General features: G+C 66.9%; 54 protein-coding genes (1 of these 54 only partly in view). 27 read left to right on the plus strand and 27 right to left on the minus strand.

Going from position 1 to position 55,245, the window contains the following annotated elements:
• Positions 1–207: 207 nt before the first annotated feature.
• Genes EPL00_RS11855 through EPL00_RS11870 form a run of 4 tightly spaced genes read right to left on the minus strand, consistent with a single transcriptional unit; the run spans position 208 to position 5,722 of the window.
• Positions 208–1,815 (minus strand): lipopolysaccharide biosynthesis protein, encoded by a 1,608-nt coding sequence (locus tag EPL00_RS11855; protein ID WP_135854381.1) that lies wholly within the window; start codon positions 1,813–1,815, stop codon positions 208–210.
• A 39-nt stretch (positions 1,816–1,854) separates the two neighbouring features.
• Positions 1,855–4,206: a xanthine dehydrogenase family protein molybdopterin-binding subunit gene (locus EPL00_RS11860; RefSeq protein ID WP_135854382.1), complete on the minus strand. Its 2,352-nt coding sequence runs from the start codon at positions 4,204–4,206 to the stop codon at positions 1,855–1,857.
• On the minus strand, positions 4,203–5,189 hold the full coding sequence (locus tag EPL00_RS11865; protein ID WP_135854383.1) for an FAD binding domain-containing protein: 987 nt from the start codon (positions 5,187–5,189) through the stop codon (positions 4,203–4,205). Before EPL00_RS11865 ends, EPL00_RS11860 begins: the two co-directional genes overlap by 4 nt.
• Positions 5,186–5,722, minus strand: coding sequence for a (2Fe-2S)-binding protein (locus tag EPL00_RS11870; RefSeq protein WP_135854384.1), 537 nt, complete (start codon positions 5,720–5,722; stop codon positions 5,186–5,188). Before EPL00_RS11870 ends, EPL00_RS11865 begins: the two co-directional genes overlap by 4 nt.
• A 220-nt stretch (positions 5,723–5,942) precedes the next feature.
• Between EPL00_RS11870 and EPL00_RS11875 the strand changes: the two genes are divergently transcribed.
• The 4 genes from EPL00_RS11875 (at position 5,943) to hisD (ending at position 11,319) form a co-directional block, all read left to right on the plus strand.
• The gene (locus tag EPL00_RS11875; RefSeq protein WP_238398188.1) at positions 5,943–6,950 is read left to right on the plus strand and encodes an extracellular catalytic domain type 1 short-chain-length polyhydroxyalkanoate depolymerase; all 1,008 of its coding nucleotides are present in this window, start codon (positions 5,943–5,945) and stop codon (positions 6,948–6,950) included.
• Position 6,951: 1 nt separating this feature from the next.
• Positions 6,952–8,448: an extracellular catalytic domain type 1 short-chain-length polyhydroxyalkanoate depolymerase gene (locus EPL00_RS11880; protein ID WP_135854385.1), complete on the plus strand. Its 1,497-nt coding sequence runs from the start codon at positions 6,952–6,954 to the stop codon at positions 8,446–8,448.
• A gap of 88 nt (positions 8,449–8,536) precedes the next feature.
• Positions 8,537–9,967, plus strand: a complete 1,431-nt coding sequence (locus EPL00_RS11885; RefSeq protein WP_135854386.1) for a glycosyltransferase family 2 protein — start codon at positions 8,537–8,539, stop codon at positions 9,965–9,967.
• A gap of 77 nt (positions 9,968–10,044) precedes the next feature.
• A complete protein-coding gene (gene hisD / locus EPL00_RS11890) occupies positions 10,045–11,319 on the plus strand; it encodes a histidinol dehydrogenase (protein ID WP_135854387.1) in 1,275 nt (424 codons plus the stop codon).
• Between the two features lie 6 nt (positions 11,320–11,325).
• On the opposite strand, the gene EPL00_RS11895 is transcribed toward hisD, so the two are convergent.
• From EPL00_RS11895 to EPL00_RS11920, 6 genes are all read right to left on the minus strand, one after another.
• Positions 11,326–12,771 (minus strand): hemolysin family protein, encoded by a 1,446-nt coding sequence (locus EPL00_RS11895; RefSeq protein ID WP_135854388.1) that lies wholly within the window; start codon positions 12,769–12,771, stop codon positions 11,326–11,328.
• A 171-nt stretch (positions 12,772–12,942) separates the two neighbouring features.
• Positions 12,943–13,311 carry a HesB/IscA family protein gene (locus EPL00_RS11900; protein ID WP_135854389.1) on the minus strand — a complete coding sequence of 123 codons (369 nt, stop codon included), beginning with the start codon at positions 13,309–13,311 and terminating at the stop codon, positions 12,943–12,945.
• Positions 13,312–13,396: 85 nt separating this feature from the next.
• Positions 13,397–13,597 (minus strand): dodecin, encoded by a 201-nt coding sequence (locus tag EPL00_RS11905; protein ID WP_135854390.1) that lies wholly within the window; start codon positions 13,595–13,597, stop codon positions 13,397–13,399.
• Positions 13,598–13,671: 74 nt separating this feature from the next.
• Positions 13,672–14,322 carry a hypothetical protein gene (locus EPL00_RS11910; RefSeq protein ID WP_135854391.1) on the minus strand — a complete coding sequence of 217 codons (651 nt, stop codon included), beginning with the start codon at positions 14,320–14,322 and terminating at the stop codon, positions 13,672–13,674.
• Entirely contained in the window at positions 14,319–14,927 is a 609-nt protein-coding gene (locus tag EPL00_RS11915; protein WP_135854392.1) for a hypothetical protein, read from the minus strand. The genes EPL00_RS11910 and EPL00_RS11915 overlap by 4 nt, the downstream gene beginning before the upstream one ends.
• 157 nt (positions 14,928–15,084) lie before the next feature.
• On the minus strand, positions 15,085–16,083 hold the full coding sequence (locus tag EPL00_RS11920; protein ID WP_202932627.1) for a metal-dependent hydrolase: 999 nt from the start codon (positions 16,081–16,083) through the stop codon (positions 15,085–15,087).
• 652 nt (positions 16,084–16,735) lie between these two features.
• Between EPL00_RS11920 and EPL00_RS11925 the strand changes: the two genes are divergently transcribed.
• Positions 16,736–17,926: a pyridoxal-phosphate-dependent aminotransferase family protein gene (locus EPL00_RS11925; RefSeq protein ID WP_202932628.1), complete on the plus strand. Its 1,191-nt coding sequence runs from the start codon at positions 16,736–16,738 to the stop codon at positions 17,924–17,926.
• 89 nt (positions 17,927–18,015) lie between these two features.
• Here EPL00_RS11925 and EPL00_RS11930 read toward each other — a convergent pair whose 3' ends face one another.
• The 3 genes from EPL00_RS11930 to EPL00_RS11940 form a co-directional block, all read right to left on the minus strand.
• Positions 18,016–18,333: a DUF7116 family protein gene (locus EPL00_RS11930; protein WP_135854393.1), complete on the minus strand. Its 318-nt coding sequence runs from the start codon at positions 18,331–18,333 to the stop codon at positions 18,016–18,018.
• Between the two features lie 44 nt (positions 18,334–18,377).
• A complete protein-coding gene (locus EPL00_RS11935) occupies positions 18,378–18,911 on the minus strand; it encodes a hypothetical protein (RefSeq protein ID WP_135854394.1) in 534 nt (177 codons plus the stop codon).
• A 67-nt stretch (positions 18,912–18,978) separates the two neighbouring features.
• On the minus strand, positions 18,979–19,218 hold the full coding sequence (locus tag EPL00_RS11940; RefSeq protein WP_135854395.1) for a DUF5816 domain-containing protein: 240 nt from the start codon (positions 19,216–19,218) through the stop codon (positions 18,979–18,981).
• A gap of 108 nt (positions 19,219–19,326) precedes the next feature.
• On the opposite strand from EPL00_RS11940, the gene EPL00_RS11945 reads away from it, so the two are divergent.
• Positions 19,327–20,739, plus strand: coding sequence for a bifunctional metallophosphatase/5'-nucleotidase (locus EPL00_RS11945; RefSeq protein WP_135854396.1), 1,413 nt, complete (start codon positions 19,327–19,329; stop codon positions 20,737–20,739).
• A 27-nt stretch (positions 20,740–20,766) separates the two neighbouring features.
• Positions 20,767–21,171 carry a universal stress protein gene (locus tag EPL00_RS11950; protein WP_135854397.1) on the plus strand — a complete coding sequence of 135 codons (405 nt, stop codon included), beginning with the start codon at positions 20,767–20,769 and terminating at the stop codon, positions 21,169–21,171.
• Positions 21,172–21,195: 24 nt separating this feature from the next.
• On the opposite strand, the gene EPL00_RS11955 is transcribed toward EPL00_RS11950, so the two are convergent.
• Positions 21,196–22,242 (minus strand): mechanosensitive ion channel family protein, encoded by a 1,047-nt coding sequence (locus EPL00_RS11955; protein ID WP_135854398.1) that lies wholly within the window; start codon positions 22,240–22,242, stop codon positions 21,196–21,198.
• Positions 22,243–22,404: 162 nt separating this feature from the next.
• Here EPL00_RS11955 and EPL00_RS11960 point away from each other — a divergent pair, with 162 nt between their 5' ends.
• Positions 22,405–23,148: a proteasome assembly chaperone family protein gene (locus EPL00_RS11960; RefSeq protein WP_135854399.1), complete on the plus strand. Its 744-nt coding sequence runs from the start codon at positions 22,405–22,407 to the stop codon at positions 23,146–23,148.
• Positions 23,149–23,622: 474 nt separating this feature from the next.
• Entirely contained in the window at positions 23,623–24,678 is a 1,056-nt protein-coding gene (trmB, locus tag EPL00_RS11965) for an HTH-type sugar sensing transcriptional regulator TrmB (protein WP_135854400.1), read from the plus strand.
• Between the two features lie 21 nt (positions 24,679–24,699).
• Here the strand turns inward: trmB and EPL00_RS11970 are convergent, their stop codons facing one another.
• Complete coding sequence (locus tag EPL00_RS11970) at positions 24,700–25,653, minus strand: hypothetical protein (protein WP_135854401.1); 954 nt, start codon at positions 25,651–25,653, stop codon at positions 24,700–24,702.
• 127 nt (positions 25,654–25,780) lie between these two features.
• Between EPL00_RS11970 and EPL00_RS11975 the strand changes: the two genes are divergently transcribed.
• The 7 genes from EPL00_RS11975 to EPL00_RS12005 all read left to right on the plus strand — a co-directional run bounded on the left by EPL00_RS11975 (position 25,781) and on the right by EPL00_RS12005 (position 33,122).
• A complete protein-coding gene (locus EPL00_RS11975) occupies positions 25,781–26,758 on the plus strand; it encodes an aldo/keto reductase (RefSeq protein ID WP_135854683.1) in 978 nt (325 codons plus the stop codon).
• Positions 26,759–27,031: 273 nt separating this feature from the next.
• Positions 27,032–28,486 (plus strand): extracellular solute-binding protein, encoded by a 1,455-nt coding sequence (locus EPL00_RS11980; protein WP_135854684.1) that lies wholly within the window; start codon positions 27,032–27,034, stop codon positions 28,484–28,486.
• A 33-nt stretch (positions 28,487–28,519) separates the two neighbouring features.
• Complete coding sequence (locus EPL00_RS11985; protein WP_135854402.1) at positions 28,520–29,503, plus strand: carbohydrate ABC transporter permease; 984 nt, start codon at positions 28,520–28,522, stop codon at positions 29,501–29,503.
• Positions 29,504–29,505: 2 nt separating this feature from the next.
• Positions 29,506–30,429 (plus strand): carbohydrate ABC transporter permease, encoded by a 924-nt coding sequence (locus EPL00_RS11990; protein WP_135854403.1) that lies wholly within the window; start codon positions 29,506–29,508, stop codon positions 30,427–30,429.
• Positions 30,430–30,435: 6 nt separating this feature from the next.
• Positions 30,436–31,635: an ABC transporter ATP-binding protein gene (locus tag EPL00_RS11995; RefSeq protein WP_135854404.1), complete on the plus strand. Its 1,200-nt coding sequence runs from the start codon at positions 30,436–30,438 to the stop codon at positions 31,633–31,635.
• Positions 31,635–31,838 carry a hypothetical protein gene (locus EPL00_RS12000; protein WP_135854405.1) on the plus strand — a complete coding sequence of 68 codons (204 nt, stop codon included), beginning with the start codon at positions 31,635–31,637 and terminating at the stop codon, positions 31,836–31,838. Before EPL00_RS11995 ends, EPL00_RS12000 begins: the two co-directional genes overlap by 1 nt.
• A gap of 210 nt (positions 31,839–32,048) precedes the next feature.
• On the plus strand, positions 32,049–33,122 hold the full coding sequence (locus EPL00_RS12005; RefSeq protein WP_135854406.1) for a Gfo/Idh/MocA family protein: 1,074 nt from the start codon (positions 32,049–32,051) through the stop codon (positions 33,120–33,122).
• A gap of 100 nt (positions 33,123–33,222) precedes the next feature.
• Here EPL00_RS12005 and EPL00_RS12010 read toward each other — a convergent pair whose 3' ends face one another.
• Positions 33,223–34,158, minus strand: coding sequence for a hypothetical protein (locus tag EPL00_RS12010; protein ID WP_135854407.1), 936 nt, complete (start codon positions 34,156–34,158; stop codon positions 33,223–33,225).
• Positions 34,159–34,265: 107 nt separating this feature from the next.
• Between EPL00_RS12010 and cyaB the strand changes: the two genes are divergently transcribed.
• Together cyaB and EPL00_RS12020 are read left to right on the plus strand one after the other, a co-directional pair.
• Positions 34,266–34,853 (plus strand): class IV adenylate cyclase, encoded by a 588-nt coding sequence (cyaB, locus tag EPL00_RS12015; protein ID WP_135854408.1) that lies wholly within the window; start codon positions 34,266–34,268, stop codon positions 34,851–34,853.
• 237 nt (positions 34,854–35,090) lie between these two features.
• Entirely contained in the window at positions 35,091–36,302 is a 1,212-nt protein-coding gene (locus tag EPL00_RS12020) for a methionine adenosyltransferase (RefSeq protein ID WP_135854409.1), read from the plus strand.
• A 16-nt stretch (positions 36,303–36,318) separates the two neighbouring features.
• Here the strand turns inward: EPL00_RS12020 and EPL00_RS12025 are convergent, their stop codons facing one another.
• On the minus strand, positions 36,319–36,723 hold the full coding sequence (locus EPL00_RS12025; protein WP_135854410.1) for a DUF5788 family protein: 405 nt from the start codon (positions 36,721–36,723) through the stop codon (positions 36,319–36,321).
• A gap of 215 nt (positions 36,724–36,938) precedes the next feature.
• On the opposite strand from EPL00_RS12025, the gene EPL00_RS12030 reads away from it, so the two are divergent.
• A complete protein-coding gene (locus EPL00_RS12030) occupies positions 36,939–38,120 on the plus strand; it encodes a tRNA sulfurtransferase (protein ID WP_135854411.1) in 1,182 nt (393 codons plus the stop codon).
• Between the two features lie 50 nt (positions 38,121–38,170).
• Here the strand turns inward: EPL00_RS12030 and EPL00_RS12035 are convergent, their stop codons facing one another.
• Positions 38,171–38,557: a DUF7344 domain-containing protein gene (locus EPL00_RS12035; protein WP_135854412.1), complete on the minus strand. Its 387-nt coding sequence runs from the start codon at positions 38,555–38,557 to the stop codon at positions 38,171–38,173.
• A gap of 74 nt (positions 38,558–38,631) precedes the next feature.
• On the minus strand, positions 38,632–39,300 hold the full coding sequence (locus tag EPL00_RS12040) for a helix-turn-helix domain-containing protein (RefSeq protein WP_135854413.1): 669 nt from the start codon (positions 39,298–39,300) through the stop codon (positions 38,632–38,634).
• A 142-nt stretch (positions 39,301–39,442) separates the two neighbouring features.
• Between EPL00_RS12040 and EPL00_RS12045 the strand changes: the two genes are divergently transcribed.
• Positions 39,443–39,940 (plus strand): CHRD domain-containing protein, encoded by a 498-nt coding sequence (locus tag EPL00_RS12045; RefSeq protein WP_135854414.1) that lies wholly within the window; start codon positions 39,443–39,445, stop codon positions 39,938–39,940.
• 59 nt (positions 39,941–39,999) lie between these two features.
• Complete coding sequence (locus EPL00_RS12050) at positions 40,000–40,455, plus strand: DUF5804 family protein (protein ID WP_135854415.1); 456 nt, start codon at positions 40,000–40,002, stop codon at positions 40,453–40,455.
• A gap of 23 nt (positions 40,456–40,478) precedes the next feature.
• Here the strand turns inward: EPL00_RS12050 and EPL00_RS12055 are convergent, their stop codons facing one another.
• The 3 genes from EPL00_RS12055 to EPL00_RS12065 form a co-directional block, all read right to left on the minus strand.
• A complete protein-coding gene (locus EPL00_RS12055) occupies positions 40,479–40,784 on the minus strand; it encodes a hypothetical protein (protein WP_135854416.1) in 306 nt (101 codons plus the stop codon).
• Between the two features lie 127 nt (positions 40,785–40,911).
• Positions 40,912–41,298, minus strand: a complete 387-nt coding sequence (locus tag EPL00_RS12060) for a hypothetical protein (RefSeq protein ID WP_135854417.1) — start codon at positions 41,296–41,298, stop codon at positions 40,912–40,914.
• Positions 41,299–41,396: 98 nt separating this feature from the next.
• A complete protein-coding gene (locus tag EPL00_RS12065; RefSeq protein WP_135854418.1) occupies positions 41,397–42,410 on the minus strand; it encodes a PLP-dependent cysteine synthase family protein in 1,014 nt (337 codons plus the stop codon).
• Between the two features lie 170 nt (positions 42,411–42,580).
• On the opposite strand from EPL00_RS12065, the gene EPL00_RS12070 reads away from it, so the two are divergent.
• Positions 42,581–42,952 (plus strand): thioredoxin family protein, encoded by a 372-nt coding sequence (locus EPL00_RS12070; RefSeq protein WP_135854419.1) that lies wholly within the window; start codon positions 42,581–42,583, stop codon positions 42,950–42,952.
• A 68-nt stretch (positions 42,953–43,020) separates the two neighbouring features.
• Here the strand turns inward: EPL00_RS12070 and EPL00_RS12075 are convergent, their stop codons facing one another.
• Positions 43,021–44,706, minus strand: coding sequence for a CHAT domain-containing protein (locus tag EPL00_RS12075; RefSeq protein ID WP_135854420.1), 1,686 nt, complete (start codon positions 44,704–44,706; stop codon positions 43,021–43,023).
• 534 nt (positions 44,707–45,240) lie between these two features.
• A complete protein-coding gene (locus tag EPL00_RS12080) occupies positions 45,241–46,005 on the minus strand; it encodes a DUF7504 family protein (protein ID WP_135854421.1) in 765 nt (254 codons plus the stop codon).
• A gap of 189 nt (positions 46,006–46,194) precedes the next feature.
• Between EPL00_RS12080 and EPL00_RS12085 the strand changes: the two genes are divergently transcribed.
• Positions 46,195–46,338 carry a rubrerythrin-like domain-containing protein gene (locus tag EPL00_RS12085; protein ID WP_135854422.1) on the plus strand — a complete coding sequence of 48 codons (144 nt, stop codon included), beginning with the start codon at positions 46,195–46,197 and terminating at the stop codon, positions 46,336–46,338.
• Between the two features lie 40 nt (positions 46,339–46,378).
• Here the strand turns inward: EPL00_RS12085 and EPL00_RS12090 are convergent, their stop codons facing one another.
• Positions 46,379–48,595, minus strand: a complete 2,217-nt coding sequence (locus tag EPL00_RS12090; RefSeq protein ID WP_135854423.1) for a thioredoxin domain-containing protein — start codon at positions 48,593–48,595, stop codon at positions 46,379–46,381.
• A 306-nt stretch (positions 48,596–48,901) separates the two neighbouring features.
• On the opposite strand from EPL00_RS12090, the gene EPL00_RS12095 reads away from it, so the two are divergent.
• Complete coding sequence (locus EPL00_RS12095; RefSeq protein WP_135854424.1) at positions 48,902–49,231, plus strand: DUF5789 family protein; 330 nt, start codon at positions 48,902–48,904, stop codon at positions 49,229–49,231.
• A gap of 370 nt (positions 49,232–49,601) precedes the next feature.
• Here the strand turns inward: EPL00_RS12095 and EPL00_RS12100 are convergent, their stop codons facing one another.
• Together EPL00_RS12100 and aglJ are read right to left on the minus strand one after the other, a co-directional pair.
• Complete coding sequence (locus tag EPL00_RS12100; protein WP_135854425.1) at positions 49,602–51,329, minus strand: acyl-CoA synthetase; 1,728 nt, start codon at positions 51,327–51,329, stop codon at positions 49,602–49,604.
• 89 nt (positions 51,330–51,418) lie between these two features.
• Positions 51,419–52,327, minus strand: a complete 909-nt coding sequence (gene aglJ, locus EPL00_RS12105; RefSeq protein WP_135854426.1) for an S-layer glycoprotein N-glycosyltransferase AglJ — start codon at positions 52,325–52,327, stop codon at positions 51,419–51,421.
• Positions 52,328–52,603: 276 nt separating this feature from the next.
• Here aglJ and EPL00_RS12110 point away from each other — a divergent pair, with 276 nt between their 5' ends.
• From EPL00_RS12110 to EPL00_RS12120, 3 genes are all read left to right on the plus strand, one after another.
• Positions 52,604–53,221 (plus strand): archaellin/type IV pilin N-terminal domain-containing protein, encoded by a 618-nt coding sequence (locus EPL00_RS12110; RefSeq protein ID WP_135854427.1) that lies wholly within the window; start codon positions 52,604–52,606, stop codon positions 53,219–53,221.
• 135 nt (positions 53,222–53,356) lie between these two features.
• A complete protein-coding gene (locus tag EPL00_RS12115; protein ID WP_135854428.1) occupies positions 53,357–54,499 on the plus strand; it encodes a glycosyltransferase in 1,143 nt (380 codons plus the stop codon).
• Between the two features lie 9 nt (positions 54,500–54,508).
• Positions 54,509–55,245, plus strand: the 5' portion of a protein-coding gene (locus tag EPL00_RS12120) for a glycosyltransferase family 4 protein (RefSeq protein WP_135854429.1). The gene runs 328 nt beyond the window's last position; 737 of the gene's 1,065 nt are visible here — the first part of the coding sequence; it begins with the start codon at positions 54,509–54,511; its stop codon lies beyond the right edge, outside the window.

Raw genomic sequence — 55,245 nt, forward strand, 5'->3', positions numbered from 1 at the left:
AGTACTGGAGTGCGCGAGCCTCTGGAAACCCCGCTTCGCCGCCTCCCACTCATACCCACACACATCACCCCCGACCAGCACCACGCTGGCTCCGGGGGTTTCCTCATTTCGAACCAACCGAAAATCCTCGATACGTCCCTACTACACACAACCAGTGATCCCCGCAACCCTCGTCGAGGAGCCCCGTCCACCAGTAAAAGTGAACCGTTACCGGAGCGACGACGGAAGCGCGTTCCGGTACCGGTCGGCGAGCGTCGCGCCGAGTCGTCGTTCGACCGTCGTGAACCCGAGGAGGCCGAGCGACGCGCCGTACGCGATCAACCCGAGCGCGGTTCCGACGACGAGCGCCACCGCGCCCGAGAGTGCGAACCGGGCACCGAGTGCAACGGCCGCCAGCGGGACGCCAGCGACCAGCGGCTTCGCGTGGAGGCGCGTGAACGGTTGTAGTCCTTCGAGGTAGTACAGCACCGCCACTTCGAGTCCGTTGTTGACCGTGAGCATCAGAAGATAGCTCGCGACGAGTCCCGGAAGTCCGAACGTCGTCGTCAGCGGAATCGCCGTGACCGTCAGGAACGCGGTGATGACGAGGTTGACGACGAGGAGCGCCCGCTGGTGGTCGGTCATCGTCAGCAAAATTCCGACGCTCCCCGCGGCGCAGGCGGCGTACTGCGCGAGGACGAACCCCGGCAACAGCGGTGCGTACTCGACGAACGTCGGGCCGAACAGTCGCATCACCGACTCGCGGTAGACCACCACCGGAATCGCCAGTCCCGTCACGCCGACCAGCACCAACCGACTCGTCACGTGATAGAGTCGCGCGAGCGCGTTCCGGTGGCCCTCTTCGTGGAGCGCGGCCGCGACCGGCGGGATGAACTGGTTGATACCCATCAACGGCAACCGAACCAGCGTCCCGACGAGGACGCCGACTGCGAATACGCCGCCCGCGACGCTCGACAGGAACACCGCGATGAGTGGATAAAACCCGAGGCGTTGGGTGGTCGTCGCGATGCCGCCGACGAACAGCGGGAGCGTGAACGAGAGGTATTTTCGGCGGAGACGCCGCGCGTCTCCGCCTCGGAGCCGTGGCCGGAAGCCGCGCTCGCGGACGAGCCACGCCGCCGCGCCGATGCCGGTCAGCCCCATGACAGCCAGCACGCCCGCGGCGGCGAGCGCGAGGTCGTGGAAGACGAACGCGGCGACCGCGCCGACGGTGAGCTGTGCCGTCGGGAAACAGACCCGTAGCGTGAGGTTGAGCGGGCCGACGGCTTCGATGCCGCGCAGAACCTCGGTGACGGTGAACAGCCAGACGCCCGCCGGGAGTCCGACGGCGAAGATGCGCAGGAACAGTTCGAACTGCGCGCCCTCGTCGGCGGTTCGGGTTACGAAGGGCGCGGCGACGAACAGCACGATACCGAACGCGGCGGCCGCGCCGACGAGGAGTAGTCCCGCGAACGTCGCTAGCGAGTCGCGTTCGGCGTCCGAATCGGCGTTCGGCAGGAATCGGCTCAGTCCGCGCCGGAAGCCGAGCGCGACTCGGAGCAAGTACCGCTGGAGTCGCCGGGCGAGCGCGAACGCGCCGTAGGCACCCGCCGAGAAGCCGTTCGTCAGGACCGCGGTGAACGCCAGCGTCAGGCCGCGCTGAACGAGGATAGCCGGTACCGAGACGGTCGCGCCGTGGGCGACTCGCTCCAGCGCGTCTTCGAGGCGGGCCTCCACGGGGTCGCCTTCGAGCGTCTCGCCGGTCGGTGAGAAGTCGCTCGCGGCCGACCCGTCGCGTTCGGCGGCCGCCTCGCTTTGGGTCGAGTCCGGGGTCACGGTCGGACTTGCGCCAAGCCCGGAATAAGTCCGCCGGTCCTACCGCTCGGCCTCCCGAATCGCGCGCCAGACGCGCTCGTCGGTCAGCGGCATGTCTACGTGGCGGACGCCGAGCGGTTCGAGCGCGTCCGCGACCGCGTTCGCGAGCGCGGGCGGCGCGCCGATGGTCCCGGCCTCGCCGACGCCCTTCACGCCGAGGTCGTTGCGCGGCGAGGGCGAGACGGTCGCGCGGGTCTCCATCTCGGGAATCTGTTCGGCCCGCGGGACGGCGTAGGTCTGCATCGAGTCGGTCAGAAGCTCCCCGTCGTCGTCGTAGGCGGTCTGCTCGTAACGGGCCTGTCCGATGCCTTGAGCGACCCCGCCGTGAATCTGGCCCTCCACGATAGTCGGGTTGACGCGCTCGCCGCAGTCGTCGGCCGCGACGTAGCGCAGTATCTCGATGTCGCCGGTCTCGGGGTCCACCGCGACGACCGCGACGTGGGTTCCGTGGGGGTAGGTCGTGCCCTCCGGCTCGTAGAACGTCGTCGCCTCCAGCCCCGGCGAGAGGTCGTCGGGGAGGCCCGGCCCGTAGGCCGCCGCCGCGACCTCCGCAAACGAGACCGTCTCGTCGGAACCGCAGACCCGGAAGGTCCCCTCGTCGAGCGCGACGGCGTCCGGGTCGGCGTCGAGGAGATACCCCGCGACTTGCCGGGCCTGCTCGCGGACCTCGCGGGCGCTCTCGGCGACCGCGTTCCCGCCCGCGATGGTGCTTCTGCTGGCGAACGTCCCCGTGCCCTTCGGAATCCGGTCGGTGTCGCCCTCGCCGACCGCGACGGTCTCGTAGGGGACGCCGAGTTCGTCGGCGACGATTTGGGCGTAAGTCGTCTCGTGGCCCTGCCCGTGAGAGTGGGTTCCGGCGTACGCGCGGACGTTTCCGTCGGGTTCGACGCGGACGACGCCGCTCTCGAAGGAGAACCCGCTCGACTCCACGAGACAGGCCACCCCGACGCCGACGTAGCGGCCGTCGTCGTCGCGCTCCGTGGCCGTGCGGTCAGCGTAGTCCACCGCGTCGAGCGCCGCGTCCATCGTCGCCTCGTAGTCGCCGCTGTCGTAGGACGCGCCGACCGCGGTCTCGTGGGGCAGGTCCTCGGGTGCGAGTTGGTTCCGCCTTCGGAACTCCACGGGGTCCGCACCGAGTTCGCGGGCCGCGGCGTCCACCAGTCGCTCGGTGACGTAGATGGCTTCGGGGCGTCCGGCCCCCCGATAGGAGTGGACCGGCGCGGTGTTGGTGAACGCGACGCTGGTTTCGCAGTGAATCGCGGGCACGTCGTACTGGCTGGCCAGTAGGGTGCCGTAGTTCGCGGGCATCGCCGGACCGGCACCGAGGCCGTAACCGCCCGCGTTCGCGCGGGTCTCGACCCGGAGGCCCCGAATCGTCCCGTCGTCGTCCACCGCCACCTCGCCGCGGGTTCGGTGGTCCCGACCGTGGTTGCCCGCGAGGTAGTTGCCCCGCCGGGTCGCGGTCCACTTGACCGGGCGACCGAGTTCCATCGCGGCCCACCCCGCCAGCGAGTCGCCGGGGTAGGGCGTGTTCTTGTGGCCGAATCCGCCGCCGACTCGGGGCGCGACGACCCGGATGTCGCTCTCGGTCAACCCGAGCGAGTGGGCGAACTTCCGGCGCTCGCCGTGGGGTGCCTGCGCGGTCATCTCGACGGTCAGTCGCTCGTCGCCCGCCGACCAGCGCGCGAGCGCGGCCCGCGGTTCCATCGCGGTCGGCATCAGCCGGTTGTTCTCAACGTCGAGGGACACCACCCGGTCGGCGTCCTCGAACGCCGCCTTGGTCTCCTCGGCGTCGCCCAGTTCGCTCGTCAGCGCGAGGTTGTTCGGGACCTCCTCGAACAGGTCGGGAGCCGACTGTTCCGTCGCTTCCGCGGGGTCCACGACCGCCTCGCGCTCGTCGTAGGTCACGTCTACGGCGCGGGCCGCGTCGGCCGCCGCGTAGCGGTCCTCGGCGACCACCGCGGCGACCGGTTGACCCTGATACCGCACCCGGTCGCGCGCAAGAAGCGGATGCTCCGGCGGGTCGCAGTCGAGCGGTCCCGTCGCCAGCGGGAGCGTGCCGGGCGCGTCGGAGGCCGCCACGTCCGCCCACGTGAACGCCGCGACCACGTCCTCGCGCGCGGCCGCCTCGGACGTATCTACGTCCACCACGTCGCCGTGCGCGCACTCGCTCCGAACCAGCGCGAGGTGGGCCATCCCCGGCGCGCGCAGGTCGTCGGTGAACTCCGCCTCGCCCCGGAGGAGCGCGGCGTCTTCCCGTCGCGAAACGCCCTCGCCGACCAGCGACTCGTCGGTCTCGTCCCCGTCGTCGGCCGACCCGGCGGCGTCGCCCCGAGGAGCCGACTTGCTCATCGGTCCACCTCCTCGCGCTCGGTCGGTCGCTCGCCCGGCTTACTCCCGGTCGCGTTCGCCACCGCGGCCGTCAGCGCGCGCTCGGCGTAGACTCCGAGCAGGTGAAGCCGGAACTCGCCGGAGGCCGCCACGTCCGAGCGGGCCTCCTCGGGGTCGAGTTCCGCACCCGCGCGCTCGGCGGCGTCGGCCAGCGTCTCGGCGTTCGGGTCGCGGCCGACGAGGGCCTCCTCGACGGCGGGCAGTCGCATCGGTGCGTCGGCGACGCCGGTGGCCCCGAGGAGGGCCTCGGTCACGGTCCCGTCCGCGAGCGCCAGCGAGGCCGCGACCCCGACCAGCGCGTACCCCGTGGCCGGGTGGGTCTTCTTGGCGTACGCGCCGCCCGCGGCGACCGGTCGGTCCTCGTCGCGTCGGTCTCCGGCCGGGTCGCTCGCGTCGGACACCCGAATCTCGGTCAGGAGTTCCCGGTCGCCGAGGTCGGTCCCGCCGTCCGCGCGGAAGAACGCCTCGGCCGCCATCTCGCGCTCGCCGTCCCGCCCTTCGAGGACGAGCGTCGCGTCGGCCGCGAGCGCCGCCGCCGGGAGGTCCGCCGCCGGGTCCGCCTCGGCGAGGTTCCCGCCGACGGTCCCGCGGTTGCGGACCTGCACGTCGCCGACTTCCGCCGCGGCCTCGGCCAGTTCGGGGGCGATTTCCCGGACCCTCGCGGCGTCGGCGAGCGTCGCGTGGGTCGTGAGCGCGCCGATTGCGGTCGAATCGTTCTCGCCTCCTCGTTCTCGCTCGCCCTCTCGTCTCCCGACGCCGCGCAGGCGGTCTATCTCGGTGATGTCGATGGCGACGCCGAAATCCGCCGCCCCGGTCTTCGCGTCGGGGAGGAGACCGTGGCCGCCCGCGAGGAGAACCGGCTCGTCGTCGCGGTGGCGCTCCAACAGGTCCAGCGCCTCCGCGACCGACGACGCCCGGTAGTAGTCGAACTCGGGCGGAATCACGAGTCGTCACCTCCGGCCGGAGTTTCCGCGGGGTCGCCCGAGTCGCCGAACGCGGAGTCGGCGTTCTCCTCGGCTTCGTCCGCGACCCGCTCGATGGCGTCCACGACGTTCTGATAGCCGGTACACCGACAGACGTTGCCCTTGAGCGCGGCCCGAATCTCGTCGCGGTCGGGGTCCGGGTTCGTGTCGAGGAGGTCCACCGCGGTCGTCGCGATGCCGGGCGTGCAGTAGCCACACTGGAGTCCGTGGGCCTCGTGGAGCGCGGTCTGGACCGGGTGGAGGTCGTCACCGCCGAGTCCCGCAGCGGTGGTCACGTCGCTCCCGTCGGCTTGGACCGCGAGGACGGTGCAGGACTTCACGGCGTCGCCGTCGAGACCGACGGTACAGGCCCCGCACTTGCCCGAGTCGCAACCGACGTTGGGCGCGGTGTAGTCGAGTCGGTCCCGGAGCGCGTGGACGAGCAGAGTTCGGGACTCGACGGTCAACTCCTCGGTCGTGCCATCGACGGTCAGGGTGATGTCGTGCGTCGTCATGGTTCGTGGTGGTGGTGAGTCGTCATGGCTGAGGTAGTGGCGTGTCCACTGGTCGATACGTTCTCGTGTGCCACCGACGTACTAATATCCTCGCTGAATCTCGCTCCTGTAAGCGAATCTATCACTATTCGAGGTGTCTGTCACGCGAGAAATAATTTCCATATCTGTCTGGCAAATTTTACATATTAACCTCTGGTTAGATTACCGCTCGGGTCGAGGTATGCTATGTCACGTCATGAACTGCGACAGACGCACGCTGATGAAATCGGCCGGTAGCGCAGTTGTCGGAGCAACTGTTCTCGGTAGCGTCGGCACCGCCGCGGCCTCGGGGTCGTACACCAACGAGTACTACAGCGGCTTCGACTACTGGAAGTACGTCCCGGACGGCGTCGGGGCGGGCGACCCCCTCGTGGTGATGCTCCACGGCTGTTCGCAGACCGCCGACCAGTTCCGCGAGGAGACCCGGATGAACGCGGTCGCCGACCGCGAGGGGTTCGCGGTTATCTACCCCGACCAGTACAACGCTCGGAACGGCGCGCTCTGCTGGAACTGGTACTACGACGCCAACACCACGCGGGGCAACGGCGAGGGCGCAGTCATCGCTGGGATGACGCAGGAAACCATCGACGCCGAAGGACTCGACTCCGAGCGCGTCTACGTCGCCGGTCTCTCGGCGGGCGCGGCGATGGTTCCGAACCTGCTGGCGGAGTACGCCGACATCTATGCCGCGGGCGGCATCCACTCGGGGCTGGAGTACGACGCGGCCGAGACCGCCACCGGCGGCACGATGGCGATGTCCTACGGGGGTCCCGACCCGCAGAGTCAGGGCACGCAGGCTTACGAGACGATGGAGTCCTACGGCATCACCAGCGAGATTCCCACCATCGTCTTCCACGGCACCGACGACGGGACCGTGGACCCGATTAACGGCCATCAGGCCGCCGAACAGGCGACCCAGACCAACGACCTCGCGGCCGACGACGCGGACGACGGCGGCATCGACGACGACCCCGACGCGGTGAAGGACGGCTACGCGGACGCCTACGGTTACACCGCCTACGAGTACCACGACGCGAGCGGCGACTCAGTGGTCGAGAAGTGGCTGGTCGAGGGGATGGACCACGCGTGGTCCGGCGGGGTCTCGGGCGGGGAGTTCACCGCGCCGGGCGGCCCGGACGCGAGCGAAATCATGTGGAACTTCTTCGACGGCCGAACCCGGAGTGAGTAAAATGAATCTACAACGACGCACCCTACTGAAGTCGCTGGGAAGCACGGTCGGCGCGGCCGCCTTCGCGGGCGTCTCGGCGGGCGCGGCCGGGAACTACACCTCTGAGAGCTATAACGGCCGGACCTACAAGAAGTACGTCCCGACCGGGGCCGACGGTTCGAGCGACGTGCCGCTGGTCGTGATGCTCCACGGCTGTACGCAGAGTCCCGACTCGTTCAAGGACGAGACCCGGATGAATCAGGTCGCCGAGCAGGAGACGTTCGTCGTCATCTACCCCGACCAGACCACCAGCGCGAACTTCAACGAGTGCTGGCAGTGGTTCAACGACGCCAACACCACTCGCGGGAGCGGCGAGTTGGCGCTCGTCAAGGGAATGGTAGACCAAGTGAAATCCGACCACGCCATCGACGACGAGCGAGTCTACGCCGCCGGGTTCTCGGCTGGCGGGGCGTTCGTCCCGAACCTCGCCGTGGAGTACGCCGACGTGTTCGCCGCGGCCGGGGTCCACTCGGGCCTGATGTACGACGTGGCCGAGAGCCAGACCGGCGGAACGACCGAGATGAGTAGCTGTAGCGGCGCGCCGACGCCCGCCGGGAAGGGCCAACAGGCCTACGACCGGATGGAGGAGTTCGGCATCACCCGACCCGTGCCGACCGTCGTCTTCCACGGCACCGACGACTACACCGTCTACCCCTGTAACGGCGACGAGGAGGCCGAGCGCGCGACCGTGACCAACGACCTCGCGCTCGACGGCGCGGACGACGACAATCTGGACTACACCGCCGACGACACGGTGAACGGTTCGGGGTCCAGCCTGAGCTACACGAAGTACGAGTACGCCGACGACGCCGGAACCGTCTGGGTCGAGCAGTACGAGGTCGAGGGCATGGGCCACGCGTGGTCCGGCGGAGCCTCCGGTGGCTCGTACACCGCGCCGGGCGGTCCCGACGCCAGCCAGCGCATCTGGAACTTCTTCTCGCGGTTCACGCTCGACGGCGCTGACGGCGGGTCCGGTGGCGGTGACGACGGGGGCGACGACGGCGGAAGCAACGCCGTGCCGACCGCCGACGCGACCGCGAGTCCGACCGACCCCGCGGTGGGCGCGACGGTCTCGTTCGACGGGTCGAACTCGTCGGACTCGGACGGCTCCATCGCGTCCTACGAGTGGGAGTTCGGCGACGGCGCGACCGCGACCGGGGCGACCGCCAGCCACAGCTACGACTCGTCGGGCGACTACACCGCGACGCTGACCGTGACCGACGACGCGGGCGCGACCGACACCGCCTCCGTGACGATTTCGGTCGGCGGCGGGAGCTTCGAGGGCTACTGCGACACCGACGACAACTACGCTCACGTGCAGGCTGGCCGGGCGTACTCCTCGGGCGGCTACGCCTACGCCGAGGGTTCCGACGAGAAGATGGGCCTGAACAACACGTTCTACACCACGACGCTGAAGGAGACCTCGGAGGGGTACTTCGAAATCGTGGACGGCTGTTAGCTCCCGAACTCCGGATTTGGATTTGGATTTTCGAGGGTCGCTCGCCCCGGCCTCAAGCCGTTTCCGTCGCCGACCGTAACACCGACCAGTGGAAGTTAGCGACTCCGAAACCGAGACGGTCGGGCGACGAGCGGCGACGTACGCGGCGAGTGCGACGTTGATTTCCGGCGCGCTCGCCGCACCCGCGGTCGTCGCGCCCGCCTACTCCCGAGCGGTGGGCACGCTCCTCGTCGTACTTGCCGTCGGAGTCGCACTCCGGGCCGCGGTCGGTACGGCGCTGGCGTTCCGACCCGCGGACGCGCTCGGTCCGACCGAGGAGACCGACCCGAGTTCGCCCGACGAGTGGCCGACCGTCAGCGTCGTCGTCACGGCCTACGACGAGGCCGACACCCTGTCGGCGACCGTCGAGGCGTGTCGTCGCCTCGACTACCCCGCGGACAGACTCGACGTACTGCTCTGCTACGAACGAGCATCGACCGACGGGACCGCCCGCATCGCCGAGCGAGTCGCGGCCGACAATTCTCGATTCCGGGCAATCGAGCGCGACGCGCCGCCCGGCGGGAAGGCCCCGGCCGCGAACGTCGGACTGCGCCACGCGACCGGCGACGTAATCGCGTTCGTGGACGCGGGCCAGCGACCCGAATCCGGGGCGCTCCGGCGGGCCGTCGCGTGGTTCCGAGGAGACGACGACGCGTGGTGTGTGAAAGGACGCTGTTGGGGGACCAACGCCGGGGACTCGCCGGTCGCGCGCCACGCCGCCGTCGAGCGCCACCTCGCCGAGCGCGGGGAGTTCGTCGCCCGCGAACTCGCCGACGGATTCACGCTGTTCACCGGCGGACTGGCCTTCTTCCGCCGGGAGGCGTTCGCGGCGTTGGGAGCGTTCGACGAGACGGTCCTGCTGGAGGACGTGGAGTTCGCCTCGCGGATTCACGCCCGCGGCAAGCGCGTCCGCGTGGACCCCGGCGTCGTCTCGGCCGAGACCAACCCCGCGACGGTCGGGTCGTGGTGGAGTCGCCGCAAGCGGTGGGCCAGAGGAGGCATGCAGGTCGCCCGCCGGTATCTCGGGTCGTTCGCCCGGAACGCCGACCTCCCGGCGCGCCTCCGCGCGGACGCCGTGGCGACGTTCGGCGGCCTGCTCGCGCTCCCGGTCGCGCTCCTCGCGCTTCCGGCGGTGCTGGTCGGTCTCGCCGACGGCGGCCCGGCGAGCTACGTTCCCGCCGAGCGGGCGGTCCTGCTCGCCGCCGGGGCCGCGGCGCTCCTGTCCCCGGTCGGCGTCTTCGTCCGGGACGCCCTCGACGGTCGGCCCCACTCGTTCGGCGAGTACGCCGCCGTGCCGACGCTCCCGGTCTACTTCGCCGTCGAGGCCGCGGTCGTCGTGGCCGCGTTTCTGGACGAGTTCGTCCTCCGGCGGCCGTCTGTGTACGTCCCCTCCGACAGGCCGGGCGCGGAGACCGACCAGCACGCGGAAGCCAACCAGTCGAGTGCGGAGGCCGACCGTTCCGCCGAGGGCGACGACTGACCCTCCTCGGGAAGCAGACGGCCGGGTCTCCTCGCCGGAAGGAAACCGTTTTTCGCCCGCGCTCCGAACTCCTCGCCATGAACGTGCAAGAGTTGGCGGACCTCGGTCCCGACGACCGCCGGGCGCTGTTCGACCGCGACGCTGGCATCGAGGGCGTCCGCGAGGACGTGCGGGAAATCGTCTCGCGCGTCCGCGAGGAGGGCGACGTGGCGGTCCGGGAGTTCTGCGAGGAGTTCGACGACGTGTCGGTCGGCAACCTCGAAATCACCGACGAGGCCGAGCGCGCCTACGACCAACTGGACGACGAGATGCGCGAGACCATCGAGACCGCCGCGGCGAACGTCCGGGAGTTCCACGAGGCCCAACTCCCCGAGGACTGGCGGCGCGAGTTCTCGTCGGGTCGGGAGTTGGGGCGGCGGTTCCGACCGCTCGAACGCGTCGGCGTCTACGTCCCCGGCGGGGCCGCGGCCTACCCCTCCAGCGCGCTGATGGGTGTCATCCCCGCGAAGGTCGCGGGCGTCGAGCAGGTCGCGGTGGCGACCCCGCCCGCCGACGAGATGAACCCCGTGACGCTCGCGGCCATCCACGCCGCGGGCGCGGACGCGGTGTTCAACGTCGGGGGCGCGCAGGCGGTCGGCGCGCTGGCCTACGGTACCGAGCAGATAGATAGGGTCCAGAAAATCGTCGGCCCCGGAAACAAGTGGGTCACGGCGGCCAAGGCCGAAGTGCAGGGCGACGTGGCCATCGACTTCCTCGCCGGGCCGAGCGAGGTGCTGGTCGTCGCCGACGAGACCGCCGACCCGCGACTGGTCGCGGCCGACCTCGTGGCGCAGGCCGAACACGACCCCGAGGCCTCCGTGGTTGCCGTGACCGACGACCGGCAAACTGCCGAAGAAATCGCCGAGGAGGTCGCGGCCCAACTCCCCGAGCGCGAGCGCGAGGAGGTCGCCCGTCGAGCCCTCGACAGCGACGTGAGCGGGGTCTTCCTCGCGCGCTCGCCGAGCGAGGCCATCCTGTTCGCCGAGGAGTACGCCGCCGAACACCTCTCGATTCAGGCCGACGACGACGAGGAGATACTCGACCGCATCGAGAGCGCCGGGTCGGTGTTCCTCGGACCCTTCACCCCGGTCGCGGCGGGCGACTACGCCAGCGGCACGAACCACGTTCTGCCGACCAACGGACTGGCAAAGATTACCGGCGGCCTCTCGGTCGATACCTTCCTTCGAGAGACCACCGTCCAGCGGTTGGACGAGGACGCGCTCGGCGACCTCTCGGAGACGATTACGACGCTCGCGGAGGCGGAAGGATTGGAGGCCCACGCCGAGAGCGTCCGCAAGCGATTCGAGGACTGAGACCGCTCAGTTCTCTCGGTCGTCTTCCGGCCGCTTCACCTGTTTCTCCTCGGCGTCGCCGTCTCCACCGCTCTCGCTGGCGTCACTCCCACCGGTCGGCGCGCCGTCGCCGCTCTCGGCGTTCCCTCCGTCCGACTCGTCGCGCTCCCGAACCGCGACCGTCGAGACCCGAGCGCCGTCCACCTCCTCCACGTCGAGATAGTAGCCGTCGGTCTCGACGCGGTCGCCGACCTCCGGCGCGCGCCCGAGTCTGTCCAGTACCAGTCCGCCGATGGTGTCGAAGTCCGCGACCTCGAAATCGGCGTGCAGGCGGTCGTTGACATCCGAGACGGCGACGCCGCCGTCCACGGAGAAGCTTCCGTCGCTCCGGCGGTCGATGGAGGGCTCGCGGTGGTCCACGTCGAACTCGTCCCGGAGGTCGCCGACGACGACCTCCACGAGGTCCTCGACGGTCACGATGCCCTCGAACGACCCCCACTCGTCGATGACCGCGGCCATCTGTCCCTGCTGGTCCTGAAACTCCGAGAGGAGGTCGTTGATGCGACCGGTCTCGGGGACGACCGGCAGGTCGCGCGCGAGGTCCGCGGCCGTGACCGCGGCGGTCCCGTCGGCGGACTCGCCCGCCTCCAGCACGTCTTTCACGTCCACGTACCCCACGACCTGATTGCCGTCGTCGGCCTCCACGACGGGGTAGCGCGTGTGTCCCTCCTCGATTATCAGCGTTCGGAGGTCCGACAGCGGGAGGTCGGCGGGCGCGCTCACCACGTCGGGGCGCGGAACCATGACCTCCCGGACGGTGATGTCGTCGAGGTCGAACACGCGCTCTATCATCTCGACCTCCGACTTGTCGATGTGACCTTGCTTGCCCGAGCGCGTCAGCACCATCAGGAGTTCCTCCTCTTCGAGGCTCTCCTCGCTCTCGGTCACGGGCGGCACGCCGATGAGTCGCGTGAAGGCGTTGGCCGTCCCGTTGAACACGACGATACCGGGCACGAACAGGTAGTAGAAGAACTTCATCGGGGGCGCGGCCAGTAGCGAGACGCGCTCGGCCTTCGCGATGGCTATCGTCTTCGGCGCGAGTTCGCCGAAGACGACGTGCAGGAACGTGATGAAGCCGAACCCGACGGCGAAGGCGACGAGGTGGACGAGGTTCGACGGGAGGAGCGACCCCAACACGGGTTCGATGAGCGCCGCCACGGCCGGTTCGCCGATCCACCCCAGACCGAGCGACGATATCGTGATGCCGAGTTGGGTCACCGCGAGGTAGTCGTCGAGGCTCTCCATCGCGGTCTGGAGCGTGTTCGCGCCGGGCTTGCCCTCCTCGACCAGCGTCTCGACGGTGGTGGCCCTGATTCTGACGAAGGCGAACTCCGTGGCGACGAAGAAGCCGTTCAACACGACCAGCAGGAGCGCGAGGAGGACCCGACCGACCGAGAACGCGAGGTCTACCATCCGCGCCTCCGCGGCGGCCCGGTCGAACCGCGTCGTGTCCGCACGAGCGAGTCGTCGCGCGCGGCGCTATCCGGCACCGGCGCGACGGCTACGTATCCAGTCATGCATTAGGGTAGCGTTCACGATGTGATAAGAATGACCTTCCCGCTCGGCGGCACCCGACCCCGCGAGCTACGTCCGGAAGCTCTCGCCACAGCCACACTCGCTGACGACGTTCGGGTTCTCGACGTGGAAGCCCGCACCCTGCAGGCCGTCCTCGTAGTCCACGACGCTCCCCTCGATGTAGTTCATGCTCGCGGGGTCCACGAACACCCGGAGACCGTGATGCTCGTACACCGTGTCGTCTTCTTCCGGCTCCTCGTCGAATCGCATCCCGTAGGAGAGGCCCGCACAGCCGCCCTGCTGGACGAACAGGCGGAGTCCGGCGATTCCCGTGTCTAGCTCCTCGCTCTCCAGCAGTCCGAGTGCTTCGTCGGCGGCGTCGGGCGTCACCTCGATTTTCGGCGTGGCGTCGCCGTCGGGTGCGGTGTCGGTACTCATACCTCACAGTTGCGCGGCCGGGGTGTTAATCCTGACGCCGACGGCCGAACTCGTTCGGACGAATCGACTCTCCGGCGTCGGTCCGCTACTCCTCCAACTCGAAGGCGACCGTGACCTCGGCCTGATACTCGCGGTCCGGCGCGTTGGCCACCTCGACGCCCAACTCGTCTACTTCGATCCACTTCACGTTCTGGAGGGTCTCCTCGGCGCGGTCGATGGCGTCGTCCGCGGCGGCGTCGAAACTCTCGGAACTCGTGCCGATGAGCGTGATCTTCTTGAACACCATAGCTCCTCCGGATACGGCGGGGAGACGCAAAAAGGTACACGGCCGCTCGCCCCGCCGATTCGCCGACGGCGTTCCTACTCGCCGATTCGGCGGCGGTCGAGGCGGTCGGCGAGCGCGCCCACCACGTCCGAGAGGTACGCCGTCCCCCAGACCGCGACGAGGAGGCCGCCCACCGTGTCGAACAGCAGGTCCTTCATCGTGTCTTCGAGACCGAACTGGGTGAGAATCTTGGCGCTCCCCATGATGGAAGCCAGTCCGCCGACGCCGAACTCGATGACCTCCCAGACGACGCCGAACGCCACGACGAACAGCAGAATGAAGACGAACGTGAACCGCGGCGGGAGGTAGATGTCGTCGGTGTGTTCGTCGAGCGCGCGGGTGGTCGCGTAGCCGATGGCCGCCACGAGCGACGACGAGAGCGCGTGGGTCATGTGGTCCCACCACCAGAGCGTCGGGTCGCGGTACGGGCCGAGCGTCCCGAGCGCGTGGAGGAAGACGGCGGCCGTAATCCAGAGGGTCAACCCCGCGTCCATCGGAATGTCGTAGTCGCGTTCGAGTATCGCGGGCAGGAACGTGATGGCGAACGCGATGCTCGCGTTGACCACGACGCCGACGTTCCGCCGGTAGAGACCCGCCAGCAGGACGACCACGAGTCCGACCTCCATCGCGCGGGTCGCCTGTTTCTGTCTGCGCTCGGAGATGCGGAGTCGGTCGCGGACTCTCATAGCCGCTCACCGTGTTCCCCCGGCAGTCGCGCCCCGACGCGCGCGAACCGCCGGAAGTACCACTCGAAGACGACGCCAGCCACCACGCCGACGGCCGTCGCGGCCACGAAGTCCCACATCAGTCGGTGTTCGCTGTGGATGAACGCGGTGCCGAGGTAGATGTCCGAGAGCCACTGGACGACCGCCCAGACGCCCGCGGTGGCTATCGTGGCGACCACGACGAACAGCACCGCGAACCAGTAGGTCATCTCGACGGGGGTGAAGACGTGCAACTCGACGGCGACGACGAGCGCCAGCGCCGCGACCGAGAGGTACGTCGCCACCCGCGAGGTAATCGGGAGCGTCGCCATCGCCCGCCCGAGGACCGGGAGCGCCGAGAGCGCCAACACTTCCCACGGGAGCATCACCGTCCAGTCTCGGTCGGCGACCGCGGGGACCAGCGCCACCGCCGCGACGAACGCGGCGAACCCCGCCCAGAGGAGGTTCCCGTCGAGGAACTCCTCGGCCGCGACCAGCGCGAGGAAGGCCACGAGCGCCCACCCGAGGGCGGCGTTCACGCGCTCGTCCTCTACGACTCGGTCGAGCGCGCCCGTACTGCGTGCCATGGCGGTTCGTAGAGAGCGACCCGATATGAAAGCAAGGGGTGTCGGGTCGGTCCGAGTCAGGTCGGTGGGGCCGAGTCGCTCGAACCGGGTCCGGCGAGGCCGGGTCCTTCGGCCCCGTCGAGTCGGCCACGCCGCCCGAGTGACGAGGAGCGAACGCTCACGCGAACGGGACCGACACGTAGACCAGCGTGTAGGTCAGCGCGGCGATGGAGACCGCCGTCAGGCCGGTCAACACCCACGTCACGGCCTCGTTCCACTCCGCGGACAACACCGACCGGGAGGGCAGGAGGTTCGGCGCGACCCCGACCGCGCCGACCGCCAGAATCGAGAACACGAAGTGGTACGACACGTCGAGCGTCGGCGCGGGCATCGCCACCGCCGCGATGGCGTAGGCGGCCCCGAACGCCGCGCGGGTGTCCACGTGTTCGAGGAGACGCCGGTCGGTCGCGCGCAGGTAGACGTACCCCGCGAGCCAGATAGTCGCCAACTCGACGCCGAACACCGCCAACAGGTTGAGCGTCGGGTCCGCGAGCAGGGTGACGCGCTCGGTCAGCAGACGCAGGTCCAGCGGATACAGGAAGCGCGGCGGCGCGCCCGTGAACAGGTCGCCGAAGGGGTGGGTAAGCAACCCCAGAAGCGCCGCGGCCAGAATCGTCCGCGGGCCGAAGTCGGTCCGGCGCGCGGCGACCGCCGCGACGGCGAGGCCCGCGAGGAGGAACGCCAGCATCACCGCGCCGCCGAGGAGGCCGCTCTCGGCGACCGACGCGGCGGTCAGTCCCGTCACGAGCGCGGCCGCGAGGAGCCGAGACCAGCGGCCGCCGAGGCGAGACCATCGGCCGTCCGAGCGCGACGCCGCGGTCTTGCGCCCCGCGACCGCCGCCGCGAACGCCGCGCTGGCGACGACGCCGACGACGAGCGAGTGGGTCACGGCGCGGTGGACGAGGTGGGAACTCTGCCAGAACGCTTCGGTCATGGCCCAAACGCCCCCGAACCCGACCTGCGCGAGGCCGACGACGGCGTAGAGCATGTCCACGTCCGGCACCGCGGCGAACGCGCCCGCAATCGCCCCGAATGTGAGGGCGCGCTCGCTGGGCCACCGTCGCATCGTGACGGCGGTCGCTACGGCGAACGCGACCATCGCGTGCCCGACCATCATGGATACGTCCGTTGGCGCTCGGGCGATATAAGCGTCTCCCCGTCTGCGAGAGATTTACAGTCGGGGTTCCCGTGTCACCGAACACAGCCGTCGTTAGCCATCGACATGTCTGTAGCTGGCGAAAAGAAATACTACGCTTTTCTAAACTCGTCTACGCACGGCTATCGAGCGCGAGAGTGACGTAATCGGTCGGGCGGAAATCTCCGCCCGCCACGGCAGAAAGACGGCTCGGGACGCCGCGCAAGCGGTCGCGACCGCGACTCGGCCGCCCTCCGTCGGGCAGTAGCGTCGTGCCCGCACGGGGTCGGACCAACCTCCCCCGTTTGGTGGACCCTCGTACGGGCTTCGGTCGTAGCCGTCCGTCGGTCGCTCCCGCGGTCCCCCGCGGGTCCGGTCGTGCCGTTTCGAAATCTCGCCCGTCGAACGCGCCCCCGTCGCGTCCGTCTGGGCGTCATCATGTATGCCAGTCACTGGAATAAACGGACACGACCGTTCTGTCCGTTCAGCGACCGAAACGCCGGGTTTCCCCGGCTTCCAGTCGTTCGGAGTCGCGCAACGCGACGTTACGAGACCTCACGCCGTCGGAAACGATGGAATAATCCGGTCGCGGGGGTGAAATCGTTTAAGTCGCCGCGGGGAGATATCACGGGGTATGGTGGAGAAACCCGACGTTGGCGAGTTGACGCCGCCGGACAGGACGCTGATGGGTCCCGGACCGAGCGAGGTCCACCCGCGGGTACTGCGCGCGATGAGTACCCCGCTGGTCGGCCACTTGGACCCCTCGTTCATCGAGGTCATGAACGAGGTCCAAGACCTGCTCCGGTACACCTTCCGGACGGACAACCAGTGGACGATTCCGGTCTCGGGCACCGGTTCGGCCGCGATGGAGGCCGCCATCGGTAACGTCGTGGAACCCGGCGACACGATGCTGGTGCCGACGAACGGTTACTTCGGCGGCCGGATGGAGGAGATGGCCACTCGCGCGGGCGGCGAGGTCGTCCACGTGGACGCGCCGTGGGGCGAGCCGTTGGACCCCGCCGACGTGGCCGCGGCGATGGACGAACACCAACCCGACGTGTTCGGGTTCGTCCACGCCGAGACCAGCACGGGCGTCCTCCAACCCGAGGTGTCGGAACTGACGAGCGTCGCCCACGACCACGACGCGCTCGTGATAGCCGACACCGTGACCTCGCTCGGCGGCGTCGAGCTGAAGGTAGACGACTGGGACATCGACGTGGCCTACTCCGGCCCGCAGAAGTGCCTCTCGTGTCCGCCGGGCGCGGCCCCGCTCACGCTCAACGACCGCGCGATGGACAAGGTGCTGTCCCGCGACGAGGAGGCCCGGTCGTGGTATCTCGACCTCTCGTTGCTGGAAGGCTACTGGGGAGACGACCGGTCGTACCACCACACCGCGCCCATCACGAACGTCTACGCGCTCCGGGAGGCCCTGCGCCTCGTCGCCGAGGAGGGCATCGAAGACCGCTGGGAGCGCCACCGCGAGAACGCCAGCGCGTTGAAGGCGGGCGTCGAGGCGATGGGGATGGAGATGAACGCGGCCGACGACTACTGGCTCCCGAGCCTCAACGCGGTTCGCGTGCCCGACGGCGTGACCGACACCGACGTGACGAGCTACCTGCTCGACCAGTACGACCTCGAAATCGCCACCGGACTCGGTGACTTGGAGGGCGACATCTTCCGCATCGGTTGCATGGGGTACTCGTCGCGCGCCGAGACGGTCTCGTACCTGATGGCCGCGCTGGGCGACGCGCTCGACGAGCAGGGCGCGGACGTGGACGTAGAGGCCGGACTCGCGGCGACGGCCGAACGGCTCGGCGAGCGGTAAGTCGAGCGACGGCGGTCGAACTGCCCGGTGAGACGCGATGCGCGGTGAAATGCGAAACGGTGCGCCGGAAGTCCGGCGCGAGAACGATTTTAGGCTGCTGTCGCACTCGGCGGTGCGCGGAGGACTTCGTAGTCGCCGCCCTCTCGGACGCCGATTATCGCCCACTCGTACTCCGGGTCGGTCCGTCGGAGATGCCGACGAAGCTCGGACGCGCGGTCGCTCCACGTTACGAAACAGCGTAACTCGCCGTCGTCCGGAGTCGTCTCTGAGTCGGTCAGGGCCGTGACGCGAACGACCCGCCACTTCCGTTCGGCTCGGAACTCGTCACCGTCGCCGGAGACGGTGTAGCCCAAGTCGGAGAAGATGGTCCTCGCCTGTTCGATGGGCGGTGTGCTAACAGTGGCCATCCATGTGGACCTTACACGGACGAGGTAATAAACTTTCTTGCGACCTACCGGAGTCGGAGCGTCGGGTCGCGGTGTTGAGACGCGAACTCCTCGATTTCGTCGTTCTGTCGCAGTTCCTTGATTCGCTGACGTGCGGTCTCGTTGTCGATGCCCGCGACGGTCTGGGCCACCCGCAACACCTTCGGTTGGGGAACGCCCCGCTCGTCCGTGACCGCTTCGCGCTGGTCGCCTTCCGCTTCGGTGACTTCCCTCTGAATCACCGCTATCACGTCGCGGATGTCGCCGCTGTCGGAAATCGACTCGTGCCAGTCGGCCGGATAGGCGCTGAGTCGGCCGTCACCGAGGTCGTAGAGTCGTCCGCCTTCCTCCCACCGGTCGCTGTCGGTGAGTCGTTCGTCTATCGCGTCGAGGTCCACGTCGAAGTAGACTGCGTCGGCGTAGGCCGCGAGTAGTTCGCGGTCGATTCCCCGCCCCTCGTCTCGGTGGTGGGCCTCGATGGTTTGGACGAACTCCGGAAACGTGAGCGTCTCGCTGTGGCTATCGAGTTCTTCCACCACTTCCTCGCGTACGTCTGTCATAGTAGTGGTTCGGGAAAAGCGGGCAAAAGCCGACTGGCCGAATCGACGGCGGTTGGCTCCGGCCGTCTCACTCGTGGGCCGCGTCCCACTCGGTCGGCTTCCGGACGTTCCCGCAGACGTTGCACTCGATGCGGCCCATCGAGTCCATCGCGTTGTCGATTCGCTCGCAGTTGCCACAGAGGTAGCCGTAGCGGTTCTCGCGGGCGTCGTCGCCGTAGACGACGAAGAACGGTCCCCTCGACCCGCGGTCGCCCTCGTCGCGGGCCACGTACACCGTCCGGCCGTCTGTCGTCGTGGTCGCGTCCATCGCCTCCGCGTAGGCGGTCCGGGCGTTTAGGCACTCCGGACCCGCCCGAAACGATTCCGCCGAACCGTCCCGAAGGAATCATATCGCGGGGCTGGCAACGCCGACCCAATGGCTCCCCGCCTCGTCCACTACTCCGACGTGGAGAACGTCTACGACACCCCCGAGCGCGCGGGGCGACTCGCCGGTCTCCTCCGGGAACTCGGTGGCGACGACGCCCTCCTCGCGGGGTCGGGCGACAACACCTCGCCGGGCGTCCTCGCGCTGGTCGAGGAGGGCGCGCAGGCGCTCGACTTCTTCGCGGCGGTCGAACCCGACGTGGAGACGTTCGGCAACCACGAGTTCGACCACGGCACGGCACCGCTCCGGGACCTCGTGGCCTCCTCGCCCCAGACGTGGGTCAGCGCGAACGTCTGGCGAGACCGGCCCGACGAGACGGCGGACGCGGACGGCCGAGACCGCCAGCGGTTCGGCGCGGACGCGGGCGTCGTCCCCTCGACGGTCGTCGAGGCCGACGGCGAGACGGTCGGATTCGTCGGCGTCACGACCGAGCGCACGGGGTCGATAAACCCGGAGGCGACCGACATCGAGTTCACCGACCCGATAGCGGCGGCCCGCGACGCGCTGGCCGACCTCGACGCCGACTATCGGGTTCTCGTCTCGCACCTCGGCCAGCGCGACGAGGAGCTAGCCCGCGCCGTCGAGGCCGACGCCATCCTCGGCGGTCACGTCCCGACCGAGCGACGCGACCGCATCGACGGGACGCTCCTCACTCGCCCCGGCGACGGCGGGTCGGTCGTCCTCGAAGTGGACCTCGGGTCGGGCGAGGTGACGCGCCACAACGTCGCGGACGCGCCGATACACGAGGAGGTCGCCGACGCGATGCGCGCGAGGCTCGCCGAGACGGGCCTGAACGACGTGGTAGGGACGGTCGAAGAACCCATCTGTCGGAAGGAGACGACGCTGTTCGGCGGCGAGTGCCGACTCGGGAACTTCGTCGCCGATGCCTACCGCTGGGAGACCGACGCCGAGGTGGGTCTCCAGAACAGCGGCGGGGTCCGGACCGGCGACGACCTGACCGGGGAGATTACCGCGGCGGACCTCGTGAGCGTCACGCCCTTCGAGGAGCGCGTCGTCGTCGCCGAGGTGCCCGGCGACGACCTCCGGGCGGCCTTCGAGTGGGCCGCCAGCCCCGATTTGGGCTTCGCCGAGGAGGGCTGGTGGCACGCGCAGGTCAGCGGCGCGACGGTCGCGTGGGACCCCGACGCCCACCGCGTCGAGTCGGTCGCTGTCGGCGGCGAACCGGTGGCCGACGACCGGACCTACTCGGTCGCGCTCTCGGATTACGTCCTCCACACCGACGACGAGTTCCCGTCGCTCCGGGAGTCTCAGCGGGTCGAGACCGCGGGCATTCAGTACGAGGTGCTGGTCGAGTACGCCCGCGAAACCGGCGTCGCACCCGAACTCGACGGCCGAATCGCGGACGGTAGCGACCCGGAGCGACCGCGAGTAACCGAGAGGTAAAAGGGGCCGGGCGGCGTCTCCGAAGACGTGACTCGCGTCGTCGTCCCCGTCAGGTATCCGCTCACCGAACACTCCGAGCGAACGCTCGCGGAGGCCATCCGCGTCGCCGACGAGCGCGACGCGGCGCTCACCGTCCTGCACGTCAACCTCTACCACCGCGGGCGAGAGGTGTCGCGCACCGAGTTGAAGCGCGCGGTCGAATCGGCGTTCGACCGGATTCCCCACTCGCGGTACGTCGTCCGCGAGGGGTTTCTGGTCGAGGAGACCATCCTCGAAGAGGTCGCGGCCGAGAAGGCCGACGTGGTCGTCATCGGCCACAAGCAGGCGGGTCGCTGGCGGCGGATGCTCCGGAAGCTGACCTCCGACCCCGACATCGAGGGGTACCTCCGCGAGCAACTCGACGCCGAAGTCGTCACGGTCGGGCGCGACTGACGGGCGAGGCGCGGCCGCGTCCGTTCAGTCCGGCGAGTCGAACTCCTCGGGCGAGTCGAACTCCTCGGGCGAGTCGAACTCCTCGGGCGAGTCGAACTCCTCGGGCCGCGGCCGAGTGTCGCTCTCGCCGTCGGGGTGAGGTCGCTTTTCGTCGTCCGGGCGGGGGCGCTCCTCGGTCTCCGTGACCGCCACGCTGGCGGTGCCGCTGGTCTCGTCGAACACGAGGTGGCTGTGGGGGTAGGCGATTTCCACGTCGGCGTCGTCGAGTTGGTCCCAGACTTGCTCTTGAATCTTCGACTCGACCCGACCCACGTAGTAGGGGTCTTTCACCCAGTAGCGCAGGTCCAACAGGACGCCGTGGTCGGCGTACTCCTTGATGTACGCGACCGGGGCGGAGGGGTAGCGCGCGCTCCCGATGCGGATGTCCGGTCCGCCCTCCACGACCTCGGTCGTCTCGCGGGCCGCCCGCTCCATGATGGCGCGGGCCTGCTCCAAGTCGCCCTCGTAGGTCACGAGCAGTTCCAGCGAGAGCCGCGACCGGGTGTCCTCCGCCGAGAAGTTGATCACGTCCCGGTCGCGCATGTTCGAGTTCGGAATCACGAGGAAGGTGTTTTCGAGCGTGAAAATCTTGGTGTACCGGAGCGTGATGTCCTCGACGTAGCCCCGCTGGTTGCGGTCCACGAGTTCTATCATGTCGCCGATTTCGTAGGGCTGGTCGGCCAGCAGAAAGAGGCCGTTGATGACGCTCCCGATGATGGGCGCGAGGACCAGACCCAACACCGCGGAGAAGACCGTGACCGAAAGCAGAATGTCGCCCGGTCTGAGTCCGAACTGGTTCGCGGCGACCGACGCCGCGAGTACCATCACGATGCCCCGTAACCCGCCCAGAACCGTCTTGGTCAGGCTCGGGCGCTGGAACCGCCGGGCGACGGGTCGGCCGAGAAACCGTATCAGGAGCTGGCTCCCGTACCACGCGACCACGAGTATCAGCGCGGCCGTCAGGTAGCTCTCGCCGGGGAGGCTCCTGTAGGTCTCCAAGAACTGCTCGATAGCCTCGGCGACCGTGACCATGCCACCAACCTTTCCCGGCGTTGGCAAAACGCTTTCGCCCGAGGGAGCGCGGGTCGCTCGTCGCTCCTCGGTTAGTCGCCACACTCCCGGCCACCGGACAGCGCCCGACCACGAACAGCGACCCCGCAAAGACCTAAGAGCTGGTTCGTCGTACGTGTCGATATGAGTAGCGAGCCGCGTTCTGTAGGCGCTTCGTTTGAAATCGACGCCCACGACCTCCAAGAGACGGTCGTCGTCGGATTCTCACAGTTCGGGCTTGCGGGCCTGACCGCGGTGGACTACCTCGTGGACCACCTCGACTTCGACGAGGTCGGCCACATCACGGCCGACCAACTCCCCGCCATCACGCCCTTCGAGAACGGCCAGCCGCGCCACCACACTCGCGTCTTCTCCCACGAAGGGGCGGGCCTGTCGCTCCTCGTCGGCGAACTGTTCGTCCCGGCGTGGGCGGCCCAACCGTTCAGCGAGGCCGTGCTGGAGTGGACCGAAGCCGAGGGCATCGAGGAGGTCACGGTCCTCCACGGCGTCACGATTCCCCACGCGCCCGACGAGCATCAGGTGTTCTACGTCGCCACCGAGGACTACCGCGAGCATCGCCTCGCCGACACCGAGATACCCCCGATGGGACGCGGGTTCCTCGACGGCGTGAACGCCGAACTCGTGGCCCGCGGGATGGAGTCAGACCTCCGGACCGCGACGCTCGTCACGCCGGTCCACGCCCAAGCCCCGGACGTGGAGGCCGCGATTCGACTCCTCGACGCGACCCAGCGAATCTACGGTCTCGACGTGGACACCGGCCCGCTGGAGGAGTTCGCCGCCGAGATACAGGGCTACTACGAGGGTCTCGCCGAACGACTCACCGAGCGCGCCGAAACCGAGGGACCGGAAGACCGGATGTACATGTAGAACCTTTTGCCGCGCTCGGAGAGTCGCCGCTGGCGACTCTCCTCGCTGGCAAAACGTTCATGAAAAACACTGCGTCACCCCCTCAGAAGCGCCTGCGGCGCTTCTTCGAGGGTTCCTTGGTCCGCTCGCTCGTGGCTCAGCGCGGCGCTTCGCGCCGCGCTCTCGCCCCTCGTTCGCGGTCGTCTGCTGGTGCGAACCGCATCGTCTGCTGGTGCGTGCCGCAGTTCCGTTGGCACACTCCCGATTCGTCTGGGTTCCCCGCTCCCGAGAGTTTATAAACGAAGCCGGGACGAACTCGTGGCGTGCCGACTCGTCGCGTCCTCTTCGGCCTCGCTTGCCTGCTCGTTCGGGTCGCTCAGCGACTGGTGGACGGGTTTTGCTCGGACACTACGCAGAGGATGAAACTCGTTTTCGGAAGTCGGTGCTACTCGAAATCGGATAAATCATTTACCCGTAGAGAGTATGGCCTCTCACATGAGTTCGGACGACCTCTACGCGACGATGGAGAAAGTCGGGGACCGGTTCGACCTCGGCGAGTACGAAATCGACGCCTACCTCACCGTGTTGGAACACGGCGACCTCACCGCGAGCCAGATAGCCGACCGCACCGATATCCCGCAACCCCGCGTCTACGACACCGTGCGGAGCCTCAGCGACCGCGGACTGGTCGAGTTGCGCGAGTCCCGACCGATGAAGGTCATCGCGGTGGACCCCGACGAGGCGTTCTCGGGCATCCAGTCGTCGCTGATGGACATGGTGTCGGAACTCGAAGCCCGCTACACCGCGCCCGCCAGAGAAACCGAGGCCGTCTCGCTGGTCAAGTCGCGCTCGACCATCCTCCGGTACTTGGAGGAGGTCATCGCCGAAGCCGAGTTCGAACTCGCGCTCTCGCTGACCCCGGACCTGCTGGAGCGGTTTTCCGACGAGTTGAGCGCGGCCATCGACGAGGGCGTCAGCGTCGAGTTGCTGGTCACGCCCGCCTCGGAAGCGCCCGACCCCGCGGAGTTCGACTACCTCGACGTGGCGACCACCGCCCGCGCTCGCCGGGGTATCACCACGCCCGTCATCGCGGTCGCGGACGGCGAGTACTCCATCTACGCCACCCAAGACGCCCTGCGCGACGACGAGGACCGCTACGGCGTCATTTTCAACCGCTCGGCGCTCGGCTTTCTCGTCTCGGGATTCTTCGGCACGGTCCTCTGGACCACCGCCGAGCGCACCCTCTCGACCGACGGCGAGGACCGCCCGTTCCCCCGCCGGTACGCCTCCATCCGGCGCTGTGTGAAGGAGTTACAGGAACTCGACGGCGACTTCTACGCCACCATCGAGGGCCGGGATATCGAGACCGGTTCGTCCCGAATCGTGGAAGGAGAGGTCGTCGGCTTCTCGTTCGAGGCGGGCGAGCGCGTCGCCGGGATGAAGATAGAGACCGCCGACGGCGTGGTCACGGTCGGCGGGCAGGTCGCGGCGCTCGAAGACGTGGAAGCCCACGAAATCCGAATCGGACGGAACAGTCCGCCCGCGCGCTGACGGAGAGTCGGTCAGCGCCCGCTACTCGAAGGTGTAGAGTCGCGCGTCGCAGTCGGCACAGGCCAACACGTCGTCGGGCGCGTCGGCTTGGGTCCCGCCCGGCCCGCCACAGCAGTCTACTTCTGTCGCCTCCTCGACCGGGCCGTCACAGACCGGACAGGCCCGCAGGAGCGTCCGGAGCGGTCCGGCGGCCTGCGCCCGGCGCGTCGCGTCGAGGTCGGTCTCGTCGGCTAGCGTCCGGACCGCGCTCGCCTCCGCGACGGCGACCGGTCGGGTGAGCCAACTTTCAGCGGCGGGGTCGTCGCTCCCGTCGGAGACGACGAACCACCGGTCGTCGTCGCCGGACCAGTTGCCCGACTCGACTACCTCCACGACGCTCTCGTCGGGGGCGACCTCCCGGAGCGCGGCCGCGAGCTGGTCGTCGTCCCGCGCTCGTAGCGTCTCCATCTCCGCGCGCCACGCCTCGCGGAACTCGTCGGCCAGCGCGACCGCCTCGCCGTCGGCGACGACCACGCCGCGGTCGAGGAGCGCCGCGAGGACTGCTTCTCCGGCGTCCTCCTCGGTCTCGTCGCCGAGCGACCCCGACGCGCCCGGAGCGGACTCGGCGGGCTTCGGCTCGTCCGGACTCTCGGGGTCTCCTCGGGCGTCCGAATCGTCCCGCGCGTCGGGTCCGCTCGTCGCGCCGAGGGTCCGGGACGCGCGGTCGGGCGCGGGGTCGTCGTGGCCGAAGAGGTCGCCGGGGAGGTACGAGACCAGTTTCGGCGCGAATTTGGGCGTGTAGGGGACCAGATACCCGCGGACCGCGATGGCCGCCGCGCCGATAGCTCCGAGACCGGCCGCGAGCAGACGCGAGCGTCGGCGCGCGACGACCGCGGCTGCGACGAGGAGTACCGCGCTGTTGACGACGGTGCAGGGCCAACACCGGCGGTCGCCCGTGTGCGAGGGGTCCCGGAGCCGGTCGTAGAGGGAGTCCATGGCCGACGTTTCGGGGGCGGTGGGCTTCGGTTTTCCGGACGCGGCGTCGTTTTCGTTCCGGAGCCTTGCCCCTCCCCACACGGTTTTGTCGGGCGTCGCCGTAGCAGACCGCGTGCCAGAGACAGACATGGAGTACACGACGCTCGGCGACACCGGCCTCGAAGTCTCGCGATTCTGCCTCGGGTGCATGAACTTCGGGAGCGACCGCGAGTGGATGATCGACGACGACGAGAAGAGCCACGAGATAATCGACCGCGCCATCGACCTCGGTATCAACTTCCTCGACACCGCGAACGTCTACTCGCGCGGCGAGAGCGAGGAGATAGTCGGCGACGCCATCGCCGAGTACGACCGCGAGGAGTTGGTGATAGCGACGAAGGTGTATGGGTCGATGGGCGAGGGACCGAACAAGCAGGGCCTCTCGCGCAAGCACATTCTAGACCAAGTGGAGGGGAGCTTACAGCGCCTCGACACCGACTACATCGACCTCTACCAGATTCACCGCTGGGACGACTCGACGCCCATCGAGGAGACCCTCCACGCGCTCGACCACCTCGTCGAGACCGGGAAAGTCCGGTACGTCGGTGCCTCCACGATGGCCGCGTGGCAGTTCACGAAGGCCCTCTACGAGAGCGACCTGAACGACTACGCTCGGTTTGCCTGCATGCAACCCCAGTACAACCTCGTGGACCGCCAAGAGGAGGAGAACGTCCTGCCGGTCTGTGCAGACGAGGGAGTCGGCGTCATCCCGTGGAGTCCCCTCGGCGGCGGGTTCCTGACCGGCAAGTACGACCGCGAGGACGACCCCGACGAGGGCCGGGCCGCGACCGACGAACACACCCACGAGCGGTTCACCGACGACAACTGGCAGGTGTTGGACGCGGTGCGAGAAGTCGCCGACGAGAGGGACGCGTCGCCCGCGCAGGTCAGTCTCGCGTGGCTCCTGCACAAGGACGTGGTGGACGCGCCGATAATCGGCCCGCGGAGCATCGACCACTTAGAGGAGAACGTGGGCGCGCTCGATGTCGCGCTCGACGACGAGGAGATGGAGCGACTCGAAGCGCCGTTAGAGCCAGCTTGGTCTCGCGTTATCGCGGACCTGTAGCGTCCGAAATTGTCCCCTCAGACGCTCTTATTTCGACAATCCAGTATTAGAACTGTGGTGTACCCCCGCCGCTGAGGCGGACGGCCGCCACTCGACCCAACGACGCGAACGCGCTCGCGGAAAGCCGACCTTACTGTTGACAGCACACAACTACAACCGTAGTTACTATCACAAGGATATAAATGGGGAAACGTGGTCATACGCGTTGGAATGGTTGACAGTAGTTCACACGAGTCCGACGGCCGAGACGGCAGCGTCTCCCGACGGAACTTCGTGCGAGCAGTGGGGGCATCGGGTGCGGCGGCAGGACTCGCCGGTTGCGTCGGTGGGGGTGACCCGGAGCAAACCGACACGAGCGGGACGATAGGAAACGTGGACAATCAGGGGCAGACGACGACGCTCCAGTGGGCCACCGACCCCGACTTCCAAGGGGCGACGTGGAACGAGGAGCTTCAGCCGATTCTGTACAACAACGGACTGTCGAACGACATCGAGGTGAACGTCCTCGCGGGACCGTCGGTGACGGACAACCGCCGGGCGCAGTACCAGCAGTGGCTCTCGGCGGGCCGGAACAAACCGGACCTCCTCTACATCGACAGCGGGTGGACGATTCCGTTCATCGTCCGCAACCAGTTGCTGAACCTGAGTCAGGCCGGGAACTTCGGCCAAGAACAGATGCAGCAGCTCGAAAACGAGTACTTCGAGGCCAGCGTCTCCACCGCGAGGGGACCGAACGGCGACCTGTTCGCCGTGCCGATGTTCCCCGACTTCCCGACGATGCAGTACAATAAGCAGTACCTGCGAAACGCGGGCTTCGGGCAGTCGGACTTCGACACGTGGGCCAGCGACTCGATGACGTGGCAGCGGTTCGCCGAAGTCACGAATCAGGCCAAGCAGAACAACGACATCCAGTACGGCTTCACGTTCCAAGCGAACGCCTACGAGGGCCTGTCGTGCTGTGACTTCAACGAGTTCATGTCGAGTTGGGGCGGGGCGTACTTCGGCAACCCCGAACAGAACCTGTTCGGACCGGTCGGCGACCGACCCATCACCGTGAACGAACCGCAGGTGGTCAACGCCATCAAGATGGTCCGAACGTTCATCCACGGGTCGGACGCCAACAACACGCTAAACAACTATCAGGGTAACATCGCGCCCGCGGCGGTGATGCAGTGGACCGAGGAGCCCTCGCGGAAACCGTTCACGAACGGCGACGCCGCGATGCACCGCAACTGGCCCTACGCCATCAACATCAGCGGGTCGGAGGACAACCTCGGGCAGGACCTCGGCGTGATGCCGATTCCGTACGCCAAGACCGCCCAAGAGGCGAAGTATCCGATGACCGGCGGCCCGGTGGCGGCGCTGGGCGGGTGGCACAACGCGGTCAATCCCAACTCCAACAACACCGAGGCGGCCGTCGAGGTCATCAAAGCGATGATGAGCGACGAGTTCAAGTACAAGCTCTTCGAGGTGCTGGGCTTCCTCCCGCCGGAACCCCAACTGCTGACCTCCAGCCGGGCACAGGAAGTGCCCGTGATGGGCCGGTACGTCGAGCAGTTCCGCATCGCTGGCGAGAACGCGATTCCGCGCCCCGTCACGCCGGTTTGGCCCGCGCAGTCGGCCAAAATCGCCCAGCAGGTCAACGGCGCGTTCGGTCAGGGCGGCAGACCCCAGCAGGCGATGACCCAGCTTCAGGCGCAGCTCGAAGCCATCGAATCGAGCGCGTAGACGTTCCAAAGACAAACAATCCCACACATTTTCATGTCAACGACTGACGAAGGGGTTCGTGAATCCCGGCGGTCGGGGCCGTACGTCGCGGTAGTCCGCTGGATGGAGAACCTCAGCGACACCCAGTTCGCGTACCTGCTGTTGACGCCGGTGCTGTTGTTGCTCGGCCTCATCGCGTTCTGGCCGCTGTTGAGTACGTTCCGGATGTCGCTGTTCGCCGACAACCTCGTGGGGAGCGCCGCGCTCGGGGAGTTCGTCGGGCTGGAGAACTACGTCGCACTCCTGACCGGCGAGCGCGACGCGCTGTTGGTCAGACCGTTCTTCGACCCGGCGACGCCGTTCCAGAGCGCCCTGACGGTGACGCTCATCTTCACCGTGGTTAGCGTCTTCTTCGAGACCATCGTCGGGTTCGGACAGGCGCTGGTCTTGGACCAAGACTTCCGGGGCCGACGGTGGGTTCGGGTCGCTATCATCATCCCGTGGGCGGTTCCCATCGTGATTCAGGGGATGATCTTCTTCCTGCTGTTCCAACCGAACATCGGGTTCCTCGTGGACCCGCTCCAGAGTTTGGGCGTCTTCACCTCAACGCCGCTGTCGAACTCGGTGGACTCGCTCATCATCCTCGTGGTCGCGGACGTGTGGAAGACCTCGGCGTTCATGGCGCTCATCATCCTCGCCGGACTCCAGAGCGTCGATCGGAGCCTCTACGACGTGGGGCGAGTCGCTGGCGCGTCGAAGTACCAACAGTTCCGGATGATTACCCTGCCGCTGGTCCTGCCGTCGGTGCTGGTCGCGATGCTGTTCCGGACCATCGGCGCGATGCGTATCTACGGTCTCATCGAGACGGTCGTGGGGTGTAACACGGTGCCATCGCTGTCGTGTCTCGTCGTCACGACCTTCCGCGGGTCGCGGATGTACGGGACTTCGGCGGCGGTCGCGTTCATCACGGCGGGACTCATCGGTATCGTGGTCTCGGTGTACATCGTCAAGTACGCGGACACGGAGACGGGAGGCTAACGATGGCTACGGAAACAGATTCCAGCAAAGGTGCGTTCTCGCGGTGGGCAGACTCGGCGATACAGAATCCGGGGAAGGTGTATCGGGCGATGTTCTACGTCGCCATGATATTCTTCCTGTTCACCACCTTGTTCCCGTTCTACTGGCTACTGGTGCTGGCTCTCACGCCGAACGAGGCTATCACTAGCTTCGGCTTCCCGCCGGTTCCCCACGGGTTCAACCCCGGCGCGTTCGTGGAGGTGTTCACGACGGTCCCGTTCCACCTCTACATGTTCAACAGCTTCGTCCTCGGCATCGCCACGACCGCTATCGTGTTGGTACTGGCGAGTCTGGCGGGCTACGTGTTCGGACGGCTCGACTTTCCGGGGAAGGGCGCGCTGATGTTGCTGATACTGGCGGTGTCGTACTTCCCGCCAGCGGCGTTCATCATCCCGCTGTTCCGACTGTTCACCGGCAACATCTCGCTGTTGGGCGTGTCGAGTCCGAACCTGTTCAACACCCCCTTCTCCATGATACTGCCGTTCAGCGCGCTGTTCATGCCGCTGTCGATATTCATCCTCTCGACGTTCTACGGCCAGATTCCGGACGGGCTGGAGGACGCCGCGCGCATCGAGGGGACGACGCGGCTCGGGGCGCTGTTCCGGGTCATCATGCCCTTGTCGGCTCCGGGAGTCGCCACCGCGGGCGTGTTGACGTTCATCTCGGTGTACAACGAGTTCTTCTTCTCGTTCCTGATGACCTCGGGCGAGGCCCAGAGCTGGGCACCCATCGTCTGGGGCATCCTGAGCTATCAGGGCCAGTACACGCAGTTGTACAATCTCATGGCGGCCGCGAGCATCGTCGGGGTCCTACCCGTTGCCATCCTCGTCGTCGTCGCGCAGGAGAAAATCGTCAGCGGACTCACCGCAGGAGCGCTCAAGGAGTGATTCACAATGGGTAAAGTCATTTTGGACGATGTCACGAAACGCTACGCGGACGTAACGGCAGTCGACAACATGAACCTCGAAATCGAGGACGGCGAGTTCGTTACCCTCGTCGGCCCGTCGGGGTGTGGGAAGTCCACCACGCTGGAGACCATCGCGGGGTTGACCATCCCCACGTCCGGCACCATCACCATCGCGGAGCGCGATGTGACGAACCTGCCGCCGAAGGACAGGGGGATAGCGATGGTGTTCCAGAACATCGCGCTGTTTCCCCACATGGACGTGTACGACAACATCAGCTTCGGCCTCCGGTTGCGCGATTACCCGAAAGACGAGATAGACCGCCGGGTCGATCGAGCGTCGGACATCGTGCAGTTGGAAGGAATGTTAGAGCGGATGCCCGACGAGATGTCGGGCGGTCAACGCCAGCGCGTCGCTATCGCTCGCGCAATCGTGCGGGAACCGGAAGTGTTCCTGATGGACGAACCGCTGGCAAATCTGGACGCGAAACTGCGCGTCCACATGCGGACGGAACTCCAGCGCCTCCACAAAGAACTGGACACCACCATCATCTACGTGACCCACGACCAAGCCGAGGCGATGACGATGTCCGACCGCATCGCCATCATCGACGGCGGCGAACTCCAACAGATCGACCCGCCGCTGGTCTGTTACAACGAACCGGCGAACCTCTTCGTCGCCGGGTTCATCGGCTCGCCCTCGATGAACTTCGTCGAGGGCGAAGTCACCGCGACGGGCCTCTCGACGCCCGATTTTAACGTGGACTTCGACACCACGCAACTCTCGGGCGTCACCGAGGGCGACCACCTGACGCTCGGCGTCCGGCCCGAAGACGTGTATCTCCGCGAGAAGGGTCGGGAGATCGCCAACCCGACTCAGGCGATTCAGGCCCGGACCGACGTGTTGGAGCCGATGGGCGACGAGATATTCGTCTACCTGCTGACCGGCGACGCCGCGGAACCGCAGTTGGAGACCGAGGGCGACGAGGCCGAGATGCCACAGAACCAACTGCTGATGAGCGTCGACCCCTCGTCGGACATCGAGAGCGAACAGGACGTGGAGGTCGTCCTCGACCGCGAGCGCGTCCACCTCTTCGACACCGAGACCGGCGAAGCCATCAGCCACAGCCTCGAATTCGCGGCGGCCGAACCGAGCGCGACCGAGACAGAAGCGGAGGGCGACGACTGATGGTCACGACGCTCGGCTGGCTCTACCTCGTCGGCGGGACGGTCCTGTTCTTCTTCTGGGCGTACGGCATCGTGTCGTTCGCCTTCGACTGCAAGAACAAGTTCCTTCCCGCGATTCGGACGTTCGTGGCCAACCGCCGGGCGCAGAAAGAAGAATCCGAGCGCGAGAGCGAGCGCGAGGAGGCCGAGCGCCAGTTGTACTGATGTGGCGACCCGACGGACGACGGACGGGGCGGTCCCGGCGACGGTGGGCCGACTGCGAACCGACCGGACCCTCCTCGGGCGGACTGCGAACGGCGGGGAGACTACCGGACGCTGCCCGAGCGCGTCCGGTGGCGCTACGTTTCCGCTCGTTGATGGACGACCGAACAGAAAAGCCTAACAACGATTCACGGTTGCCTACCACTAGTAACTATGTCTGCTACGAATGAGCCGGTTCGCGTCGGATTCGTCGGCCTCGGAAACATCGGTCACTACCACGCCGACCGCCTCGTGGACTTGGACGGCGTCGATATCGTGGGCGGCGTCGATATCAATCCCGACGCGCGAGCGCGCTTCGCCGAGAAGTACGGCGTCGAATCGTACGAGAGCTACGAGGACCTCTACAGCGCCGCGGTGGACGCGGTCGTCGTCACCACGCCGAACAAGTTCCACGAGGAGTACGCGGTCGCGGCCCTCCGGAGCGGCCTCGACGTACTCCTCGAAAAACCGCTCGCCCACTCGCTGGAGAGCGCCGAGCGCATCGCCGAGGCGGCAAACAACGCCGAGGGCTTCTGCATGGTCGGGTTCCACAACCGCTTCCGGAACCCGGTCGAGGTCGTGAAAGCCTACCAAGAGGAGGGCCGGTTCGGTCGGACCCGCCACGTCGAGGCGAACTTCATCCGACGACGCGGCATCCCCGGCCGCGGGTCGTGGTTCACCAACAGCGAAATCGCGGGCGGCGGCGCGCTCATCGACATCGGCGTCCACGCCATCGACCTCTCGCTACACTTCCACGACTTCCCGACGGTCGAGGAGGTCTCGGGCACGATTCGCTCGCAGTTCGGGTCGCGCGACGACTACGCCTACCTCGAAATGTGGGGCGAGGACGCCCAGTCGGGCGAGTTCTCGGTGGACGACTCGGTGAGCGCGTTCATCCGCTGTGAGGGCGGCAAGACCATCGCGCTGGAGGTCGCGTGGGCCGCCAACCGCTCGCCCAACGAGGAGTACATCGTCCGCGGGACGGAAGCGGGCGCGACCTTCGACAAGGGCGACGACAGCCTCACGCTCCACGAGACGGGGCGACAGGGCACCGACCACTTCTCGGATTCGGAGATTCAGACCCGCCACGAGGACGCCCACAAGGCCGAACAGCGCATCTTCTTCGAGGCGGTCCGCGACGGCGTGGCCCCGACGATGAACACTGTCGAGCAGGCGCTGGAAGTCCAGCGCGTCATCGACGCCATCTACCGCTCCCACGAGGAGGGGCGCGCGATTCAGCTCGGATAGCTGAAGAGAAACCTCTGTCTGTCCTATAGGTTTCTACGTCTGTGTTTTAGATTCCTGTGTGTTGTTCGAGAAGCTATCGGTCTCGTCGTGCCGACCCGCGTCAGAAGGCGACCGTCCCGGTTTCGACCGCGAAGACGGCGGCGTCGTGCGCCAGCGAGAGGCTGAAATACGCGAGTGCGGGCACCGCGAGCGAGGAGGTCCGCGCGTAGGTCACCGCCGCGAGCGCGAGGACGACCACCTGTGTCGCCGCGAACAGCGCGCCGGTCGCGGACCCGACGGCGGCGACGGCCGAGAACAGGACCGCGCCGCCGACCGCCAGCACGGGCACCGCCGCGAGATAGCGGACCCACCCGCGGTCGGCCCGGTCCGCGCCGACGAGCGCGACGCCGACCGCGAGCGCGAACAGGACCGCGCCCGCGAGTCGCCCGCGGTCGGGAACCGGCGACAGTCCGGTCCCGCCCTGCGTTCCGACCAGCAGGAACGCTGTCGTCGCCGTCGTCAGCACCGCGGCGGCGTCGCGGCCGACGGCGCGCTCGAAACTCCCCTGCACGAGGACCTGACAGACGAGGAGATAGCTCGGCACGCCGACCAGCAGGCCCAGTCCGGTGACGACCGCGACCGGCCGGAGCGCCACGCCGGGGGCGTAACTCGTCCGCGCCAGCGAACTGTACGAGACGCCCGTGGCGTCGCCGACCAACGCGGTGAGCGCGACGAGGAGGGCCGGAACCGCGAGCGCCTCGACGAGCGCGGGGGTCTCCTCGCGGGTCGGCAGCGAGACTCGCACGTCGATGCCTCGACGCGTCGCGTAGGTGCCGACGAGCAGGCCGAGTACGGCGAGCAAGACGGTGCTGTGGACTAGTCCATCGACGAGAAGACCGCCGGGGAGCGCGACGAGGCCCCGGACGCGGGTCGTGACGGCGGCGACGCTTCGGAACGCGAGGGCGAACCCGACCGTCGCGGCGACGGCGAGTCCGAACTCGGCCGCGAGCGGGTGGTCTGCTCGGTCGAAGACCGGAGTCGAGTCGGAGGTGGCCATGCCGTTAACTGTTCAGCCCGTTGTAATAAACGCCCGCCACGAACTCGACATGACCCGTCGCTCCTCGAAGCGCAACCTCGAAACCCCACGACGGCCAACGAGGGCGTATGTACGAAGTCGAAGTCAAGGTCCCGGCCGACCACGCGGCCGTCCGGGAACGCCTCGACGCGCTCGGGGCCGACCCGGTGAACGCCGTCGAACAGGAAGACACCTACTACGACGCGCCCCACCGCGAGTTCGCCGAGACCGACGAGGCGTTGCGAGTCCGCCGGGAGACGGTCCACAGCGTCGGCGAAGCGAGCGACGAGGCCACCGAAGACGCCGACGAGTTCGCGGAACTCACCTACAAGGGACCGCTCGTGGAGGCCGAGTCGAAGACGCGCCGGGAAATCGAGACCGAGGTGGCGGAGGTCGAGGTCACGGGCGACCTCCTCGGGGCGCTCGGGTTCGACCCCGCCGCCACGGTCCGCAAGGAGCGCGAGCGGTTCGCGCTCGACGGCTACACCGTCACCCTCGACGCGGTGGTGGGGTTGGGCGAGTTCGTGGAAGTCGAGACCGAGGTCGCCGACGAGGAGTCCGTCGAAGCGGCCCGCGACGAGGCGTTCGAGGTGTTGCGGAAACTGGGACTGGACCCCGACGACCAGATTCGGACCTCGTATCTGGGGCTGTTGCTGGAACAGGAGTCGGAAGCGTAGTCTCGTGCTTCGGGCCGGTTTCGGTCGGGAGGTCGTACCCGCCCGCGCCGGAAGGCGAGCCGCCGCGAACGCGGCGCAATATTTGCGGCGACCGGTATCACTCGTGTTCGACCCTCTCGACGCCTGTCGAGCCTACAGAGCGTAACGACCGCCGTACCGATAGATAACCCGAGGTAATCCAGCATACCGATTTTCTTTTCGCAAGTTATAGAATCCGCGACCGGATACGTTGGGGTAATGACTGACCGCAACATTCAGGTCGAACCCATCCAGCGCCCCGCAGTCGAGGACCAAGAGATAGAGATCGTCGAGCGAAAGGGACTCGGCCACCCCGACTCCATCAGCGACGGCATCGCCGAGCGCGTCTCGCAGGCGTTGGCGAACGCCTACCTCGACCGCGTGGGCAAGGTCCTCCACTACAACACCGACGAGACCCAACTCGTCGCCGGGCGCTCGAACCCGCAGTTCGGCGGCGGCGAGATGATCGAACCCATCTACCTCCTCATCGTCGGGCGCGCGACCAAGGAGTACGGCGACCGGACCATCCCGACCGAGACCATCGCGCTCGAAGCGGCCCGCGACTACCTCTCGGAACACTTCCCCGAACTGGAGTTCGGCACCGACATCATCGTAGACGTGAAGTTGGGCGAGGGAAGCGGCGACCTCAAGGAGGTCTTCGGCGAGGAGGGCGTCACCGTCCCGATGGCCAACGACACGAGTTTCGGCGTCGGCCACGCGCCCCTGACCGAGACCGAGCAGATAGTCCTCAACGCCGAGCGACGCCTCAACGGCGAGTTCGCCGAGGACAACCCTGCGCTCGGCCAAGACATCAAAATCATGGGCAAGCGCGAGGGCGACCAGATAGACATCACCGTCGCGGCCGCGATGGTGGACCGCTACGTCGAGGACCGCGCGGACTACGACGACACCGTCGAGTCGGTCCGGGAGTTCGTCCGCGACGTGGCCCACGAGTACACCGACCGCGACGTGAGCGTCTACGTCAACACCGCCGACGGCGACGGCGACGACGAGGAGAGCGTCTATCTCACCACGACCGGCACCAGCGCCGAGATGGGCGACGACGGCTCCGTGGGCCGGGGCAACCGCTCGAACGGCCTCATCACGCCCAACCGCTCGATGTCGATGGAAGCCACGTCGGGCAAGAACCCCGTCAACCACATCGGGAAGATTTACAACCTCCTCGGCACGGAAATCGCCGAGTCGGTCGTCGCCGAGGTCGATGGGATTCGAGACCTCCGGATTCGCCTGCTGTCCCAAATCGGTCGGCCCATCGACCAACCCCACGTCGCCGACGCCGAGGTCGCCACCGAGGAGGGCGTCGCCGTCGCCGACATCGAGGACGAGGTGGCCGAAATCATCGACCGCGAACTGGCAGACGTGACCTCCATCACCCAGCGCGTCATCGACGGCGAACTCTCGACGTTCTGACCGCAGTCCGGGAGGACTACCGCAACTGCCTGACCAGCGAGAAGAGTTCCCTCGCGTCTTCGAGCTTTTTCCGTCGCATCTGCTCGCCGATATCGGGGGCGTCGAGTCCCTCCAGCGCGGTGAGCGCGCGGTCGATTCCGATGATGCTCTCGACGAGTCGTTCGCCCTCCTCGTACGAGACTTCGTTCCGGACGATCTGCTGTTTCCGCCCGAGCCGTTCCCGGCGGAGTTTGCGCTTCGTCTCCTCGATGCGGTCCCGCTCGGCTTCGGGAATCGCGTCTAAGTTTTTACACTCGAAGACGAACTCCTGTAAATCGACCGTCGTCTCCTGAATCGTGAGTTCTTCGGGCATCTGCGCCCCGACCGTCGCCGAGGGGCGACGAATCCTGTCGAGGAGTTGTTTTCTGTCGCTCTCGTTCATGTCTGAATTTTGGCTCTTGACGGTAGTTATAGTTCCGGGTGAAACCCACGCTACCAATTTCGGCTGGTTTCGAGCGGTCGTTCTCACGGGGCCGGGAGTGCGGAATCTCACGCTCGGGACCGACGCGGAGACGCCGTCGAACCCCGAACGAGAGACCGGGTCGAATCCGGTTCCCAACCGAACCCCATTTATTCCCCTCACGTCTACCCCAGTCCATGCGACAACCGGGAGCCGACACCGTCCTCGTGCGCCACGCGGACGTGGGCGTCAAGAGCGGGAAGGTCCAAGCCGAGATGGAGCGACGGCTCCGGGACAACATCGAAGCCATCGTCCGCGACCGGGGTATCGACGCCGAGGTCGAGCGCCGCTGGTCGCGCATCTTCCTCCACGCCGACTCGGACGACATCGACGCCGCGGCCGACGCCGCGGCCGACACCTTCGGCGTGCGGTCGGCGAGTCCGGCGGCCATCGTCCCGCCGGAGAAGGGACCCATCGTGGACGCGCTGGCCCGGAGCGCCGACGCGAACGCCGACGCGGTGGGCGACACCTTCGCGGTCCGCGCCCGGCGCGCGGGCACCGCCGAGGCCCACCCCTTCACGAGCGAGGACCTCGAACGCGAGGGCGGCGCGGCCGTCTTCGACGCGCTGGACGACCCCGAGGTGGACCTGACTGACCCGGACACGACCTTCTCGGTGGAGTGCCGGAAAGACGAGGCGTTCGTCTACACCGACGAGCGCCCCGGTCCCGGCGGGCTTCCGCTCGGAAGCCAAGCGAAAGTCGTCGCGTTGGTCAGCGGCGGCATCGACTCGCCGGTCGCGGCGTGGGAGATGATGAAGCGCGGGGCACCCATTGTCCCGGTCTACCTCGAACTGGGCGACTACGGCGGCCAAGACCACGAGGCCCGCGCGATGGAGACCGTCCGGCGACTCGCCGATTTCGCGCCGAACTTCGACATGAACGTCCGAAAGGTGCCCGCGGGCGACGTGATGGACCTGCTGGCCGAGGAGGTCGGCCCGGCCAGAATGTTGGTCTACCGCCGGTTCATGTACCGGGTCGCCGAACACGTCGCCCGCGAGACGAACTCCTCGGGCATCGTGACGGGTGAGGCCATCGGCCAGAAATCCTCCCAGACCGCCCGGAACCTCGGCGCGACGAGTCAGGCCGCCGACCTCCCGATTCACCGACCTCTCCTGACGATGGATAAATCCGAAATCACCGAGCGCGCCCGCGACATCGGCACGTTCCGCGATTCGACGATTCCGGCGGGCTGTAACCGCATCGCGCCGGACTACCCCGAGACGAACGCGACGCTCGAAATCGTGGAGAACGCGGAACCGGACGACCTCTTCGAGCGGGCCGAGAACGCCGCCCGGAACGCGACCATCGTGGACCTCTGAGTTGGGGAGCGACGCCGAGAAAAACGGAGTCGGGGGAAGCGACGCCGAGATTAGTCCGACTCGGCCCGCGAGGAGTTCGGGAGTCCGAGGAGTCCGTGACTCACCGTGGAGTCGAGCGGGACGCTCTCGGCCCACGTCGAGAGCGTCACGCTACTCTCCGCGGGGTCGAACTCGACCAGTTCGGCGTCGACCAGTTTCGGCACGTGGACGTGGTACAGACCGAGGAGCGAGGCGGAAACTCCCCTCCCGGCCGACGCGCTCCCGGTTGGCGGACCCTCCTCGACCAACTCGATTTCGGTGGCGAGGTCCGAGACCGGGACCGGTCCGGGGTGGCGAACCAGATACCGGAGGACGATTCGTCGGTGAGGATGGGCGAGCGTGCTGTACAGGAGGTCTTGGTACCGTTCGCAGTCGCCGGGACTCATCGTCGAATCCATGTGGAGAGGTGAGAGGCGAACGCCAAGGCCGTGTCTTTGAGTGCTAAACCTCTTCAAATAGGGTGGGATATTTATTAATCTCTCGTGGCGGTCTCGTGCGACTGGTGGACGAGGACCTGTTCGAGAATCCGGTCGTTCGCCCGCCGGATGCGTTCGGAGACGGCCTGTTCGGACACGTCGAACTCCGCCGCGAGTTCGGCGAGGGCGACCTCGCGCGGGATTTTGAAGTAGCCCCGACGCGTGGCTTCGGCCAGCGTTTCGTACTGTACCTCGGTCAGTCCGTACAACTCCGGCGACTTGGACCGTTCCGCGAGGGCGAAGACGCGACTCAGACGATAGGTGATGCCGTGGTCGAGACAGTGGGCGTTGAACGCCACGAGACCGGCGCGGTCGTCGAATCGAATCCGGAACGTCCACTCGTCGTCGCCGTGGGCTTCGAGGATGGTGGCGTCGGTCTCGGTGATGCCGACGACGAGTCGTTCGGCTGGCTCCTCCCACTCGATTTTGTACAGCGCGCTCTCCGGGAGTCGGTCGAGGACTACGAACGACTCGACGTGTGGGTCGCGTTCGAGACCGGCTTCGAACGCGGGTAAGTCGTCGCCGTGGCCCCAGACGTACGGCACGACGCGCTCCTCGGCGGGGATGACGCGTTCGAGTTCGACCGAGAGGTCCGGATACTCGTCTATGAGTCCCCCGAGTAGGAACTCGTCGGCGTCGATGACGAACTCCGCGATGATACTCATATCGAAACGGAAGGTCGGCGAGACGAAAGCTACTCCGTAACCGGTCGATTCAGTTTCGTGTCCGCTGACGGGTAACGCGGGGTCTCACTCGCCGCGACGAAACCGTTTTCACTGCGCCCGTCGCGGGTCCGCTCGGGGGACTATGCCAAGAGTTACCAGACGGGGGCTCCTCGCCGCCTTCGGAAGCAGTGCGCTCGGACCCGCCCTTCGAGCGAACCGACTCGCCGACTCCGGACCCGAGACGTTCGGCGCGTGGCTGACCGGCGCGAACGAGGTCCCGCCGGTCGAGACAGCGGCGTTCGGGGTCGCGGGCTTCAGACTGGCGGGCGACGAATCCGGCATCGACTACTGGCTTGCCGTCGCCGGAATCGAAAACGCCGAGGAGGCCCACATCCACAAGGGGCCGCCGGACCTGAACGGCAACGTCGTGGCGTACCTGTTCGGGCCGGTGCGGGAACCGGTAGACGAGACCGGCCTGCTGGCGTCCGGCAGACTGGCCGACGACGACGCGATTTGGCCGCTGACCGACGTGGAGGGGATGGCCGACGAGATGCGCGACGAGAACGTCTACGTCAACGTCCACACGACCGCCGATCCGTCGGGGGAGATTCGAGGACAGATACGACCGCTCGGCGGATGAACGCCTGACCGCTGTCGGGGAACGAAATCGCTTTACCGCACAGGTGCCATCGGAGACGTGTGACTCGGGTCTGTCTCGTCGGGTCCGACGGCGTGGACCTCCGCACCGAACTCGTCACGCGGGAGACCGCCCGCGAGGCGTTGGCGACCTACGACCTCCGCGAGGAGTACCGCAACTCGCTGGCGCTCGAAACCATCAGCCTCGGGTCGGCGGTCTCGCTACTGAACGACCTCAACTGGTATCTCGTCCGGTTCACCGACGACGCGCTGGTCCTCGAACCGAGCGTCAGCGAGACCGAGTGGCTCTCTCGGGACCTCGCGGAGGCGGTCCGCGACGGTATCACCGACCCCGACGCGACCGACGAGTATCTGAAGGTGTACGGTCTGACCGCCGAGGGCGACCTCGTGGAACCGATGTACCTGACCCGCCAAGACGGCGCGTTGCCCGACTACGACCTCCGCGACGTGGACGATACCGTAGTCGTGCGGGTGACGGAAGCCGAGTTCGGCGACTGATTCTCGCCTCGGACCGCTCGGTCTCAGACCTCCGCGTCGCGGACGTGTTCGGCGAGTCCGTTGACCTCCTCGCGCAGGACCGACACCGCGCCCTCCTCGTCCGACCAGTTGAACGAGACCCACTCGCGAAACTCGCCCTCGTCGTGACGATTAGGCCGGTTTCTGCGCCGTAAGCCCGCGACCGGTGCGGCCTCCAGCGCGCCGTCGGAGAGGCCGGTCTCGACTTCCACGAGGCCGCGGTACTGCGTGGCCTCCTCGACGCTCGTCCGCTGTATCTCGCACTTCCGGCCTTTGTACGTCCATCGCTTCGCGGTCTGCCAGAGTATCATGGGGACTCTGGCTACGTCGAATCGAGCGGGAGCATATGCTTTTCGGTGCTTCGGCGGGGAAGAAAAGTGGGCGCGTCGGAGGCTCGGTCGGTTACGCGTCGGACGCTCACTCGGGCGCGTCGGACGCTTACCCCGTCACGCGCCGCAGGCCCGCGCCGACGAGGTGGGCGGGAAGCGCGACGACGAGGGCCAACACGAGCGCCCCGACGAGATTCTGCAAGACGATACGCATCGGGGCGCTCGTCGAGGCGGCCGCGACCACGAACCCGCCGAGCGTGAGCGACGCCGCGAGGAGGACGCTGACTAGCACGCCGCTGTTGCTGTAGGAGTTGTACAGCGCGGTCAACGCCATGACGGCGAACAGCGCGTAGGTGAACCACTGCTGGGACCGGAGTCCCGGCGAAACGGTGTAGAGTCCCGCGACGACGACGAACAACGCGAGCGCGAGGCCGCCGTGGTTGCGCGAGGTCGAACGCGACCGACCGAGGAGTGCAGTTCGGAACGAGTATTCCATATTCGTGATATAATATCGGCAGTATTTAAATATTTACTATCGGCAAGAAATAATAATCGGAATCGCGCCCGAAAATCCGTGAGCCTCTCGAAGCGGGCTCAGTCGAACATCCCCGTCGAGAGGTACCGCTCGCCGCTGTCGGGGAACACCGTCACGACCAGCGGGCAGTCGTCGTAGCCGTCGAGCGCACCGCCGTCGGACCGGAGTCCGGACGACGCTTGCACCTCGCCGTCCTCGCCCAACAGGTCCGCGAGTTCGTCGGGAGCCTCCGGGCAGTTCAGTTGCGGTTCGGCGAGGCGGTCGGCGACCCGGCGGGCCGCGACCGACGCCGCGCCCGACGACTGGCCGACGAGGATACCCTCCTCGCGGGCGAGTCGGCGGGCTTCCTCCTCGGCGTCCGCCAGCGCGACCGTCTCGACCGAATCCAGCAGGTCGGTGTCCAGCAGGTCGCTGACGAACCCCGGTCCCATCCCCTGATAGTCGTCGTCGCCGGACTCGCCGGTCGAAAGCACCGCGTTGCGCTCGGGTTCGACCGCGACGACCTCCATCTCGGGGAACTCCTCGCGCAGGCGCGAGGCGGTGCCGGTGATGGTGCCGCCGGTGCCCACGCCTGCCACGAGGGCGTCTATCTCGCGGCCCTCGACCTGTTCGAGTATCTCCTCGGCCGTGGTTCGGTAGTGGGCTTGGGCGTTCGCGGGGTTCTCGAACTGGCCCATCTGGACGACGCCGTCCTGTTCTGCCAAGCGGTCGGCACGCTCGCGGGCGCTCTCCATCTCGCCGTCCACGAGTTCGAGGTCCGCGCCGTAGGCCTTCAGCAGTTTCCGACGCTCGGGCGACTTCGAGGCGGGCATCACGATGGTCAGGTCGTAGCCCCGCGCCGCGGCCGCGACAGCGAGGCCGATGCCGGTGTTCCCGCTGGTCGGTTCCACGAGGCGGTCGCCCGGCGAAATCTCTCCGGCGCGCTCGGCGGCCGCGATCATCTCGCGGGCGGGTCGGTCCTTCGCGGACCCGCCGGGGTTGAACCCCTCGACTTTGGCCGCGACGGTCGCGCCCTCCGGCGACGATACCCTCACGAGCGGCGACCCCACCGCATCGAGGATAGAGTCTTTCATTGTTCGGGCGTAGGCACGGGACGTATAAACGAATGGCGGCTGGTGGCAGGACGTGCCGGTAGTCCCGAACTCGGGCGATTTGGACCCACACGTAACGAACGCCGAATCGAACGCTCCCCAGCACTGCCCCGACCCGCACACCTAAACACGTCGAGCGACAACCGAGGGACATGGAGACGACCGAACCGAACCCGACGTGGGACGCCGCGGCGCACAGCGAAGTCGTAGACGCCATCGAGGCTGGCGTCGGCGAAGTCACCTACCGCGTCTGGGGTGCCGACTGGTGTGGCGACTGCCGGGCCGCACTCCCCGACTTCTTCGCGGCGCTGGAGGCCGCGGGCGTCCCAGACGAGGAGGTCGAGGTTTACGAAGTCGACCGCGACAAGGAAGGACCGAACGTCGAAGCCTACGACGTGTCGCTCATCCCGACCGTAGTGGTCGAGCGCGACGACGAGGAGGTCGCCCGATTCGAGGAGTCCGAGGACCGCCCGGCCGCGGAGTACGTCGCCGAGAGGCTCCTCGACGGCGACGTGATGGCCTGACCAGTGATGACGCCGAACTCAGATGCGGTACTGCCGCATCGTTTTGTGGATAGTTCGTCGCTGAGTCATTACTCGTCCGAATCGTCGTCGTGGAACCACTGGTCGGTCCACCGGAGGGTGCCGTTGACCACCAACGGTGCGAAATCGTCGCCGATTTTAGCGTCGACCTCTCTGAGTTGGTGTGTCGACTGTAATGACGCAGGGGCGACGTAGGATTCTGGACTCTCCTCGTTCCGGAAGTACGGCGTAACGACCATACCGTGGGAGCGGTCCGGGGGATTGTAACTTATGATCTCTGCTTCGACTGTTTCGTCCGGGTCGGGGCGATCTTCCGAGTCGAACTCTAACGCTGCTATCACCGGCGTGGCATCTCTACACTGTGCCACCGTGACGTTCGGATCGCCGACCACGACGTAGTGGTGTCCGATACTGGTGTACTCGTCTACGACTTCGAGTGCGCCCCCGACACCGAACCCGTAGTTGAGCAGTCGTGCAAACGTTTCGCCGACTTCGAGCGCGCCGAGATTACCGACATCGCCCCAGCTCACGATTGCGGCGCGTGCCCCCGCTTCCAAGAGTGCAATTCCTTGATCGTGCGACCGACATGCGTTGAGTAGCACCGTCGTCGCACCGGTCTCCGGGAGCGTCTCGGCGTCGAGGAGACCGTCGGGGCACTGTAGTCCCCGACCGTCTACGTGGCCGATGAAGTGGAACAAGTCGTGGTCTTCAGACAATAGCGCCCGAAGCTCGTCGGTCGAGACGCCGAAGCGACAGTCCACGTCGAACGGGACTACGTCTCGATTTCCGTATACTTCCGAGACGGCGTCCCACTCCTCGCGCATCTCCTCGTCGTTGCAGACGACCGTTACCTCGATGACGCCGTCAGTCGATTCCGTTGGTTCGTGTTGGAACGCCGCCGGGTGGAATTTCGACCCGTGAACCGGCGTCCCGTCGCCGACCCACGCTCGCTCCATCGCCTCGGTCTCCGGAAGCGGAACGTACTCGCCGAAGTCGGGGACGCCAGCCGCTCGCTCGTCCGAGTAGTCCGGGAAGTTCGGTTCTGTGGACGTCGAATTGCGTTTGAACGAGTCTAGTGCTTCCAACTCGCGGTCCCGTCGAGCCTCGGAAGATGGAGAAAAATTCGGCGTCGATGGGGATTTCGTACGGATTATCGAGAGGTCGTTGACGATGTACGGTAGAACTTCCATGCTCTCGGCGACGGGGCGAGCGTAGACGACGCGGCCCCATGTCGGTTTGGCTTCGTCTAGCACCGCCTCTGGTATCGAGAGGTAGGTTTCGAGACGTTCCGCCAACGGAGTTTCGTAGAGCGCCTCGGTGTCGAGATCGACGAACGACTCGACCGCTCGGTGTTCGGCGAGGTCCGTCTGGTGAAATCCTTCGGTTCGGGTCACGCAGTCGAGAATGAACGCCTGTTTCAGTACTCGGGCGACCTTGTCTTCGAAGTCGTCACCGTCACCGAACGAGTGACTGAAGCCGTTCTCAGTGGTGAGTCGCGGCACTTCACCGGGGACGACGGTCGCCCCGAGGTAGTACGCCAGCGGGGCGACCGGTAGAACGTACCGGTACTCCGCCGGAACGTGAATCGTAACCCCGGTCTCGGGAACGTCGAGGTCGTCGGGAATCGACAGTTCGTCTCCTCGTTCGATGCGCGGCGGGTGTCCGCGCAGAGAGGGCCACGACCGCTCCGGAGTAGTCGTCTTCGGTGCCGATCCGAACGTCGATACTGCTCGCATAGCCGCTCTCGGTTCGTCGGGCACGGTTACGGTGGTTACGGGAGAAGTATGTATCGACCGCACCCCGACTTCGACGAGGGTTTCGGACCCGAAGTCGAACCGGTGTCGGTTTTCGGCCACGGACAGAGAGAACGACGACTCGATACGGAGGTAGAGAGTGAACAGTGTACCGATATCGAGCAAGTAATCGTCGGCGTCGAACTCCCAATTTCCACTCCGGTCGATGTCGCAGATGTGTGTCCCATCCTGTGCATCTCTGATTCCAATTAGCGGCTTCGTCGGAAGCGTAATACCAGATGTGACGAATCGTCGTGCGACTGTCACGGGGTAGACGAACCGCTCGGTGTCGGTCGGGGTCAACGACACCGGTTCGGGTGTGTGGAGGACGTAGCGATGGCTCTCGATGGGGTCTACTATCTCCACGCCGGGTCGGTCGCCGAGCGAGTCAATTCGTGGTCGCATGCTTCTGAACGTCTCCGCTGGTCTATGGTCGCGGCAAGCAGTCGGGTCGGCTAGTCCGGTTTGCCCGGTCGGTCATAGGGGGAACCAGTCGGTCACTAAGTCGCGACTCGCGACGCGCCAGCGCTCCTCGGCGTGGTGGCCGTCGCGGCCGCTGTCGACCGCGCGTATCTCGACCACGGCGTCGAAGTCGTCGGCGATTCGTTGGACGCGCTCGCTGTCGTACGGTTCGGTCAGGACGTAGTGGCCCATCGCGTCGTAGTCGGTGACGTAGCCGGTGACGACTTGGAGACAGCGGCGCACGACGCCAGCGTCGTAGTGTTCGAAGAGCGCCCCGAGCGAATCGACGCCGACGCGCAGTTGGGCCGGACGAAGCCCGCCCGCGTGGCGGTTGAACGTCGCCATCGACTCGGCCAGTTCCGCCTGCAGGCCAGCGAGTTGCGGGTCCACGACGCGCCGCTCCGAGAGGTCGCCCAGCGGCGGCGTCTCGGGCGGGTCATCGCTCTCTACGACCGACCGAGGAGGCGACGCGTGGTTGACGATCTCGGTCGTCTCGCCGAACTCGCCGGGCGTCTCGTCGGGGTCGGGGAGGCGCTCGACGACGCTCTGGGCGCTCGCGTCGGTCACCGCGAGGAGCCGGTACCGCTGTTCGTCGGTCCCCCCGAGCAGTCCCGCGCTGGCTTCGGTAAACAGGCGGCGCGGCGCGTCCCCGACCACCAAGAGGTTACACCCGTCGGCCTTCAACTCCCGTAGCACGTCGAGAAACCGAGGAGGCTCCTCCGAGGCAGTCACATCGTCGCCCGAGCCGCTCCCCCGATACCCGGAACTCCCTGCACTCATTGAGCAACCGGTTGCAGATGTATAGTTAATAAACTTTCGCACCGACGAGAGCAGAAATCTGGACTCCGAATCGGTCGATTCGCCGGGGTTTTCGCGGCGAGAATCCTAGTATGCGGTAAAATACCGTGTATGCCTCGATATCCAATTAGGACAACCATTAACACCGACTTCGTGTGAACTGTTACCACGATGGTTCGGACTGATTCCTACCGACCGGGGACCGCGACCTACGAGTGCAACGACTGTCTGGAACGCGTGCGGTCGAGCGACTTTCCGGGACCGTGCCCAGAGTGTGACGGTGAGATGCGGAACATCGCCGTCCCGCGGGAGTGAGACGTTCGCTCCGACGCTCCTCGTCGGCTACCGACCCGATTCAGGCGTTCCCGTCGGCCCAGTCGAGCGCCGCGGCGAGGTCTGTCTCGGGCGGCGAGCAGGCGAATTCCCGGCAGACGTAGACTGTCGGCTCGCCGTCCCTCTGGCCGCGCTCGGCCCAGATGGGCGGGATATCGGCGAGGTCAAGCCGGTCGAGCCACGTCGATAGCTCGTCGTCGGTCGGCGGTCTGCGCGACAGCAGGCGCGTCGGCAGGTAGCGGTCGGCGAGTTCGTCGCGCCACGACTCGGGTAGCTCGTCGGCGACCGCGGTAATCTCCAGCGACCCGCGAGCGTAGCGGTCGGCCGCCAACGCGAGCGACGCGTGCTGGAGCGGGTTCGACCGAATCTCCCGTCCTCGGGTTTCGAGGACGCGCTCGGCAACGTCGGCGTACTCGTCGTGTCGGGCGCTCTCGGCGTTCGCGTCGGGCCTGAACGCCGCGAGCGCGAGGAGGGCGTCAGTCGCGACGCCCAAGCTGGAGGGCGTCGATTGGTCGTGTGGCTCTTGGGGGCGAGCGACTAGCTCCTCGCCGCGTTCGGGGGTGAAGTAGATGGTCCCGGCCTCGGCGTCCCAAAACTGGGCGACGATGGCGTCCGCGAGGTCGAGCGCGAAGCCGAGGTGGTCGGGGTCGCCCGTGGCCTCGTAGCAGTTCAGCGCGCCGCGCGCGAGGAAGGCGTAGTCTTCGAGGTAGCCCTCGATGGCCACGTCGCCGTCCTTGAAGCGTCGGGACAGTCGCCCCGTCTCGCCGTCCTCGTGCCACAACTCCTCGCGGACGAACCCGAGCGCGTCCGCGGCGAGGTCGGCGTAGTGGTCGTCGTCGAGGACGAGCGCGCCCTCCGCGAGCGCCGAAATCATGAGGCCGTTCCAGCCAGCCAGCACCTTCTCGTCGCGCCGGGGTCGAACGCGCTCCTCGCGGGCGGCGAAGACCTGTTCGCGGGCGGCCTCGACGGTCTCCTCGACTTCCTCCTCGGACAGGTCGTACTCGTCGGCGAGGTCCGGAATCGACTCGCTGACGGTCAGGACGGTCTTGCCCTCGAAGTTGCCCGACTCGGTGACGCCGAAGCGGTCGCAGAAGAGGTCGGCGGCGGTCTCGGCGTCGATGTCGGCGTCACCGTCCGCGCCCTCCCAGTCGTCGCCCTCGATGGCGTCGCGGATTTGGTCGGGCGTCCAGACGTAGAACTTGCCCTCCTCGCCGTCGCTCTGAGCGTCGAGCGTGCTGTAGAACCCGCCTTCCGGATGGGTCAGTTCGCGCTCCACGAACTCGAAGGTCCGTCGTGCGGCGGTCGCGTAGCGGTCGTCGCCCGCGACCTGATACCCGGCGAGCATGGCGCGCGAGATTTCGGCCTCGTCGTAGAGCATCTTCTCGAAGTGGGGCACGACCCACTCGCGGTCCACGGTGTAGCGGTGGAACCCGCCGCCCAACTGGTCGAACAGGCCGCCGTCGGCCATCGCGGAGAGGGCTTCCGTGGCGACCGCGCGGTACTCCTCGGCCGTTTCGTCGTCCGCCCCGCCCTCGCGCTCGGCGCGCTCGGCGGCACGCAAGAGGAGGTGGATTCTGCCCGCTTGGGGGAACTTCTGACCGGTTCCGAACCCACCGTGTTCGCGGTCGGCGCTTCGGACCGCGGCGTCGGCCGCCGTTTCCAGCAGGTCCGCGCCGGGTGCCTCGCCGGGGTCGGGGACGGATTCGAGTTCGCCCTCGATGGCGTCGGTCCACTGGTCGGCCCGGCGGTCCATCTCCCGGCGCTCGTCGTCGTCGGCCCACGACTCGGCGATGTTTTCGAGGAGTTCGCCGAAGCCGGGTTGGCCGCGCTTGGCCTCCTTGGGGAAGTAGGTCCCGACGTAGAACGGGCGGCCGTCGGGCGTGAGCCACACCGACAGGGGCCACCCGCCACGGCCGGAGACGGCCTGACAGATGGTCTGGTAGATGCTGTCGAGGTCGGGGCGCTCCTCGCGGTCCACCTTGATAGGGACGAAGTTCTCGTTGAGGAGGTCGGCTATCTCCTCGTCCTCGAAGCTCTCGTCTTCCATGACGTGACACCAGTGACACGCCGAGTAGCCCACCGACAGGAAGATGGGCACGTCGCGCTCCGCGGCGGCGTCGAGCGCGGCGTCGTCCCACGGTTGCCAGTTGACCGGGTTGTCGGCGTGCTGGCGGAGATAGGGGCTTTCCTCCTCGTCGAGTCGATTGCGCGCGGTGGGGTCGGCGTCGGTGTTCGTCATGTTTCGAGCGAGGGGCTTGAGCGACGTAAAGGCGGGGTTCGCGGCCACGCAGGGCGTCGATGGGTGTCGGTTTTCGAGGTTTCGGGGACTTTCGAGGCGGTCTCGGCTCCGAGAGTCGCGGGTACGTTCCCCGGAAATTCGGTCGTCGCCGTTCTGGCCGCCGCCGAAGACACCAGTACACCGACTCGAAGACTCCCTATACAATGCTAAAACATAGGCACACAATCTCGACTTCGCCACGCTATCACGAACCACTTGGAAATCCGAGGAGTGAGTTTTTCATTGCGCGAGCGAGAACCCTCCTACATGGGCGTGAGGCCACCATCGTCGAACTCGGACGAGGGTCCCGACGTTATCGAATTCGGCATCGCCGAGGTCGCGGCCGAACTCGACGGCGGGAACCTCTCGTTTCCGGCGACCGGCGACGAAATCGTGCAGGCACTCTCGGACCCGCGCATCAAGTACGACGCCGACGGCCACACCGTGCCGCTCTCGGAGGCCGTCTCGGACGTGGAGCGCGAGGAGTTCGAGGACAAACAGGAGTTCCTGAACGCCCTCCACCCAGTCTTCGAACACTATCGGAACTCCCGGACGCCGAGCGTCATCGAGCGCGTTCGGTCCGCCTTGCCACTCTGAATCCGGAACGCTGTCTGTTTTCCCACGGATTTCTGATTCGGTATCGAGTTCGGTTCGGGATGGTGCTTCATTTAGGCGGTGACCGCACGGCAACAGCAGACTGCACCGCGACCCCAGACCACGCTATTGCCGACAAAAAGGAGTCTCCCGCACCGCCCCGCACGGCACCGCTCCTCGTCCTCCCCAACCGCCTACGTTGCTCGGTCGCTTCGCTCCACTGCGCTACTCGGCCCTCGCGCGCTTGGCGAACCACGAGGGTTCGCCAGCACGCGCCGGGTGGTCCGTAGAACCGCTCACGTTCGGTGGTCCGCCGGGTACCGTGCGCCGGGAGGGCTGTCGAGGAGTCCCGACCGAACTCCTCGCCCGCGGCTCACTGCCCGTCCACGTCGGCCTCCGCCTCGGCGTCGTCTTGGAGTTCCGTCCGGCGAATCTTCCCCGTCACGGTCTTGGGAAGCTCTTCCACGAACTCGATTTCGCGGGGGTACTCGTGGGCCGATAGCTCCTCGCGGACGTGAGTCCTGATGTCGTCTTTCAGGTCTCCGGAGGGGTCCGCGTCCGCGCTCGGGACGACGTAGGCTTTCACGATGTTGCCGCGCTCGCGGTCGGGCTTGGGCACGACCGCGCCCTCTGCGACCGCGGGATGCTCGCCGAGCGAACTCTCGACCTCGAAGGGACCGATGCGGTAGCCCGACGAGATTATCACGTCGTCTGCTCGGCCCTCGAACCAGAAGTAGCCCTCGTCGTCTTTTCTGGCGAGGTCGCCCGAGAGGTACCACTCGCCGTCCGGCCCCTCCACGAAGCAGTTGGCGGTCTTCTCGGGCTTGTTCCAGTACTCCGCGAAGAAGCAGGGGAAATCGGGGCGCTCCGCGATTTCGCCCGTTTCGCCCGGTTCCACCGGTTCGCCGGTTTGGGGGTCCACCACGTCGGCCTCGATGCCGGGCAGGGGTTTGCCCATGCTCCCCGGTTTCAACTCCATCGTCGGGTAGTTGTTGATGACCATGTTCCCCGTCTCGGTCTGGCCGTAGGTGTCGTGGACGGTGACGCCCAGCGTCTCCTCGCCCCAATCGACCACGCCCGCCGAGAGCGGTTCGCCGATGGAGAGGGCGTGGCGCAAATCGAGGTCCGCGCCGTCCAGCACCTCGTCGTTCTCCCGGAGCATCCGGTAGGCCGTGGGCACGCTGAACAGCACCGAGATGGGGTACTCGTCCAGCAGGTCGGCCCACTCCTCGGCGTCGAACTCGCCCTCGTAGGTGAACAGCGACGCGCCCCAGAACCACGCGCCGAGCGCGTTGATGGGACCCGTGAGCCATCCGAGGTCGCCCGTGGACCAGTAGAGGTCGTCGGGTTGGAGGTCCACCGCGTACTTCTGTGTCGCGGCGACTCCGGCGACCCACCGCTGTTTGTGCAGGACGCCCTTCGCCAGTCCGGTCGTCCCGCTAGTGTAGTAGAGCAGGGCGTCGTCTTCTCCGCCGGTCCGGGCCGCCTCGTACTCGTCGCTCGCGGCGTCGAGCGCGTCCGAGAACGCGACATCTCGGTCACCGACGCCTTCGCCGCGGTCCACCACGACGACGTGTTCGACCGAGGAGACATCGGCCAGCGCCTCGCCGACCGTCTCGCGGTTGTCGCTGGTCGTCACCACGACCGAGGCGTCGCAGTCGTCCAGTCGGTAGGAGATGCCGTCGGGACCGAACCGCTCGTTGACGCCGCCGAAGACGGCACCGCGCTTGAGCGTCCCGACCAGCGCCACGTAGTGTTCCGGAATTCGGGGCATGTACGAGAACACGCGCTCGCCGCGTTCGACGCCCAACTCTTCGAGGAGGTTGGCGAACCGGTTCGACCGGTCGGCCAGTTCCGCGAAGGTCAACGTCGTCAGTTCGCCGTCGGTCCCGACCTGCCGGAGCGCGACGTTCTCTCCTCGCGGCTCCGCCGCTCGGCTTTCCGAGGCGCTTCGCGGCTCGCTCTCTGCGTGGCGGTCGCAGACCTCGTGGCCCACGTTGAGTTCGCCGGGCGCGTCCCAGTCGGCCTCGTCGTACACATCGTCCCACGAGAACGATTCGCGCACTTTGTCGTAGTCCGAGAGGTTGTGGCTCTCTGCCATACGGAACACCATACTCAATTAACAGAAATAATTCTACCGTCGATTTCCGTCCGCGGGAAACTAACGGTCCGTCGATGGCGCGCGGCCACTCACTCCAGTCGCCGCATCTGCTCGCGGTGGAGCGTCACGATGAGGTCCGAGAGGACCCCGAACATCAGCAGTTGCACGCCGAAGAGGATGGCGAACGCCGCGACCACCGCCAGCACCTCGTGGCTCTCGCGGGGGACCTTCACAAACCACTCGTAGCCGACGTAGCCGCCGACGGTCACGCCGACTAGCGAACTCGCCACGCCGACGCTCCCGAAGTAGAACAGCGGGTTGCTCGTCTTCGCCAGTTGATAGAGGGTCACGAGGATGACCCCGCCATCCCGAATCGGATGTAAGTTCGTGTCCGACTCGTCGGGCCGGGCCTCGTAGCGAATCGGCACCACCGTCGTCGGCACGCCGTGCTTGACGCACTCGACGGCGAGTTCGGTCTCGACGCCGAAGCCGTCGGCGTCCAGATAGAAGTTCTCCACCGACTCGCGGGTGAAGGCTCGGTAGCCGCTCAGGATGTCCTCGAAGTCCTTGCCGTGGATGGTTTGGAACACCCAGTTGAACAGGCCATTGCCGAACTCGTTGAACCGACTCATCGCGCCCTCCTCCATGTCGGCGAAGCGATTGCCGATGACATGTTCGTACTCGCCGTCGAGGAGCGGTTCCAACATGGCTTCGGCGTCCTCCGGGCGGTAGGTGCCGTCGCCGTCGAGCATCAGGACGTACTCGGCGTCGATGTGGTCGATGGCTTCCCGGACTGCTTGTCCCTTTCCGGACCCCGACTGGTACATGACGCGGGCCCCGTGTTCGCTGGCGACCTCCGTCGTCCCGTCCGAGGAGTTCCCGTCGATGACGAGGACGTTCTCGTACCCGCGACTCGTGAACCCGTCGATAACCTCGCCGATGGTCTCGGCTTCGTTCAAGGTCGGGATGAGAACGCAAACCTCCTCGCTGTCGGCCATTGGAAGGCAGTGGTCACCACGAGCGCAAAAGGCTTACTCTATCAACTTTTCCCCGAGGCCCGGTGTGAGTCACAGTCCGTGGCCGTCGGATTCTAAGACGAACTATCGTCGTATTCCCGAACGTTACCGACTCGAAACTGACCGAGGCGCACTCTTGGCGTCGATTTTCTCCTGTCCGGGTGCCGATTATCAGGACTGAAAACAGACGAATGTTATATATATCGTTGGTGGTACGTCCACGTTGGGAAAGTTCCCGAATACAAAACGGTCCGAATAATGACACGGAATTATCTCTCGGCGGTAAAAGATAGAATCGAGGGCGCGGTCAACGACCGCGGTCAGGTGGGTATCGGTACGCTCATCGTCTTCATCGCGATGGTGCTGGTCGCCGCAATCGCGGCGGGCGTGCTCATCAATACGGCAGGATTCCTCCAGACCAAGTCCGAACAGACTGGTCAGGAGAGCAGCGCACAGGTCTCGAACCGCGTGCAGGTCGTCAGCGCGTTCGGTGACGTCGCCAACGAACGAGTCGAAACCATTAATCTGACGGTCATGCGCGGCTCCGGGTCCGACGACATCAATCTCTCGTCAGCCACGATAGAGTGGATCGGTCCGGAGAAGGCAACGACACTGGTCCACAACAACAAGGAACCGAAGACGCTGAACGGGACCGAATTCAACGTCAGTTCCATCAAGGACCCCGACGGCTCCGAGCCGGTACTGAACACGCAGGACGACCGATTCAAGATTACGATGGACGCGACCGCAATCTCCAGTGCCCTCGGTGAGGGCGAGGAGGTCAAACTCAAGCTCACTACCCAGTACGGCGCAGTGACGCTCTATCGTGCGAACGTGCCCCAGTCGCTCTCCCAAGAGAGCGCGGTCACGGTCTAATCGGTAGCGACCTTCCTCTCACTTTCGTCCTGTCCGTGCTGTTTTTTAGCACTACGCCAACGAGGAGACGCTGGTCTGTGGTCCGGCCGACGAACGACCAACAGTATGTTATACTCCGATTCCATACCCGGTCGTATGAACTCTCTCGTGGCCGCCGCCGGGGCGCTCGTCGCCGCCACGGCGCTGCCGTATCTCGCGTATCTGGCCCTCTACGCCGTCGTCTCGCCGAGCGGGTCGCCCGCAGACAAGCGCGACGACGAACCGAGCGTCAGCATCGTCCTCCCGACGTACAACGAGTCGGGCATCATCGAGAAGAAACTCGACGACGTGGTGTCGCTGGACTACCCGATGGAGAAAGTCGAGTTGGTCGTCGTGGATTCGAGCGACGACGAGACGCCGGAACTGATAGCGGAGTACTTCGCCGACCGCGCCCACCCCGACCTGAACCTCATCCGCGAGCAGGAGCGCCGGGGACTCGCGCCCGCGCTCAACGACGCCTACGCCGCGGCCGACAACGAGATGGTCGTCAAGACCGACTGCGACTCCTACGTCGCCGACGACGCGCTCCGAGAAGCGGCCGCCAACCTCGCGGACCCCGACGTAGCCGCGGTCACGGGCCAGAACGCCGAGGTCCTCGGCGGGAGCGAGGTCGAGGCCGGGTATCGGGGCGTGCAGGCCCACATCCAGACGCTCGAATCGCACCTCGACTCGACGCTCATCTTCCACGGTCCCTTCTCGGCGTTCGCGAACGACGCCATCGTCCCCATCGACCCCAACTCGCTGGCCGACGACACCGAGTTGGCGCTCAAGATTCGCCGGGGCGGCGACCGCGTGATATTCGACCCCGCGGTCCGGTACAAGGAGGCCTCCCATTCGGACTTCGGCAAGCGCCGCCTCCAGAAGGACCGCCGCGGGATGGGGCTGATTCGCCTGCTCGCCCAGCACCGCGACGCGCTCGGCAAGTACGGTAACTACGGGAAGTTGGTCCTGCCGTTCAACTGGTGGTTCATGGTCGTCTCGCCGTGGTTGGTCGCGCTCGACGTGTTGGCCGTGACCGCGGCCGGAATCGCGGTCGCGGGCCCGGTCGGACTCGCGGTCCCGGCCGCGCTCGCCGGGTTCGTCTGGCTCGGTCAGAAAGACCTGCTTGGACCGCTTCAGGCAGTCTACGCGGTCTTCGACTCGCAGGTCTCGCTGCTCCACGCCGCGATAGAACTCCTCCGCGGGAAGGGCGACGGGACGTGGGAAGTGGACGAGGAGCTACGGGAAGCGTTCGACTGAGGACCGCCGATGAAGATTCTACAGGTCACACCGCGCTACCCGCCCCACACCGGCGGCGTCGAGACCCACGTCGCCGAAATCAGCGAACGGCTGGCGGCCCGCGGCCACGACGTGACGGTGTTCGCGGCCGACGCCGACGAGGAGCTTCCGCGGCGCGAGACCCGCGACGGAGTTCGTGTGCGGCGGTTCCGCGGGTTCGCGCCCGGCGGCGCGTTCCACGTCGCGCCCGGTATCTGGCCCGCGGTCCGGCGGGCCGACCCGGACGTGGTTCACGCGCACAACTACCACTCGCTTCCCGTCTTCTTCGCGGCGCTCGGGACCGCAGTCGGGGCCAGCGCCGGAGGTGAAAGCGGGGACGCCCGGTTCGTCGTGACGCCCCACTACCACGGCGGGAGCGCGAGCGGGTTTCGGGACAAGTTGCTCTCGCTCTATCGGCCGCTGGGCGGGTGGGCGCTCGACCGCGCCGACGAGCTAATCGCCGTCAGCGACTGGGAGCGCGAGCAGTTGCGCGCGGACTTCGGCGTCGAAGCGACCGTGATTCCCAACGGACTGAACGTCGAGCGATTCGCCGACGCGACGCCCGAGGAGCGCGACCGACCGTACCTCCTCTGTGTCGGGCGACTGGACGAGTACAAGGGCGTCCAGCACGCGATTCGCGCCCTCCCGGAACTGCCCGAGTACGACCTGCTGGTCGCCGGGTCGGGGGACTTCCGCGAGGAACTGGAGACAGTCGCTCGTCGGGAGGG

The organism is Halorussus salinus, assembly GCF_004765815.2.
Lineage (GTDB): Archaea > Halobacteriota > Halobacteria > Halobacteriales > Haladaptataceae > Halorussus > Halorussus salinus.

What these genes read in the sequence shown, in the direction of transcription:
- EPL00_RS11985 (WP_135854402.1), top strand. Translation starts at nt 28,520, where the DNA reads ATGTCAACGACTGACGAAGGGGTTCGTGAATCCCGGCGGTCGGGGCCG.
- EPL00_RS12065 (WP_135854418.1), bottom strand. Translation starts at nt 42,410, where the DNA reads ATGAAAGACTCTATCCTCGATGCGGTGGGGTCGCCGCTCGTGAGGGTA.
- EPL00_RS12005 (WP_135854406.1), top strand. Translation starts at nt 32,049, where the DNA reads ATGTCTGCTACGAATGAGCCGGTTCGCGTCGGATTCGTCGGCCTCGGA.
- EPL00_RS12090 (WP_135854423.1), bottom strand. Translation starts at nt 48,595, where the DNA reads ATGACGAACACCGACGCCGACCCCACCGCGCGCAATCGACTCGACGAG.
- EPL00_RS11915 (WP_135854392.1), bottom strand. Translation starts at nt 14,927, where the DNA reads ATGGCACGCAGTACGGGCGCGCTCGACCGAGTCGTAGAGGACGAGCGC.
- EPL00_RS11905 (WP_135854390.1), bottom strand. Translation starts at nt 13,597, where the DNA reads ATGGTGTTCAAGAAGATCACGCTCATCGGCACGAGTTCCGAGAGTTTC.
- EPL00_RS11860 (WP_135854382.1), bottom strand. Translation starts at nt 4,206, where the DNA reads ATGAGCAAGTCGGCTCCTCGGGGCGACGCCGCCGGGTCGGCCGACGAC.
- EPL00_RS12115 (WP_135854428.1), top strand. Translation starts at nt 53,357, where the DNA reads ATGAACTCTCTCGTGGCCGCCGCCGGGGCGCTCGTCGCCGCCACGGCG.
- EPL00_RS11895 (WP_135854388.1), bottom strand. Translation starts at nt 12,771, where the DNA reads ATGGTAGACCTCGCGTTCTCGGTCGGTCGGGTCCTCCTCGCGCTCCTG.
- EPL00_RS11995 (WP_135854404.1), top strand. Translation starts at nt 30,436, where the DNA reads ATGGGTAAAGTCATTTTGGACGATGTCACGAAACGCTACGCGGACGTA.
- EPL00_RS12075 (WP_135854420.1), bottom strand. Translation starts at nt 44,706, where the DNA reads ATGCGAGCAGTATCGACGTTCGGATCGGCACCGAAGACGACTACTCCG.
- EPL00_RS12010 (WP_135854407.1), bottom strand. Translation starts at nt 34,158, where the DNA reads ATGGCCACCTCCGACTCGACTCCGGTCTTCGACCGAGCAGACCACCCG.
- EPL00_RS12055 (WP_135854416.1), bottom strand. Translation starts at nt 40,784, where the DNA reads ATGATACTCTGGCAGACCGCGAAGCGATGGACGTACAAAGGCCGGAAG.
- hisD (WP_135854387.1), top strand. Translation starts at nt 10,045, where the DNA reads ATGAACGTGCAAGAGTTGGCGGACCTCGGTCCCGACGACCGCCGGGCG.
- EPL00_RS12020 (WP_135854409.1), top strand. Translation starts at nt 35,091, where the DNA reads ATGACTGACCGCAACATTCAGGTCGAACCCATCCAGCGCCCCGCAGTC.
- EPL00_RS12045 (WP_135854414.1), top strand. Translation starts at nt 39,443, where the DNA reads ATGCCAAGAGTTACCAGACGGGGGCTCCTCGCCGCCTTCGGAAGCAGT.
- EPL00_RS11935 (WP_135854394.1), bottom strand. Translation starts at nt 18,911, where the DNA reads ATGACAGACGTACGCGAGGAAGTGGTGGAAGAACTCGATAGCCACAGC.
- EPL00_RS11875 (WP_238398188.1), top strand. Translation starts at nt 5,943, where the DNA reads ATGCTATGTCACGTCATGAACTGCGACAGACGCACGCTGATGAAATCG.
- EPL00_RS12040 (WP_135854413.1), bottom strand. Translation starts at nt 39,300, where the DNA reads ATGAGTATCATCGCGGAGTTCGTCATCGACGCCGACGAGTTCCTACTC.
- EPL00_RS11940 (WP_135854395.1), bottom strand. Translation starts at nt 19,218, where the DNA reads ATGGACGCGACCACGACGACAGACGGCCGGACGGTGTACGTGGCCCGC.
- EPL00_RS12030 (WP_135854411.1), top strand. Translation starts at nt 36,939, where the DNA reads ATGCGACAACCGGGAGCCGACACCGTCCTCGTGCGCCACGCGGACGTG.
- EPL00_RS11960 (WP_135854399.1), top strand. Translation starts at nt 22,405, where the DNA reads ATGAGTAGCGAGCCGCGTTCTGTAGGCGCTTCGTTTGAAATCGACGCC.
- EPL00_RS12025 (WP_135854410.1), bottom strand. Translation starts at nt 36,723, where the DNA reads ATGAACGAGAGCGACAGAAAACAACTCCTCGACAGGATTCGTCGCCCC.
- EPL00_RS11945 (WP_135854396.1), top strand. Translation starts at nt 19,327, where the DNA reads ATGGCTCCCCGCCTCGTCCACTACTCCGACGTGGAGAACGTCTACGAC.
- aglJ (WP_135854426.1), bottom strand. Translation starts at nt 52,327, where the DNA reads ATGGCCGACAGCGAGGAGGTTTGCGTTCTCATCCCGACCTTGAACGAA.
- EPL00_RS11900 (WP_135854389.1), bottom strand. Translation starts at nt 13,311, where the DNA reads ATGAGTACCGACACCGCACCCGACGGCGACGCCACGCCGAAAATCGAG.
- EPL00_RS11870 (WP_135854384.1), bottom strand. Translation starts at nt 5,722, where the DNA reads ATGACGACGCACGACATCACCCTGACCGTCGATGGCACGACCGAGGAG.
- EPL00_RS11880 (WP_135854385.1), top strand. Translation starts at nt 6,952, where the DNA reads ATGAATCTACAACGACGCACCCTACTGAAGTCGCTGGGAAGCACGGTC.
- trmB (WP_135854400.1), top strand. Translation starts at nt 23,623, where the DNA reads ATGAGTTCGGACGACCTCTACGCGACGATGGAGAAAGTCGGGGACCGG.
- EPL00_RS12110 (WP_135854427.1), top strand. Translation starts at nt 52,604, where the DNA reads ATGACACGGAATTATCTCTCGGCGGTAAAAGATAGAATCGAGGGCGCG.
- EPL00_RS12085 (WP_135854422.1), top strand. Translation starts at nt 46,195, where the DNA reads ATGGTTCGGACTGATTCCTACCGACCGGGGACCGCGACCTACGAGTGC.
- EPL00_RS12070 (WP_135854419.1), top strand. Translation starts at nt 42,581, where the DNA reads ATGGAGACGACCGAACCGAACCCGACGTGGGACGCCGCGGCGCACAGC.
- EPL00_RS12000 (WP_135854405.1), top strand. Translation starts at nt 31,635, where the DNA reads ATGGTCACGACGCTCGGCTGGCTCTACCTCGTCGGCGGGACGGTCCTG.
- EPL00_RS12100 (WP_135854425.1), bottom strand. Translation starts at nt 51,329, where the DNA reads ATGGCAGAGAGCCACAACCTCTCGGACTACGACAAAGTGCGCGAATCG.
- EPL00_RS11990 (WP_135854403.1), top strand. Translation starts at nt 29,506, where the DNA reads ATGGCTACGGAAACAGATTCCAGCAAAGGTGCGTTCTCGCGGTGGGCA.
- cyaB (WP_135854408.1), top strand. Translation starts at nt 34,266, where the DNA reads ATGTACGAAGTCGAAGTCAAGGTCCCGGCCGACCACGCGGCCGTCCGG.
- EPL00_RS12060 (WP_135854417.1), bottom strand. Translation starts at nt 41,298, where the DNA reads ATGGAATACTCGTTCCGAACTGCACTCCTCGGTCGGTCGCGTTCGACC.
- EPL00_RS11920 (WP_202932627.1), bottom strand. Translation starts at nt 16,083, where the DNA reads ATGATGGTCGGGCACGCGATGGTCGCGTTCGCCGTAGCGACCGCCGTC.
- EPL00_RS12095 (WP_135854424.1), top strand. Translation starts at nt 48,902, where the DNA reads ATGGGCGTGAGGCCACCATCGTCGAACTCGGACGAGGGTCCCGACGTT.
- EPL00_RS12035 (WP_135854412.1), bottom strand. Translation starts at nt 38,557, where the DNA reads ATGGATTCGACGATGAGTCCCGGCGACTGCGAACGGTACCAAGACCTC.
- EPL00_RS11910 (WP_135854391.1), bottom strand. Translation starts at nt 14,322, where the DNA reads ATGAGAGTCCGCGACCGACTCCGCATCTCCGAGCGCAGACAGAAACAG.
- EPL00_RS12080 (WP_135854421.1), bottom strand. Translation starts at nt 46,005, where the DNA reads ATGAGTGCAGGGAGTTCCGGGTATCGGGGGAGCGGCTCGGGCGACGAT.
- EPL00_RS11925 (WP_202932628.1), top strand. Translation starts at nt 16,736, where the DNA reads ATGGTGGAGAAACCCGACGTTGGCGAGTTGACGCCGCCGGACAGGACG.
- EPL00_RS11930 (WP_135854393.1), bottom strand. Translation starts at nt 18,333, where the DNA reads ATGGCCACTGTTAGCACACCGCCCATCGAACAGGCGAGGACCATCTTC.
- EPL00_RS11975 (WP_135854683.1), top strand. Translation starts at nt 25,781, where the DNA reads ATGGAGTACACGACGCTCGGCGACACCGGCCTCGAAGTCTCGCGATTC.
- EPL00_RS11970 (WP_135854401.1), bottom strand. Translation starts at nt 25,653, where the DNA reads ATGGACTCCCTCTACGACCGGCTCCGGGACCCCTCGCACACGGGCGAC.
- EPL00_RS11955 (WP_135854398.1), bottom strand. Translation starts at nt 22,242, where the DNA reads ATGGTCACGGTCGCCGAGGCTATCGAGCAGTTCTTGGAGACCTACAGG.